The following is a 41,272-nucleotide window of genomic DNA, read 5'->3' on the forward strand; positions in this document are numbered from 1 at the left end:
GCGGGGCGAGGGGCAAGTCTGGCAAGGCGGAGGAGGGAGGCGACGCGGAGCGTCGTTGACCGACGACAACGCCGCCAGGCGCCGCCCATCGGCACGCGACGCCGCCCCACCTATTCGCGCGGCCTCTCAGACACGCCTCTTACGCCGGACGGCCTGGGAGCCCGGGATGACCTGGAGGGACCGAACTCGCTCGCGGAGGTCGCTACCGGGTGGCGGTCGACGTGGCGGCCGCCGACGTACACGATCCGGTCCGGCTCACACCCGGCGAGCTCCACCACGCGCGCGAAGAACTCCGGGGACGGCTTCGTCACGCCCCGCTCCCCCGACGTGGCGATCGCGTCGGCCGGCAGGCCCAGTGCTCGCAGCGGCTGAGCTCATGTTGCTCTTGGATCCCACCTGGCATTACTTCCTCTGGGGCTGACTCGTCGCAGTCTCCAAGTGTCCAACTCCAGGGGAAAGATCAGCCTTTCGGCACCCGCACCCGCCCGACGGCGCAGCCCGAGCTCACCGCGGGTTGCCTGAGCGCGGTTTCAAGGGTGGCCGCCCACTGGCGTACGATCTGCTCCCGGCGCGCCGAGTCGTCGGTGAGCAGGTCGGCGAGTCCCAGACCGCGGGCGAGGTCCAGTGTGGCTTGCACCAGCCGGTGAGCCACCGGATCGGTGTCGTCGATCCCGAGCAACTGCACGGTGATGTGGTGCACGGTCCGTCCGAACTTGGCCTCCAGCGGCGTGATCCGTTGCTTGAGCGACTCATCGGCCGCGGCTGCCGTCCACACCTGTAGCGCCGCTTTGAACAGTGGGTCTGTGAAGTAGTCGACCATCCGCATGACCACTGCCTCGGTGCGCCCCGGTCCGTCGGCAAGGTTGGTGGCCTCCCGGATGAGGGCCATACGGCTGTCGAACATGTACTCCAGCGCCACGGTGATCAGGTCCTCGCGGGTCGGGAAATGGTGTTGCGCGGCACCGCGGGAGACACCGGCGTGTTCGGCGACCACGGCCATGGTGGTCGCGCTCCACCCGCGCACGGCGAGGCACTCGATGGCGGACACCAGCAGACGCTGACGGGTGGCGCGGCTGCGCTCCTGCTTGGGTTCACGGGTGCTCAACGTCGGCCTCTCCGGGACAGCGCGCGCGATGGTCATCGGGCCCAGCTCGGTCGTCGTTTCTGGAGAAAGGCCTTCATACCCTCCAGCGATTCCTTGCTGCCGAAGAGCCGGGCCGACTGCGCCGCGAGGCTGTCCGCGGAGCGGTCGAACTCGGCGAGGATCGCCGCGGTGGTCAGCGCCTTCGACTCGGCCAGTCCCTGTGGGGAGGCGAGGCGCAGCTGTTCCAGGATCGCTGTGGTCGCCTCGGCGGTGTTGTCCGCGGTGATCGTGACCAGGCCCAGCCCAGCGGCCTCCTGCGGGCCGAACTTCTCGCCCGTCAGAAAGTACCGGCCGGCGGCACGCGAGGTCAGCCGGGGCAGCACGGTGAGCGAAATGATCGACGCGGCCAGACCGAGCCGCGCTTCGGTGAGCGCGAATGTGCACGAAGGCCCGGCGATCACGATGTCGCAGGCCCCGACCAGTCCCATGCCGCCGGCTCGTACGTGACCATCGATCCGGCCGACGACCGGCTTGGGCAGTTCGATGATCGCGCGGAGCAGCTCCACCATCGACCGCGCGCGCCCGGCCGCGAGGGCGGCCGGGGCAGCGGCATCCGCGGCGGCCGGGTCGCCGTCGCCCGGCGCCGCGCTCGCCTCCGTGAGATCGGCGCCCGCGCAGAACGTGCCGCCGGTGTGTGTGAGCGCGACCGCGCGCACGGCCGGGTCGGCGGCGGCGTCCGCCAGCCCCTGCCTCAGCTCGGTGACCAGGCGGGTGGACATGGCGTTGCGGTTGTGCGGGGAATCCAGGGTCAAGGTGGCGACGCCGTCGGCCACCCGGTACTGGACATACGGGTCGGTCATGTTCGGCTCCTCAGTACGACTTGGGCAGCCCGAGGCTGTGTTCGGCGACGAAGTTGAGGATCATCTCCCGGCTCACCGGTGCGACCCGGCCGACCCGGACCATGGCGAGCATCGCCGACAGGCCGTGCTCCTTGGTCAGTCCGGCGCCGCCGTGTGTCTGGATCGCCTGGTCCAGTGCACGGATGCTGGCCTCGGCGGCGGCGTACTTGGCCATGTTCGCGGCCTCCGCGGCCCCCGTGTCGTCGCCGCTGTCGTAGAGCACCGCGGCTTTCTGCATCATCACCTTGGCCAGTTCGAGCTCGATCTTGACCTGCGCCAGCGGGTGCGCGATGCCCTGGTGCGCCCCGATCGGGGACTTCCACACCTGACGTACCTTCGCGTATTCGACCGCCTGCGCCAGCGCGTAGCGGCCCATGCCGACGGCCGTCGCCGCGCCGAGGATCCGCTCCGGATTCAGGCCGGCGAACAGCTGTGCCAGGGCCGCGTCCTCCCGTCCCACCAGCGCCTCGGCGGGCAGCCGCACGTCGTCGAGGAACAGGGCGAACTGGTGCTCCGGCTGGACGATGTCCATCTCCATCCGCTGCGCGGTGAAGTTCTCCGCGTCGGTGGGCACGATGAACAGGGCCGGCTTGAGCTTGCCGGTCTTGTGGTCCGCGGTGCGCGCCACAATCAGCACCGCGTCGGCCCTGTCGACACCGGAGATGAAGACCTTGCGGCCGTTCAGGAGCCACGCGTCGCCGTCCCTGCGCGCGGTCGTGGTGATCCGGTGGGAGTTCGACCCCGCGTCGGGCTCGGTAATACCGAACACCATCACCTTGGACGCGTCCGCGATGCCAGGCAGCCATTGCTGCTTCTGCTCGGCGGTGCCGTACTTGGCGATGATCGTGCCGCAGATCGCGGGCGACACCACCGTCAGCAGCATTCCGGCACCCTTCGCGGCCAGTTCCTCCTGGACCAGCGCCAGCTCGTAGATGCCCGCCCCGCCGCCGCCGTACTCCTCGGGCAGATTGACCCCGAGGAAGCCGAGCTTGCCTGCTTGGTCCCACAGCTCACCCGGGAACTCACCCGCGCGTGCCTTGGGCAGCACGTAGTCGGTGTAGTTGAAACGTGCGGCGAGCCTGGCCACCGAGGCCCGCAGATCCTTCTGGACATCGGTCTCGATGAAACTCATGTGCGCTCCCCGTCTTTTGGGCCTGTTGTCTGCTCGGCTGTGCCGGCGGCTGTCTCGTCCACGACGGCCAGGACCACACCCATATCGACGGACTGGCCGACGGTGACGTCCAGCGTCGTGAGCACGCCCGCTGAGGGCGCGGTGACGGTGTGCTCCATCTTCATCGCCTCCAGCCACAGTATCGGCTGGCCCGCCGTCAGGTGGTCCCCCACCTGGGCGGCGACGCGGATGACGGTGCCCGGCATCGGTGCCAGCAGCGACCCGGCGGCCACCTGTGCCGACGGGTCGGTGAAGCGCGGCCGCCGCGTCAGCGTCACCGGCCCCAGTGGGGAGTCGACGCAGGTGAGTGCGGAGTAACGTGCCACTTCGAAGTGGCGGCGGACGGTACCCGTCCCGCTTGGCACATCCAGCACCACCAGCTCGGGCGTCGCCGAGACGAAGGAGAGCTCGTCATGACCGTCGACGCGCAGTCCGGCCCGCGTGAACCGGTAGCGGATCTCGATGTCGGCGTCGGGTCCAGTGGCTCCGGGGCCGGTGCCGAATGTCTTCAGCTGCGCCTCGCCGGGCAGATTGCGCCAGCCGCTGGGCAGCCCGGCGTTGACTTTGGCATCGCGCCGGTTCCCGGCGGCGTCGGCGAGGGCCGCGGCGACCGCCGACAGTTCCACGGATTCCGGCGAGGCCAGCGGGCGCGACAACACGTCCAGGCCGTGGGTGGTGAAGAACGCGGTGTCTGTGTCGCCGGACAGAAAGGCCGGATGCCGCAGCACCCGCACCAGCAGGTCCCGGTTGGTGGCGAGACCGTGCACCTTGGCCCTCGCGAGCGCTGACGCCAGCAGACGCGCGGCCTCCGCGCGGGTGTCCGAGTACGAGATGACCTTTGCGAGCATCGGGTCGTAGTGCACCCCGACGAACGACCCGCCGACGATCCCTGAGTCGAGCCGCACCCCCGGCTCCGTGAGCAGCCCGAACTCGGTGAGTGTGCCGGGGATTTCGAAGCGGTGCACGGTCCCGCTCTGCGGCTGCCATTCGTGAGCGGGGTCCTCCGCGTACAGCCGGACCTCGATCGAGTGCCCGCGCGGCGCGGGCGGACCGGCCGGCAGCGCGACCCCCTGAGCGACCTGGAGTTGGAGCCGCACCAGGTCGAGGCCGGTGGTGCACTCGGTGACCGGATGCTCCACCTGCAGGCGGGTGTTCATCTCGAGGAAGTAGAAGTCGCCCTGCTCGTCAGCGAGGAACTCAACGGTGCCCGCGCCCTCGTAGCCGATGGCCCTGGCCGCCAGTCCGGCCGCCTCGAACAGCCGCTCCCGCATGCCTGCCGTGCGCTCCACGAGTGGCGAGGGCGCTTCCTCCACCACCTTCTGGTGCCTGCGCTGGATGGAGCATTCGCGCTCGCCCACCGCCCAGACGGTGCCGTGCCGGTCGGCCATGACTTGCACCTCGATGTGACGTCCTGTTTCGAGGTAGCGCTCGCAGAACACCGTCGGATCGCCGAAGGCGGACTGGGCCTCGCGCCGGGCGGCCTGAAGCTGACCGGGCAGCTCGGCGAGCTCGCGGACCACTCGCATGCCGCGGCCGCCGCCACCGGCGGACGCCTTGATCAGCACGGGAAGGTCGGACTCGGTCACCGCTGCGGCATCCAACTCGGCGAGCACCGGCACACCGGCCCCGCCCATCAGCTTCTTGGACTCCACCTTCGAGCCCATCAGCTCGATCGCCTTCACCGGTGGTCCGATCCAGGTGAGTCCCGCGTCGAGGACGGCCTTCGCGAAGTCGGCGTTCTCGGACAGAAAGCCGTAGCCGGGGTGGATCGCGTCGGCGCCCGAGGTGTGTGCGGCGTCGATCAGCAGCTCACCGCGCAGATACGTCTCGGACGGTGCGCTGCCGGGCAGGCGGATCGCGGCGTCGGCCTCCCTGACGTGCGGGGAGTCCGCGTCCGCGTCGGAGAACACGGCGACAGTGGACAGGCCCATGCGCCTGCTGGTGGCGAAGACGCGGCGCGCGATCTCGCCACGATTGGCAACGAGTACGGAGGTCAGCACGGAAGTCCTCACATTCGGAAGATGCCGAAGTTCGCGGCACCCTGGACCGGGGCGTTGTGGACGGCCGACAGGCACGCTCCCAACACCGTGCGGGTGTCACGGGGATCGATCACTCCGTCGTCGTACAGCCGGCCGGACAGGAACATCGGCACCGACTCCGTCTCGATCTGGTTCTCGACCATCGCGCGCATCCCGGCGTCCGCCTCCTCGTCGAAGGGAAGGCCTCTGGCCTGCGCCGCGGCGCGGCTGACGATCGAGATGACGCCTGCCAGCTGGGCCGGGCCCATCACCGCGGACTTGGCGCTGGGCCAGGAGAAGAGGAAACGCGGGTCGTAGGCGCGTCCGCACATGCCGTAGTGGCCGGCCCCGTAGGAGGCGCCCATCAGCAGCGAGATGTGCGGCACCGTCGAGTTGGAGACCGCGTTGATCATCATCGCGCCGTGTTTGATGATGCCGCCCTGCTCGTACTCCTTGCCGACCATGTAGCCGGTGGTGTTGTGCAGGAACAGCAACGGGGTGTTCGACTGGTTGGCCAGCTGGATGAACTGCGTTGCCTTCTGCGCCTCCTGGGAGAACAGCACGCCGTGGGCGTTGGCGAGGATGCCCACCCGATAGCCGTGCAGCTCTGCCCATCCGGTGACGAGACTCGATCCGTACAGCGGCTTGAACTCATCGAAGTCCGAGCCGTCGATGATCCGGGCTATCACCTCGCGGGGATCGAAGGGGACCTTCAGGTCGGGGGGCACGATGCCGAGCAGGTCCTCGGGGTCGTACAGCGGCTCGATCACCTCGGCACGCGGCGGCGGACCTTCCTTGCGCTGGTTGAGCCGTTTGACGATCGCGCGGCCGATGCGGATCGCGTCCTGCTCATCGACGGCGAAGTAGTCGGCCAGACCCGATGTGCGCGCATGCATCTCGGCCCCGCCGAGCGACTCGTCGTCGGACTCCTCGCCGGTGGCCATCTTCACCAGCGGCGGCCCGCCGAGAAACACCTTCGAACGGTCCTTGATCATCACCGTGTGGTCGGACATGCCGGGGACGTAGGCACCGCCGGCGGTCGAGTTGCCGAACACCAGCGCGATCGTCGGGATGCCCGCGGCCGACGCCCTGGTGAGGTCGCGGAACAGCCGGCCACCGGGGATGAACACTTCCTTCTGAGTGGGCAGGTCGGCGCCACCGGACTCGACGAGCGAGACCACCGGCAGCCTGTTCTGCAGGGCGATGTCAATCGCCCGCAAGTTCTTCCGCAAGGTCCAGGGGTTGCTGGTGCCGCCCCGCACGGTCGGGTCGTTGGCGATGATCACGCACTCAACGCCCTCGACAACGCCGATGCCCACGACGACCGACGCACCGACCTGGAAGTCGCTGCCCCACGCCGCCAGCGGGCACAGTTCGAGAAACGGGGAATCCGGGTCGAGCAGCAGCTCGATGCGTCCACGGGCGGTGAGCTTTCCGCGCCTGCGATGCCGCTCCAGCTTCTCCGCTCCGCCGCCGCCGATCGCCTTGGCATGCTCGGCGTCGAGTTCGGCGAGCTTTGCCGCCATCGCCTCGGCCGCGGCCAGATAACCTTCGGACCCGGTGTCGAAGGTGGACCTCAGTATCGTCATGCCCTGTATCCCCATCTCCCGGCCGCCAGGCCCGTCGTGATCACGGTCGTACCGCCGAACAGCCGCACGGCCCGACTCGCCCCCCGTAGGCAACGGACCGTCGCGCGCCGCACCCGCCTCTCCTCGCTGTCGGGATGTTCACGGCAGCAACTCCTCCGGAATGGCGATATGCCGGGAGCGGAGCCATTCGCCCAGTCCCTTGGCCTGCGGATCGAACCGGGCCTGGTAGGCGACGCCCTGCCCGAGGATGCCCTCGATGACGAAATTCACCGCGCGCAGCTTCGGCAGCACGGTTCTGGTGACCGGCAGGTCGGCGGCCTCGGGCAGCATCTGCTTGAGGCGCTCGACCGTCAGTGCAGCTGCCAGCCAGCGCCACTGGTCGTCGGTGCGCACCCAGACGCCGATGTTCGCGTTGCCGCCCTTGTCGCCGCTGCGCGCCGCGGCGATCGCGCCGAGCGGGACCTTCCGCGTGGGCCCGGCCGCAGGCGGCTGTGGCAGCGCCGGTGCGGCGACGTCCTCAAGCGCACGCGTCCCGGTGCTGGGGGCGATGTCCACCCGGGTACCGTCCGGCAGCACCGCGACATGCGGCACCTCGGCGGCGTCGACGTAACCGGGAGTGAACACCCCGTACACCGATCCGGTGCCGGGCGACGACGTGAGGCTGAACCCGGGGTAGCTGGACAGCGCCAGTTCGACGGTGAGGCTGGAAAACACGCGCCCGACGACGTCCGGATCCGGGTCGCGCACCACGCAGCGCAGGATCGCGCTGGCCTGCTCCTGGGTCTCCGCGTCCGCCTGGTCCAGCCGCGCCAGCGTCCACTTCAGCTCGGCGGGTTTCGTCGTGAGAGCGGCCTCGAACTGCTTGCGTACCAACGCGGCCTTGGCCTCTGCGTCGAGCCCGGTGAGGATGAACGCCATCTCGTTACGGAAGCCGCCGATCGCATTCAGCGACACCTTCAGCTGCGGCGGCGGGGCCTCGCCGGTGACCCCGGTGATGCGTACCCGGTCCTGGCCGTCCCGTGCCAGCTCGAGTGCGTCGAGGCGAGTGGTCACGTCCGGTCCGGCGTAGCGCGCGCCGCCGATCTCGTACAGCAGCTGTGCGGTGACGGTGCCGACGGTGACCTCGCCGCCGGTGCCGGCGTGCTTGGTGATGACGCTGGACCCGTCCCGGTGGATCTCGGCGATCGGGAAACCGGGGTGGGCCAGATCCGCGATCTCGGTGAAGAAGGAGTAGTTACCGCCTGTCGCCTGGGTCCCGCACTCGATGACGTGCCCGGCGGCGACGGCACCGGCGAGCCGGTCGTAATCGCTTCTGCCCCAGCCGAAGTGGGCCGCGGCCGGGCCGACAGTCAGCGAGGCGTCGGTGACCCGGCCTGTGACCACGACGTCGGCACCGGCGGTCAGGCACTCCACGATGCCCCAGGCCCCCAGGTAGGCGTTGGCTGCCAGCGGTTTGCCGAGGCCCAGTTCCGCTGCCCGCGCGGTCAGGTCGTCGCCTTCGACGTGCGCGAACCGGGCCGCGATATCGAGCTTTCCGGCGAGCTCCCGCAGTTTCGCGGTGAGGCCCGCCGGATTGAGACCGCCGGCATTGACGACGATCCGGACGCCGCGGTCGACCGCCAGCTTCAGACAGTCCTCCATCTGCCGCAGAAAGGTCTTGGCGTAGCCGAGTTCCGGGTCCTTGCGCCGATCACGGCCGAGGATCAGCATGGTCAGCTCAGCGAGGTAGTCGCCGGTGAGTACGTCGAGCTCCCCGTCCTCGAGCATCTCGCGCATCGCCGAGAGCCGATCGCCGTAGAATCCCGAGCAGTTGCCGATCCGGATCACCTCGGGGCTCGCGGCCAGTCGCCGCGGGGTGGGTGCCGTCATGACGTCAGCCCCGCCTGCCCATGCACGGCGCCCTCGCCGGTGGCCTCCAGCGCCGAACCGCTCACCCGCTGAGGGGCATCCTCGGGGCCCGAGGTCCACAACTCGCAGTCCGGTGCGCTGATCTCGACGTAGAGGTCATCCGCCTCAGCCCGCCGGTCAGTCAGCATGGCGCTTGTGTCTGTCACGCGGACCACTCTCACAGCCGGAGAGAAAAAAAACAATCATGATTGATTTGTTAGAGTCCTTGCCGCGACGGGCCGCGACAAGAGCCGGCACGCCGTCGCCGTGCTGAGCCACCCACGTCCCGGGTACGAGGCAGCAACAGGTCGGTGGAGTGGGTGTGGCCGTCGTCGAGGTTCGTCCGAGTCCGGAGCGGTGTTCGGTGCAAGCTCGGGTTGTCGGCGAGTTTGCAGTGCCACGCGCGCGGGCCGAGCTCGTGAGCCCGGTCGAGGTACCTGACTTTGAGCCAGTGACGCGGCGAGCGGGTTCGTGGTGGCGAGCAGCCGCGCGCCGAGATCGGTTGCGGTCCGCCCGATGGCTTCGTGGGAACTGCGGGAGTCGGTGCCCAAGCCGTGCCCACCGTAACGAGACGGCTAAGAAACCTTCCCCGGGTGTGTGGCCAGGAATAGCCGAACCCCCCGTTACGGTTGCACGGTGCATGTACTTGGGTGGCGCAAGCCACCCCTACAGCGCTGAAGCACGTCATCCCGCCCGTATCCGTTGCCCGGCACCAGTCCCGCACCACGGACACTCGGCACCCGCCCCGTGCCGGTCGCCGGACCGCCGCCCTGCTCTGCCTGCCTTTGGGAGAACGCGCGTATGACCCGACCGACGAACCAGCACACCGGGCCGGCAGCCCCCCGTGCTGCCATCCCACTGTCGGCGCTGCCCGACGACCCGGACGAGGAGCGGAAAGGCTCAGGAGGCCTCGTCCCGGTCCTCGCCTTCGCCGGCATCGTCGTGGCGGTCATGCAGACACTGCTCGTGCCGGTCATCAAGGACCTGCCGGCCCTGCTGAACACCTCGCCCAGCAACGCCACCTGGGTGCTCACGTCAACGTTGCTCTCCGGCGCGGTGGCCACACCGATCATGGGGCGGCTCGGCGATCTGTACGGCAAGCGGCGGATGCTCGTCACCAGCCTCGCGGTGATGGTGGTGGGCTGCCTGATCGCCGGTTTCACCAGTGATCTGCTCCTCATGATCGTCGGCCGTGCCCTGCAGGGCTTCTCGATGGGCGTCATCCCGCTGGGCATCGGCCTGATGCGCGACGAGCTGCCGCGTGAGAAGCTCGGCTCGGCGATGGCCCTGATGAGTTCGTCCATCGGCGTCGGCGGCGGCCTCGGGCTGCCCGCGGCTGCGCTGGTCGCGCAGCACACGGACTGGCACGTCCTGTTCTTCGGCTCCGCCGGGCTCGGCGTCCTCTCGATCGGGCTGACGCTGCTGGTCGTTCCGGAGTCCTCGTTGCGGGCCGAGGGCCGGTTCGACATCGCGGGCGCGCTCGGCCTCTCCGCCGGTCTCGTCCTCCTGCTGCTGCCGATCACCAAGGGCAGCGACTGGGGCTGGGGCTCGGTCACCACCCTGGGTCTGTTCGGCGCGGCGGTCGTGGTGCTCCTCGGCTGGGGTGCGGTACAGCTGCGTATAAAGGCCCCGCTGGTCGACCTGCGGACCACCGCTCGCCGTCAGGTGCTGCTCACCAACCTCGCCTCGATCATGGTCGGTGTCTCCTTCTACGCGATCTCACTCGTGCTGCCCCAGTTGCTGCAACTGCCCACATCGACCGGCTACGGCCTCGGGCAGTCCATGGTCGTGGCGGGCCTGTGTGTAGCACCGCTCGGCCTGACGATGATCTTCACCGCTCCGGTGTACGCACGGCTGTCCGTGAAGTACGGCCCCAAGACGACCCTGATACTGGGCATGTTCATCATCGCGATCGGCTATGGCGCCGGTCTCGGTCTGATGAGCGCCGCCTGGCAGACCGTCGTCATCTCCGTCGTCGTCGGCGCGGGCATCGGCCTGGCGTACTCCTCGCTCCCGGCGCTGATCGTCGGCGCGGTCGACGCTTCCGAGACGGGCGCGGCCAACGGTCTCAACACCCTGATGCGGTCCATCGGCACGTCGGTGTCGAGCGCCGTCATCGGAATGGTGCTGGCCAACACGGCGCAGCACGCCGGCTCTGTGGCGGTGCCGACGATGCACGGGTTCCGCATCTCATTCCTGATCGCCACAGCCGCGGTCCTCGTGGGACTGCTGCTCGCGGTGGGCCTGCCCGCCCGCGAGAAGGGAGCCGGACAGCAGCAGCTGCGGGTACCCGCTGCGGCGAGCAGTGAGCTGAGTGAGGAGGCCGCCCGGGGCCGGGCCGTCCTCCCGGCGGTCGTGGCCCGCGACGGATTCCACGGCCGGGTGGTGGACGCCGGCGGCGCCCCCGTGGCCCGGGCGACGATCATCCTGATCAACGGCCGGGGCCGCAAGGCCGGCTCGACACTCACCGACGACGAGGGCTACTTCGCACTCGCCGCACCGGCCGTCGGCCACTACGTCCTGTCCGCGCTTGCGGCAGGCCACGCCCCGCACGCCACATCGGCGTCGTTCCTCACCGAGGACCAACGGGTGGAGGTTGATCTGCGGCTGCCGGTCGTCAGCGCCGTACCGGCCTTCAGCGTTCCGGAAAGTCGAACCGTGCGCGCCGCTGAGCAGTGAAGGCCGGAGCCGGCCGGCAGTTCCCTGGAGGACGTTCCGCCAGGAAGAAGGTGGTGGTGCCGCTCTTCAGGTGGTTGAGGAGCGCGGTGCCGTCGGGGACGCCGAGGCCGGTGCAGGCGTCCCAGCCGGGGGCGGCCTTGTAGGCGCCGTTGCCGCCCTTGGTGATGTCACGGAAACCGGGTCCCGTCGTCCCCGGTGCGGCGCCCGGGTAGAGAAGCGGCTGGAGCAGGCCGAGACGGTGACCGAGGGCCTGGACGAGCCGGCAGGTGAGCGCGGCCCAGAGGGGGGCGACGGCGCTGGTGCCGCCGATGACCTGCCGCTGGCCGTCGACGAAGACCTGGTATCCGGTGGCGGGGTCCGCGACAGCGGCGACATCCGGCACGCCGCGTCCCGTGACGCCCGTGGAACCAGGGGGAACCCCGACGCCCTTCTGCCAGGCAGGCAGCGGGAACACGTCGCTCACGCCGCCGCCGGTACCCGCGCCGTTGCTGTTCCAGACGGTCTCGGAGGCGACGGTGCCGGTGGTGGGGTCGGCGTCCAGCCGGGTGCCGCCGCAGGCGAGTGCGTACGGGCTGGAGGCGGGGAAGTCGGTGTGCGCCGTTCCGTCCGTCGCGCCGTCGCCGCTGCCGTTGTCGCCGGCGGCCACGCACACCGTAACCCCGAGGGCAGCCGCGTCGGAGAGCCCCTGGTTGAACGCATTCCGCCCCTGAGCGGTCCAGCTGTCCTCGTTGCTGCCCCAGCTGATGCTGACGGCTGCCGGGGTGGGGGTGGCGTGCACCGCCGTGGTCAGCGCGTCGACGAAGCCCTGGTCGGTGTTGGGCGCGAAGTAGACGATCTGGTGGGCGCCGGAAGCGAGGGCTCCGGCTACCTCGATGTCCAGCAGTACCTCGCCGTCGGCGCTGTTGGGGTCGCCCTGCGGAGTGTTGGCGCCGCCGTCGACGCCGGCGGCGACGACGCTCGGGGCAGGCGTTATGGACAGGCCGGCGAAGTACTGGTCCAGGTCCCGCTGCGTGAAGCCGCCGCCGAGTTCGAGGATCGCGAGGGTCTGGCCGGTACCGTCCGTGCCCTGAGGGAAGCGGTAGACGGTGGCGAGGTCCGGTGGCGTGTAGCTGGTGGCCGCGGCGGACTTGGCGTGGCGGCGCAGGTGGGAACGGGCCTGCGGGCGGTCGTCCAGGCCGAGCACGCCGACCACGGCGTGCTGCCAGTCGGCGATGATGCGCAGGCTACCCCCACGGTGCCGGTGCCGCACCGGGGCGCCGGTGTGCGGGTCCGGGCTCTCCACCCACTCCAGGGACTGCGGTTCGACCACCGCGCGCAGCTCGCCGTACGTACCTGCGATTCTGACCCGCCGGGCGGCCGGATTCGCCTCGGTGACCCGCAGCCCGTGCTGCTCGGCGGTGCGCAGCACCAGATCGACGTCGGCCGGGTCGGCACCGTAGCGGTCGGCTAGTTCCTCGGGCGTGATGGTCTCCAGCCCCTCGACGAGATCGATGGGTATCTCGGCGCGGCGGCGCAACACGAGGGTGATCTCGATGGGTTCCGCGTCGTCCACCGCGCCGACGGGGCGCGCGCCTACGACGAGTGCCCGGTCACTCCCGGGGAGAAGGGGCTTGGGTGTGCTGTCCACGATGGGCATCTGCCTTCCGGTGATCGGCCCTCGCCGAGCCGCTCGGCGGTCCTGCCCACCGCGATCCCATGGTTCCGGACCGTGTGAGCAGGGCCGCTTCATGTAGGGACTGGAGAACGTCACCGCGAGTGACGCGTCAAGCTGCAGCAGATAATAGGCTGTTGTCCGCGGGGGACTTCGGGCCGGGTTCGCCGCCGACGCTCCGCCGGCCGCCCGCAAGGCCAACCTGGCGCCACCGCCACCGCCAACGGCACCTGGGACCCGGACACCATAAGGCCCTTGTCCGTAACGGGACGGACAAGGGTCGCGACAGCCTGGCTGACGTGCATTTCTGGCTGACCGTCAGGTGGGGCGAGTGGGACTCGAACCCACGACCGACTGATTATGAGTTCGAAAGCGATCGTGGTGGGCCCTGCCGCCAGGGGCCACCGGATCCTGCTCCGCCTGGTCGGAGGAGGATTCCACGATCACCCCTGACGCGTCCCGCCGGTCGGTCCGAAGGCGTCCGCGCTCCCTTCTTCGTCGCGCGTTGTGGTGGGTAGTCAAAGTGCAGCCGCGAATGTTGGCCTATCCGTGGCCAAGCCGCGCTTTGGCCGGTCAGTGGGTTTGCCGGGTGCCCCGCGGGCAGGCATCGCGCCCACCCGCGGGGCACCCGGCGCATCACATCATCTGCGAAGCGCTACTTGCTGGTGGTGAAGCCGTCGAAGTCGACCTCTCCGGTGGTTTCCGGGGCGTGCGAGGTGACGGCGAGGCCGACGTCCTGGGTGGCCGCCGCCGTCGGGACGGTGACGGTGCCGACGAGGTTCCAGGTGGTGTCGTCGGTGGAGTAGTAGCCGCTGTAGGTGGTGCCGTTGCGAACCAGCTTCAGCCAGGAGGGGTAGGTGGCCGTGCCGATCGAGTCCTGGGAGTCGAGCCGGCCGTCACCGTTGCTGTCCCAGTCGAGGAGATAGCCGTTGCTGGGGGTTTCAACGAGGGCCAGGTAGCCCGGTGAGGTGTCGGCGCCGGTGATGTCATTGCGGACCATGATGCCGGCCTTCGCCCAGACGTCGGTGCCCGCTTGGGAGTTGATCTTCACCGTGGTCGTGGAACCGTCGTGCTCGGCCCCCGGCAGGTAGATGGAACCGTACTCGTTGGTACTGTCCCACAAGTCCGCGCCCTGGGCGCGGATACCGAGTTGGGTGCCGGACTGGCTGAAGTCGGACGTGGTCGCGGCGAACGTCTTGTACGGCGCCAGGACGGCGTGGTTGACGGTGATCGTGTCACCGACCGACAGCTGAGCGGCCGTGCCGGAGACGTACCGGTACGTCGCGGACGCGTGGAACGCGCTGGAGGTGAAGAGCGCGGTTGACGGTGGGATGGTCACCTTGAAGGTGGCCCGCGCCGTACTCCCGCCCTTCACCTTCCTGACCTTGGTCCTGGAACTGGTGGTGACCGTCACACCGGACGGCCCGGTGAGCTTGAGGCCGACGCTCGTGACGGGTGTCGCTCCGTTGTCGGCCAGCACCTCGGTAACGGTGCGCTGGGTGCTGTCGCCTGCCGCGGGCGCCCAGTTCAGCGCGAGCGAGACGTCGGGGTTGACACCCCGGAGGACGTGATCGAGGGCGTGGACGCGATACAGGGCCACGCCGTGCGGCGGGACGTCGGCCGCGATCGTGCCGGTCGACTCGGTCTCCTTGTGGCTCCACAGATCCGACAGGGAGTAGTCGCGGGCCGCGGGCAGCCCCAGCGCGGCGACGGTGGTGGAGACGGCCCGGGGAGCCGAGCCCGTGTTGAACAGGCCGACGACCACGTCACCGCTCTTCTCGGTCTTGGCGAACACCTGCGAGGCGGAGTCGCTGGCGATGCGCTTCGCGCTGATGGCGTCCTGGTCGACCGACAAGACGTCGGTGTTGTGCAGCAGGCCGAGGTCGGTGGGGTCGAGGTGGGTCAGGTCGGTGCCCAGGATGAGGGGCGAGGAGGCCAGCGACCACAGGCTCATCTGCGTCTGGCGCTCGTCCGGCGTCAGGCCGTCGTTGGCGCCGTTGCCGATCTCCAGCGAGTCGTAGTCGTTGAAGCCGCCGGGGCCGCCGTAAGGCGCCCAGTTGGCGGCCTGGTTGAAGCGGGAGGAGAGGGACGACCACTGCGTCAGCGGGTAGCTGCTGCCACCCGGCCCGCAGTAACACTCGATGTCACCGCCGGTGCGCCAGCCGTTGGACAACCTCGCCCACGTCGCCGCGTTGTTGATGTCCAGGCTGTTGGACAGCTCCAGGCGGATGGGGCGCCCGGTCTGCTTCAGGGCGTCGGACCACGCCTGTACGTCGGGGATGTCGGGGGTGCCGACGCCGTCGATCTTGACGTAGTCCACGCCCCAGCCGGCGAACTGGTCCGCCCAGGAGTTGACGAACTGCTGCGCGCCGGGCTTGGTGTAGTCAATGCCCACCATCCCGCCGCAGTTGTAGTTCTGCTCCGCCGTCGTGGTGGCGATGTCCTGGGCGTGGTACGGGGTGCCCTCGATCGCGGTGTTCTGGGCGACGGCCTGCTTGGAGATGCCGGGGGTGACGTACAGACCGAACTTCAGGCCCAGGGAGTGGACGTAGTCGGCGACGACCTGGACGCCGTTCTCCGTACCGCTGGGCGGGAACTTGGTCTCGTCGGTGACCCAGCGGCCGTATGCGTCGACGTTCGGGCCCTGGCTGCCCGGACAGTGGTACCAGAAGTCGTCCACGTTGGCGTAGATGAAGCCGGCCTTGGTCAGGCCGCTGTCCTTCATCGCCTTTGCCTGCGCCTCGATGTTCTGGGCAGTCGGGTTGCGGCGGATGAAGCTCCAACTGCTCCAACCCATTGCGGGCTGCGCGCCGAGGCCGTTGCCCTCGGCCTTGGCCGTCGGTCCTCCGACCGCGGCGATCCCCGTGGAGAGCAGGAGCGCTCCGGTGAACGCGGCCAGCACTCCGCGGATTGGTTTTCTCATCGTTTTTCCTCCAGTGCAGCGCCCTTACAGGACGGCAGCCGTATGACGAGCAGGCGATGAACACGATGCGGGCGGTCAATCGCCCTTGTCACGGGGGAAGTTCGCCGCGTCGAGTACGCCGAGGACGTCAGGCCCGATCCCGGCCGCGCGTTGTCGACAGCGCCGGGCAAGCCGTACCCGGCGAAGAGCGGCTCCTTTCGCCCCAACGCGAAGAGGTCTCGCCCGCGTTCAGCGACTGCGACGCGGCGAGGGCCCACTGACACCCAGGAACGGCCACAAGGCAATGGGCATCCTGAATCCGGCGGTCCGGCGGGGCCGCATGTGACGCAGCACAACCTATGGCTAGCGAACAAAAAGCACCCCGCAGCCCTCCCTGCGGAGCAACGAAGTGAACACAACCAAACGGTACCAGTCAGATATCACCAAAGGGACATAGTCATGTCAAGGCTTTCAGCCAATCGCGCCGAGACCCGCGACGCGGCAGCCGCGCTGGGGGCCTTTTAAACCTCGGCCTGAGTTGCTGCGTGACCAACGGCAACGACCCCACCTAGGGCTCTCTGTCATCGGACGCCGGCTGTTCACCTGACTGGTCGGCCCTCCACTTCACCACGTGGGCTGCGTCCTGCGGGGGACGCGGGCTGAGAGTCGTCGGCCCCGGCCAGGGGAATGCGTTCACGCCGCGGCCTCTGACGGCGGCATGCCGGTGCTTATCGGTCGTGTCCCGCCTCGTGGTGTAAGCGACCTTGCTCGACGCGTTCCGGTAAGCCACGTGTCGGCCATCCCATGGGCCACGGCTCTCGCGTCGCGCGCGGCTGACCTGCCGTCAGCGCCATTGGCGGCCCTGAACCGCGTCAATGCGGCGATGACCTGCGCATTCCGAGTACTTGATCGGCTACACCATCTGGCGGGACGCGATCTGCTTATCCGTGACGGACATCGGAGATCAGGGGCTGAGGCCCCGGACGGCCGGACGTTCACCCCCGCTCCGCCGGTCGCGCAGGTGGCGGCGGTGCCGTCCGCCGCCGAAACCCCTCCCATCTCACTCCTATGCCCGCTTGGGAGCGACGGGGGGCAGTGGTCCGCCGATGCTGGGACTGGCAGAGGTGCGGTGCGCTGCTCATCCAAGAGCCGGAGTGCGCAGCGAGGACGTGGCGCCAGCCCCTCGCGCGGTTTGTTCGGCCGGGCGGGGGTCTCACGGGAACAGCGCTGTCGCACTGCCGGCGAGACACCGGAGCCAGCCATGCCCTTACGGTGAGAGGGAGAACTGTTCCTATGCGGACAAACGGTGTGCGGTCGCGCCAAATACGCCCCGAGCGGATACGGATGCGGATACGGAAGAGGGCGGCGCTGGCGGGCGGCGCCATCGCAGTCGCCACTGCACTGGTGTCCGCGGCTGCTTTGGGCCTCGCCGACAGCGACACCGCCCGGTCCGTCGGCCACGGCACGGCTGTGGGCGGTGGACCACCGCCCGCATCCCCCGGAGCGACGGGCGGTGGACCAGCCACGCCCGCAGCCCCCGGAGCGACGGGCGGTGGACCAGCCACGCCCGCAGCCCCCGGAGCCGACAAGAACCTCTTCCCCTTCGGCCCGCCCACCGGGAACGGCGACTTCCAGGTCCCCGCACCGCCCGAGGCGCCGACGCTGGTGCCCACCATCGGCACCAAGACCACGCAGCGGCTCTACGGCACCGACGCCTTTCAGAAGGCGGTGTCGGTCACCCAGCACGTGTGGCCTGCCGCGATCCCGGCGAACGCCCCCGGGGAGACCGACAACGTCCCCGACCGGCCGTGGGGCGTGACCCTGGTGACCCCCGACGACCCGCTGACCGCCATCACCGCCATCCCGCTCATCCACTTCCCGGACGACGCGCCCATCCTCTACGTCACCAAGACCGGTATCCCCCAGGTCACCCTCAACGAGCTCAAGCGGCTGGGTGACACAGGCATCGTCCGCAACCGCAACATCGACGCGTTCCTCGTGGGCGCGGCGGCGAATCGCGGTGTCCGGGCGCAGCTGAAGGCCATCGGCATGACCTTCCAGAGCGTCACCGCGCCGAGCATCCCCGGGCTCGCCAACGCCGTCGACAAGGTGTACGGCGGCATCCAGAACCCGGACACCGGCGTCCCGCAGATGGGCACCAGCGCCAGCAGTACGGGCGGCGGGATGATGGACGTGATGATCGGGCCCATGGACGGGGAGGACTGGCAGTACGCCCTGCCCGCCACCCACTTCTCCTCCCACATGCCCGTCGCACTGCAGTGGGTCCACAAGGACAGCATCCCTGACGAGACCGTCGCGGCGCTTCAGCGCCGCCAGGGCCATGCTCAGATCTACCTGATGGGCGGACCTGAGCAGATTTCCCCTAAGGTGGCCAAGAAGCTGACCGCATACGGTTCCGTGTCGCGCATCGACAACGACGACGCCGTCGCGTTCAACACCCCGCCGAAGAACACCGTGACGAGCAGCGCTCTTGCGTTCGCCAAGATGTGGGACCCGGCGGGCGAGATGGGCTGGGGCATCAGGGGGCCGGGCCACGGCTTCACACTCGTCAGGCGGGACGACTGGCAGGGCGCGGTGGCCTCGGCGCCGCTGTCCCACCTCGGCTTCCACTCCCCGCTGATCCTGACCGACCGCGCGGACAAGCTCCCCCCAGCGGTCGACGCCTACTTGAAGCAGGTGGCACCCAGCTACCTTCAAACACCCGCTGAGGGGCCCTACAACATGACGTACGTCATCGGTGACTGGAAGAACATCACCTGGCCGCTGCAGGCACACGTCGACTACATCTCGGAGATGAGCAACCGGCAGATCTGGAACAACGCCAACGGCAGCCGCTACAGCGACTCCGGACAGCCCTGACCGGCGCCCATCGGCCGACCCAACCTGCCGCGGTCGCACCGCCCCATGGCCCTACCCCACCATCCGGTGTCTTCCCCAACGGCCGGCGACGGCCGTTGCACGACGCCCGCCACGGTCCTGATGATCCTCGACATCTCGGACACCGCCGTGGACAAGGTGATGGGCTGGGAGCCCGGGGAGCGATGCGCCGCCGGTACCAGCACGCGACGGGCCCCGTGTTGGAGAGCATCGCCGACAAGCTCGGACGCACCCTCTTGTTTGGTCAGGGTCCCGCCCGCCAGCGTGCTGCTTCGACGGCGGCGGGGAGGACTCCACTGATCAATGCGGCGGCGATTTGGATGCGATGTGTGCGGGACAAGGGCCGAAGTCGTCCGGGTGGTCGGTGTGTGCGTCGTTTGCGGAACGCGTCGGGGTTCCTCCACAGGTGCGGGCATGGCGGTGCCCCGCGGCCGAGCGGGCGGCCGCAGGGCACCGGGAGGGGTGGACAGAGTTAGCGGTGGCAGAGGAGCTCTTGGCGATATTTCTCGCGGACCGCTTCGAGGTAGCCCTGGGAAACGCCGTGAGGACCGTCCTGACTGCCCGGCGGGGACGAGCCGCCTGAACGCCGGCAACCGCCCTGCGGCTTGGACAGCTCGAAGGCCGGTGACAGTGCGAACCGGCTGTGTAGCAGGCCGTCGGTGGTGACCTCCAGACGCAGCATGGCCTCAGGTTACGTCCTGGGACGAATTACTCGCCGGACACCGCAGCCATGGCCAGCCCGGCGACGGGCCGACCCGCTGATCCACCTACGAGCCCCGGCCGCTGATCACGCGGTCGGGGCTCACCCACGTCCGCCGGACGGCCTACCGTGCCTTCCTCCAAGATGCCGGAGACTGCGAAGCGTGCCAGGCTTGAATGGGCGCTGCGGGGACGTCGATGCCCTCAGCCCCCACAGGCCGCCCGCCGAGCCCGCTCCCTCCCACGCCGGGCATTGCGGCGGGCCGCACGGCCCCGGCCGCTTGGTCGGCCGATTACAGCGGTCGGGGCTCATGTCCGGGGAAGGGAACGTCATTACTAATGACGGTGGGCTTACGGGGTCGCGTAAGCAGGTCCGAAAGGGGGCGCACCAGTGCGTACCCCCTGGCGGCTGAGGAGGGCGTGCGTTCAACGCAGACCCTTCTTCGGTGGTCGCCGGAAAAGCCTGGTCAGACCGCCCGAAGGATGCTTGTCGACCGCCCCGTAGCCGTAACCAGTCCGGCGAGGTCACCCGGCCAAGTCGGTGAGGCAGTCGCAGCCGCATTCGTCGTCCGAAACCGGGCGGCGCCGGGCTACGGCTGCCAGGTCTCCGTGCACGCCAGGCACCGCACTTGCAGCCCCCACGCCGCCCTGGCCGCCTCCGCGGCCTCCGTGCGCTTCCACATGCCCGCGCCCCACAGTCCGCCCGCCAGCAGCACGCCCAGGCCGGCCAGGACCGCACCCGACGCCACCGCAGCGATCCCAACGACCGCCACGCCGACCGCCCACGCGAACTGCGACTCAGCCGCCGCCGGCTGCGCCAGGGACTTCTTCAGCGGCGAGTCCGACGGCAGGCTCTGCCAATACGCCGACAGCAGCTGGATGTTCGTGGACCCGCACCTGTCGCTTCGGCATTTCATGGCGACCCCCTCTGTCGACAGCAGTGGGCGACATGCTGACGATCCGGGCGTCTTGGTCACAACGCGGACGGCGGAGGTGTGAGCGGCGTCACCGCGGCGGCGTCACGTGGGCCACGGGAGGCGCAGGAGTTGCTACCGGCCGGCCCGGCGCTTCACCACCGTCGCAGCGACCAGCAGGCCCGTCATGCCGACCAGCCACGAACAGCCCTCCCCGGCGGCCGGGGACTCGACTTCGATGAGGGTCTCGAGATGGCCGATCGCGGTGAGGGCGACCAGCGGGCGCTCGGCCGCCAACTGGTGGACGAGGCGGTCGAGGGGGGTGCGGCGAGGTGCTGCCATCCGGCGCATCCGAACCTCGGCCGGCATCACGCGTCACCCTTTCGCCGCGGGCCCTTGACGGCCAGCGCCATCCGGAGCAGCTGCTCGACCTGCTCGAAGTGGGCGCGACGCGCCCCGGTGGCCTGCGGCAGCTGCTTGGCGATCCGGTCGGCCTTGGTGCGCCGCCTCTCCTGCCGGTTGGACCATGCGCGGCGGCACGGGGGACTGCACAGCCGCGGCAGCGGTCCCCGGGCAGGCCGCTCGAACTCCCGGGAGCAGTAGCCGCACCGTCCGGAGGCGTCCGGGCTCCCATCGGGCTCCCCAGCTATCCCTCCTGCCGATCACTACCACCTGGTCCGCATGAGTCCGCCCGGAGCCCCCAACGGGGCTCCGGGCTTCCAGCCTGGTTCGGCGCCGCCAGGAGCGGCATGAGACTCAACCCGACCGAAGCTACGACTCGGTCGGCGGTCTCTCCCAGAACCGCGCTCAAGCGAAAGAGCATGACCGCCATAAATGCGCCACCCTGTGCGGATGGCGGCCCGGCGGTCTTCTCGGAGGAGGAGCTCCCCGGCAACGCCGAGCCTGCGCTAGGGCAGGCGCCCGGGGAAGGCTCACTCCGACACGAGCGGGGACAGCGGTTCGCGGGCGGCGTGCCAGGCCGGGGGAAGGGCGGCGACGCCCGTGCGGGCGGCGATCACCCCGCCCGCGATGGCGCAGGTGGTGTCGATGTCGCCGCGCCCGGCGACCGTGAACCACAGGCCCTCGTGCAGGTCGTCAAGGTGGCTCGCCGCGCACCACAGGGCGTACGGGACGGTGTCGGGCCCGGACATCCGGTAGCCGGAGCCCAGGACCTCCGCGGCGTGCCGGACCGAGGTGCGCTCCGGCATCCGGGCCGCGACCCGCACTCCCGACCGGACGTCGCTGTCGGGGAGGCGTTCGGCGACGGCGTGGAGGAAGTCCGGGCGAGCCGGAGCGGGCTCGCCCCGGCCGCGTGTTGCCATGGCGGCGGCGAGGGCGACTGCCACCGCCGCGGCCACCGCCTCCGGGTGGTGATGTGAGACAACGCCCTGGCGGGCGGCCTGCTCGGCGGCCGCGTCGAGGTCGGCGGCGTGCCAGGCGCCCAGCGGCGCGGCGCGCATGGCTGCGCCGTTCCCCCAGGAGCCCTGGCCACCGAACTGCCCGGCGACCACCTCCCGCCAGGGCTCGCCCGCGCCGATCCGGCGGAGCACGTCGTGCATCGAGGCTCCGTAGCCGCGGTGCGTGTCGCCGGCGTAGGCGGCCGCGAAGCGCCCGGCGAGGCGGTCCTGGTCGACGGCGCCACCACCCACGGCAAGTTCCTGGACGAGGACGAGCGCCTGGGCGGTGTCGTCACTCCACCGCCACAGCGGTTCCGCGGGCAGAGTCCGCGCCTCCAGGGCCGCCGGGCCGTCCCGGCGCAGGATGCCGAACCAACAGTCGCCGAAGGCGTCCCCGAAGGCGAGTCCGTGCAACGAGTCCAGCACAGCGGCAGGTATGGTGATCATCGTGGCAGTTTCGCAGCGCAGTGGCGCCCCCCGCACCCCGGTTTCGGTGCGGGCATGCTCGGTGGCTTGATCGACGGCGTCCGCGGCTCGGCCTTGCCGTAGGCATGGCGGACCTGTCCAGTTCCGCCCCTGCAATGGCTGGGGTTGCCCGCGAGACTTCCACCCCGAAGGTCCCGGCAGCACCGGCGACATGTGCCTGCGCGCCCTCGCCGCCGACGTCCCCGTCTGGCTGGTCCCCACCGCCGGCCTGCCTATCTGAGCGCGGGTGTCCTGATCACGTAGGGTCGGCGGATGGCGAAGTATTTCGACGTGCACCCCGAGAATCCTCAGCAGCGCAGCATCAGCAATGTGGTTGACCTAATCCGCTCCGGCGCGCTCGTCGCCTATCCGACGGACTCCTGTTTCGCACTGGGATGCCAGCTGGGCAATCGTGACGGCATCGGCCGGATCCGTTCGATCCGGAACCTCGACGATCGTCACCACTTCACCCTTGTGTGCCAGAATTTTGCGCAGTTGAGTCAGTTCGTGCACGTCGACAACGACGTGTTCCGCGCGATCAAGGCAGCAACGCCCGGCAGCTACACCTTCATCCTCCCTGCGACGAAGGAGGTGCCGCGCCAGCTGCTGCACCCGAAGAAGAAAACAGTCGGAGTCCGCATTCCGGACCATGTCGTTGCTCAGGCATTGCTCGCCAACCTCGGTGAGCCACTACTTTCCAGCACGCTGCTCCTACCCGGCGAGGACGAGCCGATGACGCAGGGCTGGGAGATCAAGGAACGGCTCGATCACGTGGTGGATGCCGTGGTCGACTCGGGTGACTGCGGCACCGAGCCAACCACGGTCATCGACTTCTCCAGCGGCGAAGCCGAGATCGTACGTCGAGGGGCAGGTGACACCGCGCGCTTCGAATAGCCACGCCGATGGCATCACCACGTGACGGCCACAGGCCGCTGGCGCACGGGTTCTTGCCGGGTCTCGGAAGTCCGGGGGAAGACGCGCTGCCTGCCCTCCCGGAGGTAGTGCCGTTGCTGGCCGATGCCCGCAGCTCGCTCTTTGCCGTCGGGCTGAGTCCGGCCGCTGCGGGCACGACGGTCTCCGGCAGGCGCCACGGACTGGCTGGCCGGTGGCGACTGCGGGTGCTCAGGCGATGAACACCCCGGCACAGCAGCACGCAGGACACGGGGCTCGATCTGCAAGCGAAGTGGCATACCTCGACACCAGGCGTCCGCAGACGGCGGGCGCACCGCGGCCGATCACCGATCGCCAGGAAACCGGATGAAGCGGCCAGGATCCTGGTAACCACCGTTTTCAGTGATCTTCCAGGGCTTCGCGCGGTGGGGGCAGCCGGCCAATGGGCGCGACAACTGTCCGCGTTCGCGGACACGCCCACACTGCCGTGTCGCCGTCGACAGTAGCAGCCAGCGGATGTGAATCCGGGTGGGCTGGACACTCGGGCCACACCGCGGGCGAGCCCTCTTCCCACAGTGCTTCGACGGCCCACTCCTGGACCCGGTCTGCGAGCTCGACAATTTGTTCAGAGGCATTGAGGCCGCTCGGCGTCCAGAGGTTGAGCCCGCTGCCGCCGGGTGTATATAGCATGACGACGGGTTCTTCCTCTCCGGCGACATCGTCCTCGCGGACATGGGGACGGACGGCACAGTGTGAGTGGAGGTCCTGCAACACGGTCTCCAGAGCTGTGGAGAGTTCCTTGTTCACCTGGTGATTATGGTTCGCTCCCAAGACCGTCGCTACTGTGACCCACCACCTGCCCCAGCACGGCACGGGCGCCCTGCCCGCCCGCGGCTCCGGCGTTTCCCGGGCTGGGCCCGGTCTCAGCAGGTCTTCCGGTACGGGATGCCGGACAGGTACGTCTTCCAGTCGGCCCGCGACAGGCCGGTTCCGGCGCGCTCGCACACGTCGGCGGCGACCCCGGGCGAGCCGATCTCGTACCGCTGGAGCGGCACATGGGTCCCGGCGGCGTAGAGGGTTCCGCCGTCCGGGCTGAAGCCCAGGGACAGCAGCGGGTCACCGGGGGTCGGGAGCGCGGAACCGAGCAGCTGGTGGGAGGCCACGTCCCAGAGTTGAATGGCCCCGTCGGAAGAGGCTGCCGCCAGGGTGCTCCCGTCGGGTGAAAACGTGATCGCCGCCGCATCGTCGATGCCTCGCGAACGCGCACCGGCGGAGGTGGAGACGCTGGACAGTATGCCGAGCCGCTTGTGCCCGCCGGCACCGTCCCAGAGAGCGATCCGGCCGAATTGATCACCTACAGCCAGATATTTCCAACTTCTGTTCAAGGCAAGTACCTCCGATGGGTCATCAGCGTTGAAGAACGCGCCGTGAGTGACCTTCGCTGACCGCAGGTCGACCACCGTGCCGTCGTCCGACATGAGGAGACTGTCGTCAGCGCGAAGCAGCAGTTGTCCTTGCCCCTGCTCTCCTGACGCGCCGGCCAGTGTCTTCGTCCGGATCCGACGACGCACATCCCACGCTTCAACGGTAGAGCGCTGCCAACTGCCGTGAGACGAAGAGGGTGCCGCCGTCGGCGCTGAGCGCGATTCCGGTGGTACTCGGCGCGTACTCCACCGATTCGGGGAGCTCGAGGACGGTCCGTTTCCGGCGTGCCGCCACATCCCAAACGGTTATCCGTTGCTTGCCTCCGGTGCCGTCAGATTCTTCGTCCGCCTTGCCGTACGCGAAAAACCTGCCACCGGCGCTGAACGACATGAGTTCAGCGCACGCCCCGCCTAGAGTCTCGGCGAGCCCGCTGTCCTGCACGACCGTGGGCAGGGGACCGCAGGGCTTCCCCGGGAGATCGGACACGATCCGGCCGGTCTGCGCGTCCAGCAGTTGAAAGCCTGCTCCGTCCCCGGACCGGTGGACGGTGGCAAGAGTACGGCTGTCCGCACTGAACGTCGCCGAGTCGACCTCGTGGTCCTGCCAACGGGTAGTGGTGGAGCCGGCCAGATTCAGGGTGACGACCGTGGAACCGGCGCCGCTGAGATAACGGATCACGTTCGCGGCGAGATCCAGTCTGAGGTCATTGGGCGTGTCGTTGACCGGAGCGTAGCTGAATACGGGCGCATCCGGAGCGACGAGCCGCCACAGCAGAATCTGATTGTCATCCGTGGCTGCGACGAACTTTCCGTCGTCACTGAACCGCATATCGTTGATCGACGCGTCCTTCAGCTGCGGCATTTCCTTCCCCGAGTGAATGTCCCAGGTGCGGATCCCCGAGTTGGTGGCCACCGCCATCTTCCGGCTGTCCGGCGTGAATTCGAACCTGCCATCGAAGCAGTTGTCCTTTCCCGCCTTGGAAATCCACGGCGTGGACAGCTTCCGCTGCTCGGCCACATTCCAGATCTCCAACGGGCGGCCGCCATCGCACACTGCCAACAACCGGTCGTCCGGGCTGATCACCTCCCCCTGCAGTCCGGTGGCACCCGACCAGTGATGTGTCAGCAGCAGCCGTCGGCTTTTCACATCCCAGAGCTGGAGCGCATCCCCGTAGCCGAAGTTCATGAGAGTCCGCCCGCTGGGGCTGAATCCCGCGCTCGCGGAGGCGTCCCCCAAAGCCCCTCCGATCTGGTGCCCGGCTGCTATGTCCCACAACCGCACACCGTTGTCCGTCGTCATCGCGAACGTCCGGCCGTCCGGGCTGACCGCGGCACGGTCGTAACTGACGTCCTTCCCGAGTCCTTTGTAGGAACCAGTCTGTCTATGACTGCGGACGTCCCAGGTGTCGATTCGACCATCGCCGATGGACATCAACGTCCGCCCGTCCTCGGTGAGGTCGTATCCGGCTGCGGCACCGGAATCGCCATCGGGAGGGGTGAACACGTCTTCTTCCTTCTGCGTCATCGCGCCCAGTAGCGCCGACCGGGTCTCGGTCGTATGGGCGAGCCGCCACGCGGCGACGCTGAGCTGCATGGCCTTCACCGGATCGGAGAAGCGCATGCTGTCGGCGACGGCGGCGATGCGGCGCGCCTCGGCCTGAGTGTGCTGACGGTCGTTCGTACGGTTCTGCTGCACGGCGACGACAGCGGCCAGCACAGCCAGGCCGAGCAACAGGGACAGGGTGGTAACCAGGCCGCGCAGCCGGCGGCGTTCGCGGGTGCGGCCCGCGCTGCTGACGGTGAGGAAGGAACGTTCCAGGTCGGTGAGGTCCTCGGCCCCGGCTCGCACGGGCGCCGCGAACAGTTCCTCGGCGGCGCCCAGCCGGGTGCCCCGGTAGAGGGCGCCGGGGTCGCGGCCGAGGTCATTCCAGGCCATGGCGGCTTCGGTCAGTTTGCGGTGGGCACGGAGGCGTTCACGATCCTCGTCGATCCAGGAGCGCAGGCGCGGCCAGGCGGTGATCAGTGCCTCGTGGGCGAGGTCGACCGTGTTGTCATCGAGGGTGACCAGCCGGGCGCGGACGAGGCGTTCGAGTACGACGGTCGTGTCATTGGACTGGTCGGTGTCGAGTTCGGCGCGGTCGGCGGGTCGGCGGGTGTCCTGGGTGCCGTCGCCGGGGGTGATCAGCCTCAGCAGTATGCGCCGGGCGATGTCGGCCTGGGCAGGGGTGAGCTGGGTGTAGACGTCCTCGGCGGTGCGGGCGATGGCGCCGTGGATACCGCCGGCGGCGTCGTAGGCGGCTTCGCCCAGGGTCCGTCCCTTGCGGCGGCGCCAGGTCTCCAGCAGGGCGTGGGACATCAGCGGCAGTCTTCCGGGCTCGTCGGTAACCTCTTCCACGATCCTGGCGGTCAGCGCCTTCTCCACGATCAGACCGCTCGCCATGGCCGGCTTCACAACCGCCTCGCGCAACTCCGCGGGGTTCATCGGGCCGACGAGCAGGCTGGTGGCGCCCAGGGCCTGGGCCAGGGCGTCGTGCTCGGCGCAGCGCCCGTAGAAGTCGGCCCGTACCGCCAGGACCACACGTAGCCGGGTCTCCGGTTGGAGGGCGGTGAGTGCGAGGTCGATGAACGCTTTTCGCTCGGCGGGGTCGGTGCACAGGGTGAAGACTTCCTCGAACTGGTCGAACACGACCACCGTGTCGCCCGGTCCGTCCTTGGGCGTGAACAGGGCGGTATGGGTACGTGCGGGGTGCGGCCCGGGGCTGAGGATCCGGATGGCGGCCGGGCGCAGTCGCGCGGAAGGTTCGCTCTGTAGGGCGGGGATCAGTCCGGCGCGCAGCAGGGAGGACTTCCCGCTGCCGGACGGCCCGAAGACCGCGCTGAACCGGCGGGCCCGCACCAGCGCCAGAACCTCGCCGGCCAGCCGTTCCCGGCCGAAGAACCGCTCGCTGTCACCCGGCTCGAAGCGGGCCAGGCCCTGGTAGGGCGGATCACTGTCGTCGGCGGCCACCGCTGCGACGGTGGCCTCCTCGTCCACCTCCCGCCAGCGCCGCTCCCATTCCTCACCGTCACCGCCGCACGCGGCCACATAGGCCAAGGTGACCGGTAACGACGGCAGCTGCTCGCCCGCGGCCGCCCGCGACAGTGTCGTGACGGAGTAGTCCGTACCGCGCGCCATGGCCCGGTAGGTGATCCCGCCCGCCTCCTGCCGCAGCTTGCGCAACTCGAACGCGAACCGCTGCACCGGCCCGGCACCCGGGTCCAACGGACTCTCCCGTCGTCCCATCCAGCATCCCCCGCCTCCGCGCCGTGTGCATCGTGCGGTCAGCCTCGCGTCAACCTACGCACCCCGGCAAGTGGCCGCAATGCTGCGTCATCCGCTGGATTTCCTCAGCGACCATCGGTGACCTGCGGCGCGGCTTTTGTTGCGTGCGGAGACAGGGGGCTGCGCAACAACTACCCGGCCGCGAAAACTCGGTGACAGACGAGGCGAACAAGCTGGCACAGCAGCCCAGGCACAGGCCTCGATCTGCAAGTGCAATCCTCCGCGCCGCCGCCACAGTCGGCAGCGTTCCCAACAGAAGGGACACATGATGTCGTTCAAAGCCGCAAACAAGCGGATCGCGCTCACTGCGGCCGCGGTGACGCTGGGCTGCGGCCTCGCCGGCCCCGTCCAGGCCCACTCCCCACAGTCTCATCCGCAGGCAACCACCGGCTGGGTCTATTAGGCGCGACGTCTGCTCCGGTCCGGGGTCCAGCCGCCCGGTGTGCGCTCACGGGGGTGCACACGCGGGGCAGGCCGACCCAGGTCCCAACTGCCCTGGCTCCGGCGGGTCCGCCAGCGCCGGTGGCGAATTGCCGCCGTCGCCGTGAACCGCGCGGGGCATGGCGGAGTCAAAGCGGCACGCGATGCGTCAAGCGACGCGACGGGCGCCACAGCGAGCGGTACGGCGGCACCGGAGATCAACGGGCGGGCAGGAAATTATCCGAGGGGGACGGTATGAGGGCCATCGCACGACAGATGGTGCTGGACTGGGCGAGCGCTCTGGTCGGCACGGCCGCGTTGGTCGCGGTGGTGCTGCCGCTGCGTGCGGCAGCCGGGGACGACGGAGTACGGGAGGTCCCCTACGCCTCGTCCACCACGGCGTCGAACGCACCGGGTTCGTACGGGCTGCGGACGGCGGCCGCGCCGGCGGGCCACCGCAACGATCCGCTGACAGCGGACGAGATCGAGCGGGCCAGGAATCTCGCGCTGACCGGCGACCGCGCGCTGCGCACGATGAGCGAGGACGTACGCGGCCGGGCCGGGGCACCGCAGTACGTCAGCACGGACCTGGCCGAGGGGACGGCGGCCGACGGCCGGCGGGCGGAGGTGTCGTTCTACGACTACCGGGACGACACGCTGATACGGAGGACCGTCGACCTGGCGACGGGTCAGGTCGTACGCACCGAGACCGCATCGGGCGTCCAGCCGGTCCCGTCCGGGGCGGAGGCCCGCGAGGCCGCGGCCATTCTGCTCCGGGACCCGTCCGGCGGCGGGGTGAAGCAGGACTTCGAAGCCGCCACCGGCGTGCCGCTCACCGACGTGCGGCAGTTGAGTGTGCAGGCCATGGCCTACCGCGGCGCCGCCGGGCGCCGGGGACCCGACGCCGAGTGCGGCAAGCACCGCTGCGTACGGCTGTTCACCCGAGTCAAGGACGGGCCGTGGATCGACACCCGGCACTACGTCGTCGACCTCAGCGCCCGCACCACGATCCGGCTCCCGTAGCGCCGGTGCCGGCCTCCCGGCGCGTCAGGTGAAGCAGGCGGTTGTGGCTACAGGGCTTGGGCCTGAGCCAGGTACAGGGACGGCGGGTGGGATCCCGCCGTCGGCTTGGGCTCCAGGCGGCGCTGCAGGCGCTCGTACAGCGCCCGCGCGTCGGCCTCGTCGAGCCGGTCGAAGTCAGCGGACCGCATCGCGGACCCGACCGAGGTGGCCGGGTTCGCACCGAAGTTCACGACGGACACGTCGCCGCGGTGCAGGTCGACCTCTTGGATGTCGCGCTGGTCGTAGTCCGGGCTCCACATCTGGCGCGTCACCTGGGACGCGAAGCTCATCTCGTCGACGTCGCCGTCCTTGATGGCGGCCAGCATGTCGCCGACGTCGCTGCGGGCCGGGTTGACGTCGGCCTCCATGTGCAGGCCGGTGGCGTCCTCGGACAGGCGCAGGCTGCCGGCCTTGGTGTACGCCATGGCCAGCCCGGCGTGATTGAGGAGCAGCTGCACCTGCGGGTTCTCGCCGAGGGTCTTGGCGAACGAACCCTGCCGGACGACTTCGGTGTACGAGCCGAAGGGGTCGAACATCTCGAAGGGCTCTTCGGTGACGGAGGCGTAGCCCTCCACGCGGGACGCACCGCCGTCCGTGGCCGGTGCCCGCACCTCCAGGAGACCGGCTGCGCGGGCTCGACTCTTGGGGTAGGACGAAAGTGCTACGGGAGTTGGACGGTCCGGGCCGTGCAGGGGCTCTGTGACTGTGCCGATGATGCCGGTCATCCGGGTGGCTGCTCACCACGCCCAGCACCCTGTCCTACGCCGCCGGCGACAGCTCCTTTCTGCCTGGGATCGAAGGCCTTGGCTGCGATGCTGTCGACTCCAGCTCCAACCAGCCCGAGCCGAGCCCAGGGAAGTCGTGGCGGATATTCTCTCCATCACAGGCAACCTCACCCGTCTCTGAGGGTGTTCATTACGCGAAGGCCTATGAATCTCGGCTGGGGCCAGGAAAGGGACGGTGGCGATGGCTCGTGCGCCGAGGCCCGCGGAGGCCGACTTCGCCGAGTACATCCGTGCGCGTCGGGATCACTTGGTCCGCGCCGCCTACCTGCTCACCGGCGACCTGCACCAGGCCGAGGACCTCGTGCAGACCGTGCTGGTCCGGGTGTGGCCACGCTGGCCCAAGATCAAGGAAATGGAGAACGTCGACGCCTATGTCCACCGCACACTGATCTCGCTGTTCTCCACCAGCGTGCGCCGCCGCCGCTGGCGTGAGGTCAGCGCCGACCCGCAGCAGGACGGCACGTGGACCACGCCGACCGCGCCAGACCAGACCATGGCGGTCGAAGCCCGCGCGGACCTGCGCACCGCGCTCGGCTCACTGGCGCCGCGCCAACGGGCGGTCCTCGTGCTGCGGTACTACCTGGATCTGCCCGAGGCGGAGGCGGCGGACATCCTCGCCTGCTCCGTAGGGACCGTGAAGAGCCAAGCCGCCAAGGCCGTCAAGCGCCTGCGAGAACGGCAGACCAACAACGCCCTGACTGACGAGAGGGGCACCACATGAACACACCGTCGCACGAGGACGAGATCCGCTCCCTGCTCCACCACGAGGTGGAAGGCGTTCACGCCTCCGCAGACCTCGACGCCAGAGTCTTCCGCGGCGCCCGCCGAGTCCGCCGCGTCAAGGCCGGAACCATCGGAGCCATGGCACTCCTGGCCATGGGTGGCCTCTTGCTGGTCGCCTTGCCCAAGGCGCAGACCAGCACCGAGGCAACGGTGCGGGCCGCGCCGCCACACTGCCCGACGTCGATCCCGGTCGGCAGCGTCACGCCCTCGCACCGCGAGGGCGCAGACCGCACCCTGGTGCCGGGTACGCCGACAGCCGCCGTCGCCTGCACCTACCAGGTGTCAACGGCCTCGGACGGCACCCCGCAGGCCACGCTCGTCACGAGCAAGGCCCCCGTCCAGCTCACCGGCGCCACCCTGAACGGCGTGGTCGCGGCGCTGAACCAGCCCGTCCACGGGTACGCGTTCCGCTGCCCATCCGCCCGTTCGTACCGAGAGCTGATGCTGCGCTTCGACTACGGGGCCGGGCCACAGGTCACCGTCGTAGCGAACCTTCACTGCCCCGGGCTGAGCAACGGCACACTCAGCGGAGCGTTCAACCCCCAGGGGACGCTGCCCCCGGCCCTGACGGCGTTGATCACCAAGAACTGAACCTGCGTAGCAGGGCACTCCTGTTACGTGAGGGCGTGGACCTGCCCGTAGTGTGTGCTTCTCTGCTGTCCGCACCCCGCGCGGCCCGATGACGCCACATCACCCACCCGAGCGACGCCACACGACGATCAACGAAAACGTCGAAAGTCGAGAGCGACCGAAGAGCCCGAAATCTCTAGCACCGGACCCAGTGTCGGCGAGGCGCTCATGGACTGCATCCGCCAACAGGCTGACGGCACCACGACCTTCCCCCAGAAGGCCAAGACCTGCCAGTACAACATCATCGGCCTCATCCAGACCGAGCACCTCACCGAACGGGGCGTCAACGGACGCAGCCGCTTCATCGTCGGCGTCGGCTCCGGCGGCAACTGGGACGCAGTCGAGAAGGCGTGGAACGCCGGTGACCTCACCCCAGACGACCTGGAGGACCTGTTCCTCGTGCACGTCGTCGTCGAGGACATCTCGGGAGACGACACCGACACGTGGGGATTCCCCGGCGACGACTACACAATTGTCGCCACGCCCTTCTCCTGACACCAAGCAGGCGAGGCCCCGTCGTCACCGCACGATGAAGCCCCCGCCGTTCTTCTCCGCCGTGGCCCGCCGGGTCCTGCGGCACGGCGACTTCCCCAGCCGCGAAGACTTGATCGACAAGCTCGACACCTACATGATCAACCGCAACGAGACCGCCAAGCCCTACCGCTGGACCTACGACGGAACCCCCACTCAAGGTCACGTAGATGATGATGAGCAGCATGGGTACTGACGAGCAGCTTCCCGAGAACCTCACATTGGACGAGGCATACCGGGCGGCCTACTACATGGTGGAACAGTACGTCGCGCTGGAGAAGCAGCCAGACGTCGGATTGGTGCTGCTCGTCCAATACATGGAGTCAGACCCGGCGAGATGGATCGACTGGATCGCGTCGGTGCGGCGAGGACTCAGCGATGCGAGCACCATCAACCCACAAAAATAGCCGGCCGAACTACGGCCGCCGACCGCCCCTCTCCGAACTTCCGCGGAGACGTACTAGCCCTCCTCCGGCGAGCCGCATGCTGCGCAGGGGACCGTGAAGGGCGTGCCGTTGGAGTCAATCACGACGATGGCTCCCCGGCCCTCGCAGTTGGCGTTGGGGCACTCGGGCGTCTTGCTGCTGGGCAGCGCCGAGACCTGCACCCGCCGGAGGGCGGCCAGGGCTTTGGTGTAGCGGGGGTTGATCCACTGCTTCACCGAGGGCTTCGCTTTCTGTCGGAACGTGGAGAGGCCCCGACCGCTGACACAGGCGGCCGGGGCTCTTGCCGCCCCACGGGGGTGGCCATTGGGAGTGGCCGGGGCGGCTGCCGTCCCACGGGGACAGGACGGCGGTCTATGGGCGCCTGGCGTGGCCGGAGTCCCGGGCCTGCCGCCAGGACTCGTACAGCGTGGCGCCAATATCGCAGCGGGCATCCGCCGTCGCGCACTGACGACAAGCCGAGTCGTGCGCGGTGTAGAGCGTGTACCTCTCCATCAGCTTCGCCCTGGCCCTCGACTCGGCCGACTCGGGACCAGTGGCGACCATGGCCCCGCCGCTGCCGGTCTGCATCCAGCGCTCCATGCGGTCCGTCACCGTGCTGCTCCCTTCGCCGGGTAGTACTGCGGGCGTCCGTCGCCGATGTACTTCCAGTCGGCCATGGGGACCAGCCGGTTGACTTTCCGGCAGGCCGGACAGGCGCGGATGGTGCCGCCCGCGCTGTTGTCCTGGCCGACGATGCCGACCGGGATGAGTGCGCCGTCGGTGCCTCCGCACTGGTAGCAGCACGCGCTCACCGGGAAGCCCCCTCTGCCGGTACGGCTCGCCACGGCCGGGTGATGACCTCGCGGTAGGTGTCGTGGCGGGTGAGCCCGGCGTGCTGGAGGGCCCACAGCTGGGCGGGCTCGATGTCCTCCTCGAACGGCAGGGACTTTTCGCCGCACGCCGCGCACTGCATGGCGTGGGTGATGGGCTCCGCGTCCGACTCCCTGTGGGGTGAGATCGTCCAGGCCACAAACCGCAGCACCGATCGCGTCACTGGCCCATCACCCGCAACCGCACGGCCGTGTCCCGCACGGACAGCCGCGCCTTCAGCTCTTCCCGCGCTGTCAGGGGCCGGATGTCCTTGGGCTTGGCGTCCCACTCGGTGCCGCCCTTGATCTCGCGCAGCTGGATGTAGGTGCCTACGGCGGCCATCACGACAGCGTCGCGCTCTCGTCTGCTGTCGCGCACCCACGTCCCGACCGGCGGCACGCCCTCTGGCCACTGGTGTCCCTCGGTGGTGTTCACCGGGCCGCCTCCGCTCCGGGAGCGGCCAGTGCGCTGCGCAGAGCCATGGGGTTGGTCAGGCGCCCGGTGCCGTCGGGCGGAGTGATCCAGTACGTACCCGGCGAGGCGACGCGGTCCGGGGTGGGGAGGAGCATGGATCGCACGCGCCAGCGGCTGCCGTAGACCGTGATGCCGGGCACCGGGAGCCACCAGGCGGCAGTGCCGGGAGGTACGAGTACCCACAAGGTCTCGGCGCCCGGGACGTGCACGACGGGGCCGGTGACGCCGAGGTCAGCGAGGGCTCGTGCGGACTCCAGCCCGAAGCCGGGGAGTTCGACGGCATCCCAGTTGCGGCCGGTGATGAATAAGGCCATCCCGCAGGCCGCCCACTGCTGACGAATGCTCCCCGGGTCGGGCTGGGCTGTGAGCAGCCACTCGGCGCCGGTGACGGCTCCCTCCGTGGTGCGCGTAGGGGCCTTGGGGGGTTCGGAGTGCCCTGCGGGGCGCGGCGTAGCAGTCACAGTGATCAAAACCTCAGTGGGTTTGAGTTAGCGGCTTCGATTCAGTCAACGACAGCCCGCCACGCAGCGTGAGGAAAAGTCACGGCGGTGTGCGTTGCAGCCGACCGGAAATTTCTCGGTATCGGGCTCCACCCAGAGGGGCCGACTGGCTACCGTGGGTATGTGCAGGGGAACGAGGGCCTCAATAGCGCGATGCTGAAGGTGGGGTTCACCCAGGCCGAGTTGGCCGAGGCGGTGAACTCCTATCTCAGATCTGTCGGTCATGAGGGAACTGTGAGTGACCGGACGATCCGCAACTGGCTGACCGGAAAAACGCGCTGGCCGCACCCTCGGCAGCGGGAAGCGTTAGGGGCAGTATTCGGATGTACCGCCGAAGACCTGGGCTTCGCCCCACCGGCGGGCAGACACAGCCCCACAACCCCACCGGAGCAACCTGTGCGGCGACGCGACTTCCTCACCGCCACCACCGGCACGGCAGCCGTCGCCGTCCCCCTTGCCGCTAGCCGGCCAACCTCGGTCGGCACCTCGGACGTGATCCGGCTCCGTAGCGGTCTGGACGCCCTGATGGCCCTGGACGACTCGCGGGGTGGTGATGAGGGACTGGAGCGCGCGGCACTGGCCGGGGCCGCTGAGGCCGTCGAGATGCAGAAGAGATCGGCCTCCCAACGCGTCCGGCAGCGTCTGTTCAGCGTTGCGGCCGACTACACCGCCACCGCCGCCTGGTCCGCGATCGACGCCCGCCAGCCCGACCGGGCCCAGCAGCACCTTGACCGGGCGCTGTACCTGGCGGGCATGGCCAAGGACTCCATCGTGGCGCTGCGCGTCTGGAACTCGTACGCCATGCTCGCCCACCAGCGCAGCCTTCACACCCAGGCTATGGACGCTGGATATGCGGCCCAAACGACCGCCATCACACGGCGTGACCCGCTATTCGCCTCTCTCGCCCACGCCCGGACCGCCGTCGGCCACTCGAACCTCGGCGACAGACAGGCCGCCCTGCGGTCCCTGGGGTGCGCCCGGGAGGCTATGGGGAAGGCGTCCCCGGACGACCCCCGGCCGAGCTGGGTCGACTTCTACGGGCCTGCCGAGCTGACGGCCATCACGGCCATCGTCCAGGACCGGATCGGGGACTCGGTGGAAGCCGAAGCCGCCTCACACAAGGCCCTGTCCAGCATCCCGACCCAGTTCCGCCGCAACCGGGCCCTGGCCACGACACGGCTCGCCCTGGCCCAGCTCCACCAGCGCGACATCGACCAGGCATGTGCCACAGCCTCGACCGTCTTCGAGCTGATGACCGGAAGCCCGATCCCCGGCCGGATGCGGTCCCTGCTCGGCGACTACTACCGGGACTTGATCACTCTCGCGCCGAATGCCACCGTGGCCCGAGAGTGGGGAGACCGCTACCGATTCGAATGGAGCCGAGCTTGATCGCCGCCGACCTGGACGTCCGCCACTTCACCCACGACGACCTGTCGCAGATCCGCCAGGCCCTGATCGACGTGCACGCCGACGCCTACGCGGACGCGATGGACGACGAGTTCAACCAGCGCTTCCCCTGGTTCGTCGACCACTGGGGCGGTAACCCGGGCTTCGCCTGTGTGATCGCGTACGACGGTGACCAGGCGGTGGGCTTCGCGTACGGCGCTCCGGCCAATCCGGATCGCGAGTGGTGGCGCGAGCACCTCGACCCAGCGCCGGAGAAGCACCGCACGTTCTCGTTCTCCGAGATGGCCGTCCGCACGAAGTACCGCAAGACCGGGGCCGCCGCGCTGCTCGCCCGCGCCCTCGTGGAGGGCAGGGGCGAGGACCTCGCCGTTCTCCTGGTGGACACCGAACACCCCCGGGTTCAGGCGTTGTACGAGTCCTGGGGATACCGCAAGGTGGGAGAGCGCCAGCCGTTCCCGGACTCCCCTGTCTACGCCGTGATGCTCACCGAACTCCCGCTCAGCTGACCCCGGGAAACGGGAAAGCGCCCCTGCCTTCCGTGAAGGAGAGCAGGGGCATTCGTGGCGTTGGGGGGGGCGGCGGGAGGACTCGACGGGCACCACGGGGATGATGGTCAGGAGGCAACGCCGCGCGCAGATGTATTCTCCGCCGCCATGGGATTCCCCTGGTCCGAGACCATCAATGGCGTCATCGCCGCACTCGCCGCAGCCGCCGCCGGAGGCTCCTGGAAAGCGGCACACCGCTCCAGCGCCACCGCCGACGCCGTGGCCCGCATCGAACGCGAACGGTGGCACGCCGACCTCACCCCGCAGTTCGACATCACCCTGGCTCAAACGGGCGCCAGCGTGGCCTACCTCACCGTGCACCTTGAGGGCCCTGACCACCTGAGAGAGCTCGACGAAGTGACCATCGCCGTCGGCAACGACGACATGGAACACACCGCCCTCCACCCCGGTCCGCGAGCAACGCAGGCCGACTACGACGCCTTCGTCTGGGGCCCGTACCGCTTCCAGCCACGCACCGACGGAGCGGATGAACACGGCCGGAGCCCGTCCCCGTTCCCACTGGTCGTAGGCCGGGGGCGCCCGTTCTTCATGGAGCACACCCGGCCCGGGGGCTGGATGATCGGCACGACCGAGGAGATGTGGCAGCAGGAACATGCGAACCAACCCGTCCGGCTCATACTGACCTGTCGGCGCGGCCACGAAGAGTGGGTCATCGCTCGCAGCCTCGACAACCCCTCCACCACGTCCCGGGCATGACGAAACACCCCCGCCCTCCGTGAGGGCGGGGCCTTCGTCATGAGCCGTAGTACCGGTGGTACTACCGCCCTCTGACGGGTCATGAATCCTGCTCTGACCAGGGCAGATACCCTCCCCGGAGGGTATCCTTGACTCATCAGCTGGAGAGGCCGGAGCCCCTCATCCGATGGCGGGAGAGCCATGTCAGCAGCGAGTTTGACCGGGATCCCCGGAGTGCCATCCCGGGAGCTGGCCACCATGGCGAGGAGCATCGCGGCTCACCTCGGCAGGGACGGCCGGACACGGGAGGAGGCCCAGGAGTTGGGCATCCCGTTCACGCCGCTCGACCCCGAGACCCTCCTCGTGAAGTACCGCTCGCTGATGCGGCGGGCCGCGAAGGAACCGGACCGAGTGGTCGAGGTGGAGCCGGTGATCATGGAGTCCGGCGAGGCCGTGGTCCCCGGAGAGGTTGTAGACGGTCACCAGACGTACACCGAACTGAGCGACATCTCCGAGCTCCAGCCCCCGGACCTCGCTCAGGTCCTGCTCGCCGCTGCTGCTCAGGCCCTCGCGGCAGAGCACCGTGCGGCAGAGCACTTCGCAGGGTTGGTGGGCCTCCACCGCCGGGCGCAGCGGAGCGTACGCGTCCCCTCCCCGGCTTTGCACTAATACAAAGAATCCGGGGGCCAGGTATCACGAGGTCTTACGAATTCGAAGCAAAGTGGCACCTTGCTCCTGCGATCCCCAGAGCGAGGTATTCCGTTGCAGGATGCAATGAGATCGGAGGAGCTGGATGAGGACCACCTACAGAGGGCCGCTCTCCCCACGATCGAGGCCCTCCACCAGGCCCCGGGCGTCGACCCCCGGAAAGCTCGGTAAGGAGGGGCTGCTGCACGACTGGGGGGCACCGAAGCAGCCCGTACCCAGGGTGCTTGGCTCCCGGGTCCTGGTGTCCGCCCGTGGACTCCAGCGGGCCGTCCAGCCGTACGAGGAGGCACTCCGGCTGGAGGGGACCAGGTGGCTCCCCTCCGACGGGAAGCTGCTCCCGGAGACCCTCCGCCAGGGACCGGCTTCCAAGACCTTCAGGGAGTCCCTGCTCCTCCTGGCCGCTGCTCGCACTCCGGGAGAGGTCTGGGGGCGGGCCCGGTACGTCCAGTGGGCCATGGAGCACGGGGACCCGTCCTTTAGCCGGGAGGACGAACGCCTGGGTGATGCCCTCCACGTGCTCGCGGTGGCCGTAGAACACGTGGAGGGGGTCCGCAGGACGTCCCTGGAGGACCAGAGGGCAGCACACGGAGACGACCGAGACGCTGACGAGCTGTGTGGGGAATCTGGAGGCGGTGGAGGAGTCCATCAGGGCCTTCAACAAAACCACCATCGAGGACCTGTGCCGAGAGACCGAGCTGATTCACACCCCGCGAGGGGCGATCTACGAGGTGGGCGGGGCTCACGCCCGTGCGCTGTTCCACGACCGGCAGGGGCAGGCGTACGCGGACGCGGTCCTGGTGATGGAGTCGCTTGACCTGCCGCCGGAGGACTCGGGGTGGGTCGAGGTCTGGTTGGAGGCCTACCGCCTGACCGTGGTCTCGTTGAGCAGAGGGAGGCACCTCGCGAGGGTGGTCGAGCTGCGCCATCTCGGCCAGGTTCTCGGGGACGTCCTCCCTCAGCCGGCAAACATCCGGCTGGCTCATGCGAAGTGGGCTCGTTCCTGGAGCACCCCGCCGTCTGTGATCGATCGAGAAGCCCTCGCTATCGAGGGCCCATGAAGGAGGACCAAATGCCCACGCAGCCCCGTCGTCCCGCCCAGGTCGAGCCCAGGGAACCGCGGACCCCCATGCCGGTCTTCCGGCCCCGAGCGGATACCCCGACCTTCCAGCGGATCCCAGGTCGCCCGGCGACCACCAAGCCGAGGGGAGCAGTTCCCCGCTGAGAGCCACCCACCCACCTGATGACTGACGTGTCGGCGAGGTCGAGGTGTTCCAGCCCGGAGTGAAGAGCGAACTGGATCACGTCCACGATGGAGAACGCCTGGCCGACCGGCTCCCCGTTGACCAGCACAATGCGGAACGGCGGCTCGCCGTGCTGGACGCCGGACACCACGATCGGGATGCCTGGAACCCCGCTCTCGGTCATACATCTACGGTGCGGCTGACGCGGCGCCGACGCACGTCAGCAGCCGTCGGACGAGGCGTCGGCTGCCCTGCCCAAAGGGCGGTGGGATGGCGGAGGCCGACGTCTATGGCCAGTACAGCTTCACCGAGTCATCGGCCGTGGAGGCGACGGCACCGCAGGCGGCGCCACTAACACGACCTGCTGGGCTTTGCGCGAGAAGCTCCAGAGGGCCCGTCCGGCAGGGCGTACGGCGCTATGTTGTGTCGATCACTCTGTGGACACCACCGGCGCGTTCGATGGTGTCCTCGCCTGCGGGGACGCGACTCGCTGCGGCAACGGTGGGCGATGAGGCGGCGCCACCCGTCTTCGAGGGGGACTCCATGTACGTACCGTCAGATGGGCCTAAGGACCGCTTCGTACCACCGCCTGGTGCCATGCCCCGACTCCACCTGATCGACTACCAAGGCGGCTTGCGGCCATGCGAGGACTCCACCGGTCTCCTTGTGGGACCTACTGATCGGCGGCTGCACCTCGCGGGACTGCACGTGACGAACGTGAGGGGCGAGAAGTACTACTCGGACGCCGCGCGAAACGCCGACTTGCGGCCTGGCCGGCGTCTGCGTCTGGTCCGAGAGCCGGACAATCCGCACGATCCTTTCGCTGTCGCGGTCTACCCTGAGCAGGGAGAGGGCCCGGTGGGCTATGTGAACAAGCAGAAGGCTCGCTCCTGGTCAAAGCTGATCGCCGACGGCGCGCAGCTCAGTGCAGTCAGCTTGCGGGGGACAGGCCCTGGAACCACGTGCGACGCGGTCGCGGTGCTCGCCGCCGAGCCCCGGGTGGTCGATCACCTACTCTCCCCTCGGCCCGCGTCGTTTCCCGTGCCGGTCTTCCTGCGAACCAGGTGATCAGGTTAGCTGTGCCAGCTTCACGCGGCGAGAAGGCCGCCTATCAGACAGTCGCCGCTGAGCGCGTGTGGCCGAAGTGGGCACCACCCGCGTCACCCGCATCCGCGACGACCAGTGGGACACCGTCGGCGCGCGATGGGTGCTGCACGAGAACGTCTGGAGCAAGGAAGCCCTGATGGCCACCGAGAAGCCACCGCTGGAGTCCACCCGCGAAGTGCTGATGGCGGAGGAGATTCCCCCGCCGAGCTTCCTCACCTACGAGGAGTTCCTCGCAGGCACTCCCCTTCGGGACATCCGCTTCTGGTGCAGCCGGAAGGCGGTCCGCGCCAACCGGGAGCGGCTCATGAGCGGACGCCCCGCCGAGAAGATCACCACGGACGACGTCGTCGCGATCCTGACCAACGCCAGAGGCCGCTGCGCCTACTGCCGGTCCCTCGCCGTACAGGGCGCCCCCAAGCACCCCGAGACCCGCAAGCCCCCACCCGACGCCGACAGACCACCGGCCCCGCAGGCACGGTGACCGCCCGGGCGAACGTCTGCGAGCATGCGCCACCAAATAGGGGGCAAAAGGCGTACATGGGTGCCCGCAGATTCTTGGTGGACCGCCTTCTGAAGCAGCCATCGGGCCGCGGGCTGGTGGCGATCCCGCTCGTGCTGATCCTAGTGATCGCCGTGGCTGCCATCCTGTCCCCACCGGATGTCCGCCTGGCTGCGCTTCTCGTCGTCGCGCCCGCCATCACGCCTTCGTTTGCAGGGCCCCGGCTGACCGCTCTCATCGGGGTCCTGGCCGCAATCGCCCTGGTGGTCATCGACGCTGTGCGCGGCATGTTGGGGACGATGAACAGTCAAGCGCAGATCGTCGCGCTGGTGGCGGTCTCGTCCGCGGTGGTGTTCTACTCCTTCACCCGGGAGTGGCGTGACAGCAAGCTGAGTCAGGTGCGGTCGGTGTCCGAGGCGGCGCAGCGGGCCCTGCTGCGGCCTCCGCCCAGCCGGGTCGGGCCGTTGCGGGTGGCCTGGCTGTATCTGGCGGCCGAGGACGAGACGCAGGTCGGTGGTGACCTGTTTGCGGTCGCCCGCGCCGCCCATCCGTGCACCCGGGTGGTCATCGGAGATGTCCGGGGCAAGGGCCTGGGTGCCGTCGGGGAGGCCTCGGTGGTGCTGGGCGCGTTCCGTGAGGGCGCTCACCGGTGCGCCACCTTGCCCGTGCTCGCGGCGGCCCTGGAAGACAGCGTCTGCC

General features: G+C 69.2%; 42 protein-coding genes. 18 read left to right on the forward strand and 24 right to left on the reverse strand.

The window, feature by feature from the left end:
• Window positions 1–460: 460 nt before the first annotated feature.
• From FCI23_RS39510 to FCI23_RS58625, 7 genes are all read right to left on the reverse strand, one after another.
• Window positions 461–1,141, reverse strand: coding sequence for a TetR/AcrR family transcriptional regulator (locus FCI23_RS39510; protein WP_136728979.1), 681 nt, complete (start codon window positions 1,139–1,141; stop codon window positions 461–463).
• Window positions 1,138–1,944: an enoyl-CoA hydratase family protein gene (locus FCI23_RS39515; protein ID WP_136728980.1), complete on the reverse strand. Its 807-nt coding sequence runs from the start codon at window positions 1,942–1,944 to the stop codon at window positions 1,138–1,140. The genes FCI23_RS39510 and FCI23_RS39515 overlap by 4 nt, the downstream gene beginning before the upstream one ends.
• A gap of 10 nt (window positions 1,945–1,954) precedes the next feature.
• Window positions 1,955–3,115 (reverse strand): acyl-CoA dehydrogenase family protein, encoded by a 1,161-nt coding sequence (locus FCI23_RS39520; protein WP_136728981.1) that lies wholly within the window; start codon window positions 3,113–3,115, stop codon window positions 1,955–1,957.
• Window positions 3,112–5,154 (reverse strand): acetyl/propionyl/methylcrotonyl-CoA carboxylase subunit alpha, encoded by a 2,043-nt coding sequence (locus FCI23_RS39525; protein WP_136729009.1) that lies wholly within the window; start codon window positions 5,152–5,154, stop codon window positions 3,112–3,114. The genes FCI23_RS39520 and FCI23_RS39525 overlap by 4 nt, the downstream gene beginning before the upstream one ends.
• 8 nt (window positions 5,155–5,162) lie before the next feature.
• A complete protein-coding gene (locus FCI23_RS39530) occupies window positions 5,163–6,761 on the reverse strand; it encodes an acyl-CoA carboxylase subunit beta (protein WP_136728982.1) in 1,599 nt (532 codons plus the stop codon).
• Between the two features lie 138 nt (window positions 6,762–6,899).
• Window positions 6,900–8,630: an acyclic terpene utilization AtuA family protein gene (locus FCI23_RS39535; RefSeq protein WP_136728983.1), complete on the reverse strand. Its 1,731-nt coding sequence runs from the start codon at window positions 8,628–8,630 to the stop codon at window positions 6,900–6,902.
• Window positions 8,627–8,815 carry a hypothetical protein gene (locus FCI23_RS58625; protein ID WP_211265659.1) on the reverse strand — a complete coding sequence of 63 codons (189 nt, stop codon included), beginning with the start codon at window positions 8,813–8,815 and terminating at the stop codon, window positions 8,627–8,629. Before FCI23_RS58625 ends, FCI23_RS39535 begins: the two co-directional genes overlap by 4 nt.
• Window positions 8,816–9,449: 634 nt before the next feature.
• Here FCI23_RS58625 and FCI23_RS39550 point away from each other — a divergent pair.
• Window positions 9,450–11,327 (forward strand): MFS transporter, encoded by a 1,878-nt coding sequence (locus FCI23_RS39550; protein ID WP_136728984.1) that lies wholly within the window; start codon window positions 9,450–9,452, stop codon window positions 11,325–11,327.
• Here FCI23_RS39550 and FCI23_RS39555 read toward each other — a convergent pair.
• Together FCI23_RS39555 and FCI23_RS39560 are read right to left on the reverse strand one after the other, a co-directional pair.
• Complete coding sequence (locus FCI23_RS39555) at window positions 11,284–12,954, reverse strand: S53 family peptidase (RefSeq protein WP_211265660.1); 1,671 nt, start codon at window positions 12,952–12,954, stop codon at window positions 11,284–11,286. The genes FCI23_RS39550 and FCI23_RS39555 overlap by 44 nt on opposite strands.
• Window positions 12,955–13,633: 679 nt before the next feature.
• A complete protein-coding gene (locus FCI23_RS39560; protein WP_136728985.1) occupies window positions 13,634–15,901 on the reverse strand; it encodes an NEW3 domain-containing protein in 2,268 nt (755 codons plus the stop codon).
• A gap of 1,272 nt (window positions 15,902–17,173) precedes the next feature.
• Here FCI23_RS39560 and FCI23_RS39565 point away from each other — a divergent pair.
• Entirely contained in the window at window positions 17,174–18,760 is a 1,587-nt protein-coding gene (locus tag FCI23_RS39565; RefSeq protein ID WP_136728986.1) for a hypothetical protein, read from the forward strand.
• Between the two features lie 490 nt (window positions 18,761–19,250).
• Here FCI23_RS39565 and FCI23_RS39570 read toward each other — a convergent pair whose 3' ends face one another.
• From FCI23_RS39570 to FCI23_RS39585, 4 genes are all read right to left on the reverse strand, one after another.
• The gene (locus tag FCI23_RS39570) at window positions 19,251–19,460 is read right to left on the reverse strand and encodes a hypothetical protein (RefSeq protein WP_136728987.1); all 210 of its coding nucleotides are present in this window, start codon (window positions 19,458–19,460) and stop codon (window positions 19,251–19,253) included.
• Between the two features lie 607 nt (window positions 19,461–20,067).
• Window positions 20,068–20,394 (reverse strand): hypothetical protein, encoded by a 327-nt coding sequence (locus tag FCI23_RS39575; protein WP_136728988.1) that lies wholly within the window; start codon window positions 20,392–20,394, stop codon window positions 20,068–20,070.
• A 132-nt stretch (window positions 20,395–20,526) separates the two neighbouring features.
• Entirely contained in the window at window positions 20,527–20,733 is a 207-nt protein-coding gene (locus FCI23_RS39580; RefSeq protein ID WP_136728989.1) for a hypothetical protein, read from the reverse strand.
• Window positions 20,734–21,323: 590 nt separating this feature from the next.
• The gene (locus FCI23_RS39585; RefSeq protein WP_136728990.1) at window positions 21,324–22,235 is read right to left on the reverse strand and encodes an ADP-ribosylglycohydrolase family protein; all 912 of its coding nucleotides are present in this window, start codon (window positions 22,233–22,235) and stop codon (window positions 21,324–21,326) included.
• Between the two features lie 291 nt (window positions 22,236–22,526).
• On the opposite strand from FCI23_RS39585, the gene FCI23_RS39590 reads away from it, so the two are divergent.
• Window positions 22,527–23,147 (forward strand): L-threonylcarbamoyladenylate synthase, encoded by a 621-nt coding sequence (locus tag FCI23_RS39590; RefSeq protein WP_136728991.1) that lies wholly within the window; start codon window positions 22,527–22,529, stop codon window positions 23,145–23,147.
• A gap of 396 nt (window positions 23,148–23,543) precedes the next feature.
• Here FCI23_RS39590 and FCI23_RS39595 read toward each other — a convergent pair whose 3' ends face one another.
• The 3 genes from FCI23_RS39595 to FCI23_RS39600 form a co-directional block, all read right to left on the reverse strand.
• The gene (locus FCI23_RS39595) at window positions 23,544–23,951 is read right to left on the reverse strand and encodes a hypothetical protein (protein WP_136728992.1); all 408 of its coding nucleotides are present in this window, start codon (window positions 23,949–23,951) and stop codon (window positions 23,544–23,546) included.
• A 116-nt stretch (window positions 23,952–24,067) separates the two neighbouring features.
• Entirely contained in the window at window positions 24,068–24,622 is a 555-nt protein-coding gene (locus FCI23_RS63285; RefSeq protein ID WP_322973959.1) for a WD40 repeat domain-containing protein, read from the reverse strand.
• Between the two features lie 103 nt (window positions 24,623–24,725).
• Window positions 24,726–27,851, reverse strand: a complete 3,126-nt coding sequence (locus FCI23_RS39600) for an nSTAND1 domain-containing NTPase (protein ID WP_322973960.1) — start codon at window positions 27,849–27,851, stop codon at window positions 24,726–24,728.
• 304 nt (window positions 27,852–28,155) lie between these two features.
• Between FCI23_RS39600 and FCI23_RS57110 the strand changes: the two genes are divergently transcribed.
• Together FCI23_RS57110 and FCI23_RS39605 are read left to right on the forward strand one after the other, a co-directional pair.
• Window positions 28,156–28,293, forward strand: coding sequence for a hypothetical protein (locus tag FCI23_RS57110; RefSeq protein WP_169317143.1), 138 nt, complete (start codon window positions 28,156–28,158; stop codon window positions 28,291–28,293).
• 272 nt (window positions 28,294–28,565) lie between these two features.
• A complete protein-coding gene (locus tag FCI23_RS39605; protein ID WP_211265661.1) occupies window positions 28,566–29,333 on the forward strand; it encodes a hypothetical protein in 768 nt (255 codons plus the stop codon).
• A gap of 47 nt (window positions 29,334–29,380) precedes the next feature.
• On the opposite strand, the gene FCI23_RS39610 is transcribed toward FCI23_RS39605, so the two are convergent.
• Complete coding sequence (locus FCI23_RS39610) at window positions 29,381–30,097, reverse strand: HK97 family phage prohead protease (RefSeq protein ID WP_136728993.1); 717 nt, start codon at window positions 30,095–30,097, stop codon at window positions 29,381–29,383.
• Between the two features lie 241 nt (window positions 30,098–30,338).
• Here FCI23_RS39610 and FCI23_RS39615 point away from each other — a divergent pair, with 241 nt between their 5' ends.
• The 5 genes from FCI23_RS39615 to FCI23_RS39635 all read left to right on the forward strand — a co-directional run bounded on the left by FCI23_RS39615 (window position 30,339) and on the right by FCI23_RS39635 (window position 32,508).
• Complete coding sequence (locus FCI23_RS39615) at window positions 30,339–30,878, forward strand: SigE family RNA polymerase sigma factor (RefSeq protein ID WP_136729011.1); 540 nt, start codon at window positions 30,339–30,341, stop codon at window positions 30,876–30,878.
• Complete coding sequence (locus tag FCI23_RS39620; RefSeq protein ID WP_136728994.1) at window positions 30,875–31,531, forward strand: hypothetical protein; 657 nt, start codon at window positions 30,875–30,877, stop codon at window positions 31,529–31,531. Before FCI23_RS39615 ends, FCI23_RS39620 begins: the two co-directional genes overlap by 4 nt.
• Window positions 31,532–31,738: 207 nt before the next feature.
• Window positions 31,739–32,065 carry a hypothetical protein gene (locus FCI23_RS39625; protein WP_136728995.1) on the forward strand — a complete coding sequence of 109 codons (327 nt, stop codon included), beginning with the start codon at window positions 31,739–31,741 and terminating at the stop codon, window positions 32,063–32,065.
• Window positions 32,066–32,099: 34 nt separating this feature from the next.
• On the forward strand, window positions 32,100–32,297 hold the full coding sequence (locus FCI23_RS39630) for a hypothetical protein (protein ID WP_136728996.1): 198 nt from the start codon (window positions 32,100–32,102) through the stop codon (window positions 32,295–32,297).
• A complete protein-coding gene (locus FCI23_RS39635) occupies window positions 32,287–32,508 on the forward strand; it encodes a hypothetical protein (protein ID WP_136728997.1) in 222 nt (73 codons plus the stop codon). The genes FCI23_RS39630 and FCI23_RS39635 overlap by 11 nt, the downstream gene beginning before the upstream one ends.
• Window positions 32,509–32,561: 53 nt before the next feature.
• Here FCI23_RS39635 and FCI23_RS39640 read toward each other — a convergent pair whose 3' ends face one another.
• The 6 genes from FCI23_RS39640 to FCI23_RS39665 form a co-directional block, all read right to left on the reverse strand.
• A complete protein-coding gene (locus tag FCI23_RS39640) occupies window positions 32,562–32,762 on the reverse strand; it encodes a hypothetical protein (protein WP_136728998.1) in 201 nt (66 codons plus the stop codon).
• Between the two features lie 136 nt (window positions 32,763–32,898).
• Window positions 32,899–33,138 (reverse strand): hypothetical protein, encoded by a 240-nt coding sequence (locus FCI23_RS39645; RefSeq protein ID WP_136728999.1) that lies wholly within the window; start codon window positions 33,136–33,138, stop codon window positions 32,899–32,901.
• On the reverse strand, window positions 33,135–33,338 hold the full coding sequence (locus tag FCI23_RS39650; protein ID WP_136729000.1) for a hypothetical protein: 204 nt from the start codon (window positions 33,336–33,338) through the stop codon (window positions 33,135–33,137). The genes FCI23_RS39645 and FCI23_RS39650 overlap by 4 nt, the downstream gene beginning before the upstream one ends.
• A complete protein-coding gene (locus FCI23_RS39655; protein WP_136729001.1) occupies window positions 33,335–33,580 on the reverse strand; it encodes a DUF7848 domain-containing protein in 246 nt (81 codons plus the stop codon). Before FCI23_RS39655 ends, FCI23_RS39650 begins: the two co-directional genes overlap by 4 nt.
• Complete coding sequence (locus FCI23_RS39660; RefSeq protein ID WP_169317142.1) at window positions 33,577–33,831, reverse strand: hypothetical protein; 255 nt, start codon at window positions 33,829–33,831, stop codon at window positions 33,577–33,579. The genes FCI23_RS39655 and FCI23_RS39660 overlap by 4 nt, the downstream gene beginning before the upstream one ends.
• A complete protein-coding gene (locus tag FCI23_RS39665) occupies window positions 33,828–34,331 on the reverse strand; it encodes a hypothetical protein (protein WP_136729002.1) in 504 nt (167 codons plus the stop codon). Before FCI23_RS39665 ends, FCI23_RS39660 begins: the two co-directional genes overlap by 4 nt.
• Window positions 34,332–34,766: 435 nt before the next feature.
• Here FCI23_RS39665 and FCI23_RS39670 point away from each other — a divergent pair, with 435 nt between their 5' ends.
• From FCI23_RS39670 to FCI23_RS39690, 5 genes are all read left to right on the forward strand, one after another.
• On the forward strand, window positions 34,767–35,759 hold the full coding sequence (locus tag FCI23_RS39670) for a hypothetical protein (protein ID WP_322973961.1): 993 nt from the start codon (window positions 34,767–34,769) through the stop codon (window positions 35,757–35,759).
• A complete protein-coding gene (locus FCI23_RS39675; RefSeq protein WP_136729003.1) occupies window positions 35,744–36,283 on the forward strand; it encodes a GNAT family N-acetyltransferase in 540 nt (179 codons plus the stop codon). The genes FCI23_RS39670 and FCI23_RS39675 overlap by 16 nt, the downstream gene beginning before the upstream one ends.
• 147 nt (window positions 36,284–36,430) lie before the next feature.
• Window positions 36,431–37,039: a hypothetical protein gene (locus FCI23_RS39680; protein ID WP_136729004.1), complete on the forward strand. Its 609-nt coding sequence runs from the start codon at window positions 36,431–36,433 to the stop codon at window positions 37,037–37,039.
• Between the two features lie 237 nt (window positions 37,040–37,276).
• Window positions 37,277–37,687, forward strand: a complete 411-nt coding sequence (locus FCI23_RS39685) for a hypothetical protein (RefSeq protein WP_136729005.1) — start codon at window positions 37,277–37,279, stop codon at window positions 37,685–37,687.
• 653 nt (window positions 37,688–38,340) lie between these two features.
• A complete protein-coding gene (locus FCI23_RS39690) occupies window positions 38,341–38,784 on the forward strand; it encodes a hypothetical protein (protein ID WP_136729006.1) in 444 nt (147 codons plus the stop codon).
• Here the strand turns inward: FCI23_RS39690 and FCI23_RS63290 are convergent.
• Window positions 38,768–39,151, reverse strand: a complete 384-nt coding sequence (locus FCI23_RS63290) for a hypothetical protein (protein WP_322973962.1) — start codon at window positions 39,149–39,151, stop codon at window positions 38,768–38,770. The genes FCI23_RS39690 and FCI23_RS63290 overlap by 17 nt on opposite strands.
• 413 nt (window positions 39,152–39,564) lie before the next feature.
• On the opposite strand from FCI23_RS63290, the gene FCI23_RS57115 reads away from it, so the two are divergent.
• The 3 genes from FCI23_RS57115 to FCI23_RS39710 form a co-directional block, all read left to right on the forward strand.
• Window positions 39,565–40,035 carry an HIRAN domain-containing protein gene (locus tag FCI23_RS57115; protein WP_169317144.1) on the forward strand — a complete coding sequence of 157 codons (471 nt, stop codon included), beginning with the start codon at window positions 39,565–39,567 and terminating at the stop codon, window positions 40,033–40,035.
• Window positions 40,036–40,102: 67 nt separating this feature from the next.
• Entirely contained in the window at window positions 40,103–40,555 is a 453-nt protein-coding gene (locus FCI23_RS39705; protein WP_136729008.1) for a hypothetical protein, read from the forward strand.
• Between the two features lie 77 nt (window positions 40,556–40,632).
• On the forward strand, window positions 40,633–41,272 hold a 640-nt coding region (locus FCI23_RS39710), incomplete at its 3' end, for a SpoIIE family protein phosphatase (protein WP_246144515.1).

This window comes from Actinacidiphila oryziradicis (assembly GCF_005047355.1).
Lineage (GTDB): Bacteria > Actinomycetota > Actinomycetes > Streptomycetales > Streptomycetaceae > Actinacidiphila > Actinacidiphila oryziradicis.

Bases quoted from the DNA above. Each gene is read 5' to 3' on its own strand.
- FCI23_RS39510 (WP_136728979.1), bottom strand. From the start codon at position 1,141: ATGACCATCGCGCGCGCTGTCCCGGAGAGGCCGACGTTGAGCACCCGT.
- FCI23_RS39515 (WP_136728980.1), bottom strand. From the start codon at position 1,944: ATGACCGACCCGTATGTCCAGTACCGGGTGGCCGACGGCGTCGCCACC.
- FCI23_RS39520 (WP_136728981.1), bottom strand. From the start codon at position 3,115: ATGAGTTTCATCGAGACCGATGTCCAGAAGGATCTGCGGGCCTCGGTG.
- FCI23_RS39530 (WP_136728982.1), bottom strand. From the start codon at position 6,761: ATGACGATACTGAGGTCCACCTTCGACACCGGGTCCGAAGGTTATCTG.
- FCI23_RS39535 (WP_136728983.1), bottom strand. From the start codon at position 8,630: ATGACGGCACCCACCCCGCGGCGACTGGCCGCGAGCCCCGAGGTGATC.
- FCI23_RS39550 (WP_136728984.1), top strand. From the start codon at position 9,450: ATGACCCGACCGACGAACCAGCACACCGGGCCGGCAGCCCCCCGTGCT.
- FCI23_RS39560 (WP_136728985.1), bottom strand. From the start codon at position 15,901: ATGAGAAAACCAATCCGCGGAGTGCTGGCCGCGTTCACCGGAGCGCTC.
- FCI23_RS39565 (WP_136728986.1), top strand. From the start codon at position 17,174: ATGCGGACAAACGGTGTGCGGTCGCGCCAAATACGCCCCGAGCGGATA.
- FCI23_RS39570 (WP_136728987.1), bottom strand. From the start codon at position 19,460: ATGCTGCGTCTGGAGGTCACCACCGACGGCCTGCTACACAGCCGGTTC.
- FCI23_RS39575 (WP_136728988.1), bottom strand. From the start codon at position 20,394: ATGAAATGCCGAAGCGACAGGTGCGGGTCCACGAACATCCAGCTGCTG.
- FCI23_RS39580 (WP_136728989.1), bottom strand. From the start codon at position 20,733: ATGGCAGCACCTCGCCGCACCCCCCTCGACCGCCTCGTCCACCAGTTG.
- FCI23_RS39585 (WP_136728990.1), bottom strand. From the start codon at position 22,235: ATGATCACCATACCTGCCGCTGTGCTGGACTCGTTGCACGGACTCGCC.
- FCI23_RS39590 (WP_136728991.1), top strand. From the start codon at position 22,527: ATGGCGAAGTATTTCGACGTGCACCCCGAGAATCCTCAGCAGCGCAGC.
- FCI23_RS63285 (WP_322973959.1), bottom strand. From the start codon at position 24,622: ATGTCGGACGACGGCACGGTGGTCGACCTGCGGTCAGCGAAGGTCACT.
- FCI23_RS39600 (WP_322973960.1), bottom strand. From the start codon at position 27,851: ATGGGACGACGGGAGAGTCCGTTGGACCCGGGTGCCGGGCCGGTGCAG.
- FCI23_RS57110 (WP_169317143.1), top strand. From the start codon at position 28,156: ATGATGTCGTTCAAAGCCGCAAACAAGCGGATCGCGCTCACTGCGGCC.
- FCI23_RS39605 (WP_211265661.1), top strand. From the start codon at position 28,566: ATGAGGGCCATCGCACGACAGATGGTGCTGGACTGGGCGAGCGCTCTG.
- FCI23_RS39610 (WP_136728993.1), bottom strand. From the start codon at position 30,097: ATGACCGGCATCATCGGCACAGTCACAGAGCCCCTGCACGGCCCGGAC.
- FCI23_RS39615 (WP_136729011.1), top strand. From the start codon at position 30,339: ATGGCTCGTGCGCCGAGGCCCGCGGAGGCCGACTTCGCCGAGTACATC.
- FCI23_RS39620 (WP_136728994.1), top strand. From the start codon at position 30,875: ATGAACACACCGTCGCACGAGGACGAGATCCGCTCCCTGCTCCACCAC.
- FCI23_RS39625 (WP_136728995.1), top strand. From the start codon at position 31,739: ATGGACTGCATCCGCCAACAGGCTGACGGCACCACGACCTTCCCCCAG.
- FCI23_RS39630 (WP_136728996.1), top strand. From the start codon at position 32,100: ATGAAGCCCCCGCCGTTCTTCTCCGCCGTGGCCCGCCGGGTCCTGCGG.
- FCI23_RS39635 (WP_136728997.1), top strand. From the start codon at position 32,287: ATGGGTACTGACGAGCAGCTTCCCGAGAACCTCACATTGGACGAGGCA.
- FCI23_RS39675 (WP_136729003.1), top strand. From the start codon at position 35,744: ATGGAGCCGAGCTTGATCGCCGCCGACCTGGACGTCCGCCACTTCACC.
- FCI23_RS39680 (WP_136729004.1), top strand. From the start codon at position 36,431: ATGGGATTCCCCTGGTCCGAGACCATCAATGGCGTCATCGCCGCACTC.
- FCI23_RS39685 (WP_136729005.1), top strand. From the start codon at position 37,277: ATGGCGAGGAGCATCGCGGCTCACCTCGGCAGGGACGGCCGGACACGG.
- FCI23_RS63290 (WP_322973962.1), bottom strand. From the start codon at position 39,151: ATGACCGAGAGCGGGGTTCCAGGCATCCCGATCGTGGTGTCCGGCGTC.
- FCI23_RS57115 (WP_169317144.1), top strand. From the start codon at position 39,565: ATGCCCCGACTCCACCTGATCGACTACCAAGGCGGCTTGCGGCCATGC.